Origin of the sequence: Chitinophaga jiangningensis (assembly GCF_900142605.1) — a bacterium.
GTDB lineage: Bacteria > Bacteroidota > Bacteroidia > Chitinophagales > Chitinophagaceae > Chitinophaga > Chitinophaga jiangningensis.
Genome location: NZ_FRBL01000008.1, coordinates 346,029 through 403,699 on the forward strand (window position 1 = coordinate 346,029; position 57,671 = coordinate 403,699).

Below are 57,671 nucleotides of genomic sequence, written 5' to 3' on the forward strand. Positions count from 1 at the left end.
AAAAGCGGCGCTGGCAAACGTGGAATAAAATAAAGTAAGCAATAGTGGTTTTAACACCTTCATCGTTGACATAAAAATTATTACGGTTAATTGACTTTGGTCTAACGTGGTATGGTATGCAAAGAAACTCGCGGACCATTAACAAACCGTATAAAATCAGATTAATGAAGGCATTAATGGGAAAAAAAATGGTGAAATGCGATAAAAAAGGCAATACGGATGGTATTAGCTCACCGCGCGCAGCGCGGTAGACTGACCACCGGTACCGCAGGTACCGGTTAATATTTTTTTAATAAGGGTGGTGACATGACACCTTCGGTGTCAGTTGGAGAAGTTGGTTCCGCGCTTCGCGCGGACTGGCTAAAGCCATTTAATTTATTTCACCATCTCCGTAAAAGCTACCGGGTAATCTTCGCCATAGACTTTCGCATATTCTTTTGCAAAACGCTCGTAGGCATTTTTAGCGAGGGAGTGGCGGCCGAGGGCTATCAAGGCACGGCATTTTAACCGTAGCGCCTCTTCACTGAGTGGATCGAAGTGCAGGATGGCATTAGCGGTTTCCACGAGGATGTCCGCATCCGGTTGGATATGCAGGTGCCGGGATTCCTCCAGCAGCTCATCGGTAATAATATTGGTGTAATCGGATTTAATATCGTCCAGCCAGGTGTATTCGGTTTGTTTCAGGAAGGCGCCGCGGGATACAAAGTAAAGCAGGTAGCCAAGCTTTTGGCGGCCGTGTTCCGGATAGGCAGCTTTCACATGCATGAAATCCATCAGGTCGATGCTGATGTCGGCCGGGTTGTAATCCAGCATCCAGCGCTCTCCTTCCTTCTTAATGGAGAGCTCCCCGATTTTAGCAAGAATGCCTTTGAGTCGCACCATGTTTACAGACAGATTGTTTTTCGCAATCTTACCTTCCTTATCTCCCCAAAAAATATCATTCAGCTTTTCTGAAGAAATGCCTTTGCCATTTTTTAGTGTATATAATAATATCACCAAAAACAGTTCTTTTAATAACGGGGAGAATTGAGGGCTGTATTCATTTCCATCGGAATCCAGTATTTCAAAATTCCCGAACAGGTAAATGCTGATGGCTGTTTTACGGTCGCGCACAAACGGGGCAGGTTCCGGTGGGGCCTTATCCTGAGTCGGTTCTGCGGGCACAGGTGTACGGGCAGGTGCAGCAACAGGTGTAGGTGCTACACTTTCTGCAAGCGGCCTATCAACAGGTGTATGCGTTACGTTTATCTTTGTAGTTTTTTTCCGGCGCCACGCGATCCATCCCAGCAATGGCAGGAGTAAAAGCGTCAGCCACCACCAGGATAAGTTGATGCCTGACTTTTTTTCGGCTGGCTGGAAAGGCAACGGAGGAAATCCTATGCTGTAAATTTTTACGGTGGTTTGTTTCCCCAGGTCGGCCAGCAGGGTTACTGCCAGTAGTTGCCGGGAGCGGGGGCAATAAAACAGGTCCGCATCGGAAATTACATCCTGGAATGCGTACGGGATCTCATCACCCACAAACTGATAGGCCGGCGAATACAGGGAGCCTTTGATCATTTTCAGGCGGGTATCGTATCTGCTTTCATCATAGCAAAGGCCATAGTAGGTGTGGTTAATGGTATCTATTATAATAGAAGAGGCAAACACGAAGGGTGTGCCGGTATTTTCCAGTGTAAAGATTTTTTTAAACTCTTTGGTGTTGGTGTTGAAACGCATAAAGTCGTACAGGTGTTGCGGGCGCAGTACCTGGTCGCCTGTGCGGCTACCATAGCCACCGAGGATGTATATGCTGTCGTTCCACTGCCCGCCGGCCGACATATACCTGGGTGTAAAATAATCGCCGGAGGTTTGGATGTCCGTCCATTGCTGCGTGGTAAAATCGTAGCGCTGTACCTGGTTTTTATATTTCAGTTGTCCGTAACCCCCAAAGATATAGAGTGCGTTTTCCTTACGGGAAAACACTTTGCTGGTATGGCCGTATTCCGTATTGGCTACCGTATCAAAGCTGTTAGTCCAACGGCCGGTATTATCCTGATAAGTGGAGATACCATGTATATCGATGTAGAAATTATAGAGTTTATGATCGTTGGTATTGTAGAGTGATTGGTTGGCCTGAAAGAGATGATAACCTACAGAGGGGCGTGCTACTTCGGTGGTCATCTCATCATCTATCGGAAGTTCATATACGGTATCTTCAGAAACGAGGTATACTTTTTCCGCTTCCTGGTTAAAGGTCACGCTGGCATTTCCTTTTACAGTGGCGGATTTCAGGAGTCGCCAGTTACGGTGCAGGTCATCGGACCAGAGCGGATTGGTAACAATGGCCTGTTTGCCGGCGATAGTATCTTCCAGGTGATGGGTACCGGGCTTGCCCAGCGGCCAGTAGTAACGCAGCTTATTCGATTCCGAATAGCCTACGTTTCGCAGGATCATGGGTGGCACATCAGTAGTGATGAAGTCCTTTAACCGAAGCGCACCAAAATATATATGGAAGCAATTATCTTTTAGGTGGATGGGAGTGGTTTTGTACAGCTGATGGTTGATATAACAGCTAATAGTATTTTTGGTAAGGTGGTAGCGGATATTAGTCCATTTATTATAGAGAATGGATTTATCCAGTTTGAAATCAATGCCGCAGAAGGATTCACCTACGATGGTATTAAAAACTTCATCCTTCTGATTGTAGACCAGATCGATGTTCTGGCCGCTACTGCTGATCATGCGGAACAGGTAGCCGAAGTAAATGGACCTGTTGGGGATGAAGGAAAAATCGAATGAAAGATCAAAGCTATCCTCAAAACAAAGTTCGTTTTCGGATAACTCCAGTGAGGTCCTTTTTTCCTGTGGTGCGTTGAAAGAGTAAAAGGTGAGGCCATAATTTTCCTGGCCTTTTGTGGAATAAAATGCAGCGAATAGTAATACTAAAGTAGTGGCAAATGTCTTGATGGCCGTCTTCATAACTCCACTAAATATATAATTATTCCTGAAATTAATCCCGGTACAATAAAAAATGAGCAATATGCTTCCTTTTCCGGCACCCGCTAACAACTAAAATTTCAGGTCAATTTTTCACAGGAATTATCTGCCTTACTTTGTAGTTTTTCTCCTATCTTCATAGGCTCAAATAAAAACAGGAAAAACCTTCAAGTTGTCATGAAAATATACTCAACTTGGTATAAATAAAGTTTTTATACATTCACAAATAATTACAAATTAATATATTTTCGATGAACCCATATTTTTCTGGTGAAGTGCTGCACGGCGATAACTTTACAGAAGCGGAAATAACCCAGTGGTATAACGATGAAAAGGAAGGTTATGCGGGATTGGTATCAGGGTATAAGAGCTATGAATATTCCTATCATCAGATAAACCGGATGTACGGTTTTAACTATTTACCCGACAAAAAGTTTCAAAGAGTGTTAGGCATTGGTTCTGCATTTGGCCATGAGTTTGTGCCTATTGCAGGGCAGATAGAAAACCTGTATATCCTGGAGCCTTCTGACAACCTGGTGTCTGATGCCATCGGCGGTGTGAAAACGAATTACAAGAAGCCTAATATTGACGGCACGATTGACTTTCCAACGGATTATTTTGATCTGATCATTTGCTTTGATACGATGCATCATATTCCGAATGTAAAGCATGTGCTCACGGAAATGCATCGCTGCCTTGCTCCCGGCGGCTTTCTGCTGCTGAAGGAACCTGTCAATAGTATGGGTGACTGGAGTAAACCGCGCGCCGGACTTACGAAATGGGAAAGAGGTATTCCTTACCAGTATTTCAAAAAAAATCTGCCGGAGATAGGATTTAAAGTGGTGAAGAAGCATCACTTTTTTACCATGACATCCTTCCTGATCCGAAAAACAGAGAAGCTGCTCAGTAAGCCTATTTACCGCTATAAATTCTACCTGTGGGTAGATAAGTACCTGTCGAAACTGCTTTCTTTTAATACGCCTTATCATCCTACCAGTATCTGGCAAAGGATTGGGCCTACGGAGATATTTTATATTCTGACGAAATAATTTTCAACACTACACCGGATGCCTTCGGCATCCGGTGTAGTGTTGAATGGTCAGGGCCTGCGGCCCTGACCATTCAACAAACAAGGAACAGCCAAACAACAAAACACAAACCTTTGCTGCTTACCTGCTTTGCTGCTTTGCGTGCAAAAAAGATCGCTCCCCTGGCGCCGAAGGCGCCATAACCAAAACAAAGCTTTGCGAGAAAAGCCCCCACAATTACCACCTGTAACATTTTTATGAAATTTCCATTTGCCTGTTATATTTTGGCAACACATCTCCCGGAAATAACTACACGCCAGTCATGCTAACCAATTAAAATGGCGTTACTACATGAAGCAATGTAAAAAGGTATTACTTGTAATCGGCCTGCTGACCGGTTGCATCTTCCACGTTTATGGCCAGTTCAAGCCAGGGAAATCATTTTATACGCAGCAACCGGATGATCCGGCAGCGGTAAATTTCACTCCTGAAAATTTCGCGATCAGGGCAGACGGTAGCATGGACGTTTCGGACCAGCTGCAACAGGCGATCAACCAGCTGAAGAAAGACCGCAACTTCGGTACCCTCCTGATTCCGGAAGGTACCTACAAAATCTCTAAAACTATTTACATCCCCGGCGCCATCCGTGTGATCGGTTATGGAAGGAACCGGCCTACCATAGTACTGGCAAAAAACTCTCCCGGCTTCCAGGAAGAAAAACCGGGTGATAAAGGGAAAGCCAGTTACCTGTTCTGGTTTACCAGCAGCGCTGTAGAGCCCGGTGGTCCTATTGCTGATGCAGGCGCAGGCACTTTTTACAGTGCATTATCAAATGTGGATATAAAGATAGAAGACGGTAACCCACATGCGGTGGCCCTGCGTACCCACTTCGCGCAGCATAGCTTTGTAGCCCATATCAACATCAATATCGGCAATGGTAAAGCAGGCCTTTTTGAGGTAGGTAATTTTATGGAAGATGTGCAATTCTTCGGAGGGGAATATGGCATCTATACCACCAAAGCATCTCCGGGCTGGCAGTTCATGATGATGGACACCTACTTCGAAGGGCAACGCCGCAGCGCCATTAAATCCCAGGAAGCCGGCTTCACCATCGTACGCATGCAGGTGAAAAATACGCCGGCAGCCATACAGGTGGAACCTAATTACTGGGAAAAAATATATATAGAAGATAGTCGCTTCGAAAACATCAGCGGCCCCGCCATTACCATCAGTAATGAAGGCAACGCTAATATGCAGCTCAACATCCGTAACCTCTCCTGCAGTAAAGTGCCGGTGCTGGTGAAATATCCACAGGGTGATACCGCCACTAAAGCACCAGCGCCTGTTTACGCGGTAAATGCACTCACGTACGGCCTGCAACAGAATGACCTCGACAAAGACCCTGTTTTCCGCCTCAACGTAGATGCGGTACCGTTACAGCGGATGCCGGCACCTGCCACTAACGACGTGCCCGCTTTACCGGCTATGGCCACCTGGTACAACCTCAAAGCTTCCGGCGCCAAAGGCGATGGCATCACCGATGATACCAAAGCCATACAACAGGCCATCGACGAACATCCGGTGATATTTGTACCACAGGGGTCCTACCGCATTACCGAAACGATTCACCTTAAACCCAATACCGTTCTTATTGGCCTCCATCCCATAGCCACCAACTTTGCGCTGGCTGAAAACAGCGCAGCCTTTGGCGGTTTCGGCGCCCCTAAAGCCATGGTAGAAGCACCGGCAGGCGGCACCAACATCATCACCGGCATTGGCCTCTATACCGGCACAAGCAACTACCGCGCAGTGGCCTGCAAATGGATGGCCGGCGCCACCTCCATGGTCGACGATGTGAAATTCATCGGCGGCCACGGCACCATGCGCCCCGGCCCACAGGTAGCCTGGAAATGGGAAGAGCGGCAGCAATCCGGTGAACGCCGCTCCTACGGCAACTTTGACCCTACCTGGGACACGCAGTACTGGAGCATGTGGGTAACCAACAACGGCGGTGGTATCTTTAAAAATATATGGTCCGCCGATACTTATGCCACCAACGGCTTTTATGCGGACAACACCAGCACCCGTGGCAGGATCTACGCCCTCTCCGTAGAACACCACGTACGCAATGAGGTACGCTTCAACAAAGTTTCCAACTGGAAAGTATTTGCCCTGCAGCTGGAAGAGGAAAGCGTGGAAAGCTCCGAATGCCAGCCACTGGAATTGACGGACTGTCACGACATGACTTTCGCCAACCTCTACATGTTCCGCGTAATCCGCGTGAAGGTGCCGTATCCCTATAGCATACGCACCTGGAATTGTCGCAACGTGGAATTACTCAACGTACACAACTACAGCCAGATCAAATACACCACCGACAATCCATTATACGATATCAACACCAACACCGAAGTGCGGCCAACAGAACTAGCCAAACTCTATATCACCGGCAATACTGCTACAAATGCCAAAACCGCGCCGGTAAACGGTGTACAGCAACTGGCCAATGGATTTGAATTCGCCCTCGGGTTGTGTTCGGATTCCAAAGGCAATGTATACTTTGCAGAACAACGCATGAAGCGCATCTATAAATGGAATGCCGCTACGCAATCGCTCCGGCTGCTGGCCGACTTCCCCTGGGAGCCGCTCTCCCTTGGCTGCGACTCGCAGGATAACCTCCTGGTAGTATTCCGCTATAATCCGCAACCAGGGCTGCTGATCAATGGTGTACCGGAAAAATTCGAAAACCCCGCTGATGCAAAAGGTACCTCCTTCAGCGGTTGGGGCAACTCCGGATTTGGTACACTCGTATACAGCATCCATCCTGATGCCCCGGAAGAAAGTATTCAGCTATTACGGCAAGTGCCGATGGGCAGCATTAGCCAGGTGCATAAAGCATTGTATCCTTCTAACCGCTGGCGCGACTTCCACGATTTCAACACCGTATCCGTTAATAAAAATGAAACCTGCTGGGTAGCACCGGATGGCAAAACCATTATTCCTGCAGCATACGACCTGGCCCGCGCCTGCGCTCTGGCAGAGGCATTCCCCGACAAGCCTCTTTATACAACGGACGAATACGACAAACGCACCGTGCGCCTCAACGTGGATGCAAAAGGGTACCTCTCCGATCTAACCTACTTCGCTGAAAAAGGCGACTTCAATGCCATTCCCGACGCTAAAGGAAATGTTTGGATAGCGGATGGGGAGCTTTTCCAGTTCAATCCCGCCGGCCGGCAGGTGCAAATGCTTAAAGTGCCGGAACGCCCGTCGTCACTGGCGATTACCGATGCAGGGAGACAATTGTTTGTAACGGGGCGTACAGGGTTGTACAGAATTGCTTTGCCAGTTTCGTATAGTCGTTAGCATAATAGTTTGGTGACAATTTCAACCTGTTATTTTTCATATATGCATTAACGTTATCATCACCTAATACGGTAATACAATGGCGTATGGACGCCTGGCAGCGTGTTTCAAAATAGAATCTTCCCATAAGTCCACTTTGGTAATTAACATGAAAATTGATTTGATAATTACGAAGATCGTAGCGAAGATTACCTTCGATAGACGCCTGCCAGGCGTCTCTACGCCGATTAATAATGATATCGCATATATAATTATCGTATACCCATTAACGTTACCACTACATAATACTTTTAGCATATTGGTGTAGAGACGCCTGGCAGGCGTCTATCCGAGTAAATCTCCTCCACAATCTCCGCTTAAAAAAACTAAAATTAAGCGGAGATTGTATTTTAACAAACACCTTACCAGCTATGCTGCCCTCATGTAACTATTAATCAATTTTATGCTTGTTCCCCACCCATAAAATTTGTATCTTTGTTCTTCATTTTTTCCACGACAGGCGGCCTGCAGCTGTTAACTGAAATGCAGGCATTCATCGCCTCATTCGCCCGTACGCGAATACTGCTTAAATTGATATGGTGAACGAAGATCTGACGACTTATTCCACAACACATCCACACGAGCGCCCTCCTTTCCGGGAGGCTTTACGTTTCTGGTTTAAACTGGGCTGGATCAGCTTTGGCGGCACTACAGGACATATAGCCATCATGCATGATTACCTGGTAGAAAAGCGCAAATGGATCAGCAATCAGAAATTTTTACAGGCTTTAAACAGCTGCATGATATTACCAGGTCCGGAGGCCCAGCAGCTGGCTATTTACATTGGCTGGAAGCTGCATGGCAAAAAGGGAGGCATTACTGCCGGCACCTTGTTTGTGCTGCCATCTATGCTTATTTTACTGGCGCTGAGTGTGGTGTATGTAACCTATGGTAATAGTCCCTTACTGGAAAGTATTTTCAATGGACTAAAACCCAGTGTGCTGGCCATTATCCTGGTAGCTACGTGGAAGGTGGGTAAGAAAGCACTGCACAGCAGTATTCATTACATGGTGGCGCTGGCCACGTTTGCGCTGTCGTATTTCCTGCATGTGGCCATGCCATTGATCATCCTCGGCATCATCCTCTTTTCCATTGCCATGGATAAGCTGTTTCCAAAGCTCGCCGGTATTGCCAAAAGTGGCATGCTGGATGTGGATGCAGCGTCGGAAAAGGAGTATGTGATTAATCTTAACCAGGTGGAAAAGCCACTTACGCGCAAGGTAATATTCCGCACGCTGGCTGCCTTCTTTGCCTTATGGGCCGCACCATTCGGCCTGCTGCTGCTCTGGGGCCAGGATGCAGCATTCTGGAATAAACTGGTATTGTTTTTTACGCAAACTGCCTGTATTACGATCGGCGGTTCCTACACGGTGATACCTTATGTGGCGCAACTGGTGGTGGTGAAATATATGTGGCTATCCAAACTACAAATGCTGGATGGCTTTGCGCTGGCAGAAACCACGCCGGGCCCGCTGATCATCGTGTTATCATTCGTAGGTTTCATGGCGGGCTATAATCATTTTGGCCATGGCGTAATCTTTGGCGTGATCGGGCTGTTGGCTACTACCTACTTTACTTTTCTGCCCAACTTCCTGTTTATTTTCCTCGGCGCTCCGCTCGCGGATAGATACAAGGATCATCACCTGGTGCAAACTACCTTGTCGCTGGTAACTGCTGCGGTAGTGGGTGTAATTCTCAACCTTACCTTTTTCCTCGGCCGTGGTATTATGTTCCCGGGGGCTGTATCGTTGCAGGGCATTGATTATGTATCGTTGGTTTGGGTAGGTATAGTGTTGTTTTTGTTGGTGAGATATAATACCAACGTGTTGTATATTGTATTGTTGAGTATTTTGTTTGGCGTGGTGCGGTATCTGTCCCATCTGTATTAACACATCGATCGTTACACTAAAAATCCGCATTAACACACAGGTTAATGCGGATTTTTATTTAGGGCATAGTCTATTATTTAACCTTAATCACTTTACATGTTTTTGTCCAGCCTCGTCCTTTAGCTTCCACCACATAAGTGCCCGGCTTTAAAGTAGCGCCCAGCGCCGATAAGTCAGCAGCATCAGGCCGTACTTTCAGTTCTCTTGTTTTACCTGCCGCATCGATAATGGCTATACGTTCTACCTTTTGTGTTTTATCCAGCTGTATGGCAAATACATTATTGAAAGGATTAGGGTATACCTGTAAGGAATTTTCCGCTGTTAAAGCGGTTGTACTTAAAGTAGCAGGGGCCGCCAGGGTGGTTGCCGGCAGAGTTGCAAGCGTTATCGTCCATTGCTGATTGTTGCTGCTGCTAACGGCCCACTGTGCCAGATCGGCCCCATTGGCAGTTTGCCCCAGCCCATCGAGGTAAAGCCCTGTGGCACGATTTCTTAATTTAATGTAGCTGCCTGTGATTTCCAGCTTCCATTGCTGGTTATAACTGCTGCTGTTAGCCCACTGCCCGGCAATGGAGCCATTGGTAGTACGGCCCATGCCATCCAGATAAAGACCGGTAGCACGGTTTTTCAGTTTCACATAGCCATCGATGGATTCCACGGTCCATTGCTGCGCATCCGTACCGCTGTATGCCCACTGACCAGCATTGGCGCCATTGGTGTTCCGGTACATCCCATCTGCCAACAGGCCGGTAGCACGATTGGACAAACGTATATACCCCGGCGTTATACCCGCACCCTGCATCATGGCGGAGATGGTGGTTTGATCCAGCACGGTGCCATTGCCGCGGTTAAACATTTGCATGTTAATGTCCCACACATACGGGATAATGCCTTTTGCACGGGCAGACTGTGTGAAGTAACGATAAAAATACCAGCGGGAAGCATCATGCAGCGCCTGATCAGAAGGGGCACTCACCGTTCGTTGTATGGCTGCAAACTCCCCTATTATTACCGGAATACCTTTGTCTACATATTTCGTCTTCATTCGGCCCAGCATATCCTCCACATAGGCCTCCTCGCCCCAGGTGGAATTGCGCGAAACATCCGTGGTGGAATGGTAGCCATTGCCCCAGTAATAGAACATCTTTCCCCATGATTCATCATTTGGCATCAGGGAAAACTGGTAAGGCTCATAGTAATGTACTTCCACCATCAATCTGTTGGCAATCGGATCTGTTGGAAGGGTATTCATGATCAAATCCGTTCTTTCGATGTTGGTGGAAGGCCCCTGCACAATCAGCGTACGGGAACTGTTGTTGCCACCGGTAGCCCTTACGGCATTTACAAACGTCTGATGGTACGACAACAACACGGCCATACCCGTGGCATCGCTTACTGCAGGTTCGTTTGCACTGGCAAACAACAGGTGATCATTGTAGTTTTTAAAATAATTCCCGATCTGTGTCCAGTAGTTTTGTTGTTTGGCATTAACCTGTGTTTGTGCGGCAGTAGTTACATTGTTTTCGAGCCAGCCATTGTCCCAGTGAATGTTGATGATAACATACAGGCTATCCTGGATGCAATAGTCTACCACCTGCTTTACGCGCGCCATCCAGGCCGCATCAATTACGCCGTTATTGCTGTGGCAATCCCAGGCTACCGGTAATCGTACGGTATTAAATCCGGCAGCTTTAACGGCGTCAATAGTGGTTTTGGTAGTGTAAGCACCACCCCAAACGGTTTCACCGCAAATGGCTTCAAGGGTGTTTCCCAGGTTCCAGCCTACTTTCATTTTGCCTGCAATCGTAGCGGCAGTAGGCAATTGGGCGGAAACAAAGTTGCAGGTAAGGAGCAATATCAACATCTGCAAATAAGTGCAGATGCGGCGTGCCCCCAGGGTTGTCAATAAGGACTTGAGTGTAAAACGTGGCATTTTAGTGAGATTAGAGTTTAACAATATTTACCAGAAAGACATCATTTTCGCGGATGTCAATTACTTCGGATAAAGGTGTGTTGGCTGAAATACTAATCATCTTTTTTAAAACGGGCGCCCCATCATTCTGGCGCTTAATTTGTTCCACCTGCTGTTTATTGAGATAATCCGGCTTGCCCAGGGAGAGATAAGTGGTATAGGCATCGTTGCAGCTATAGCCTACTTTATACAGCTCCAGCGCATAATTGCCGGCAGGGATATTGGCAATTGTTAGCTCCACTTTTCCTTTTGATTTGGAAGGCAGATCGCGGATATAATATTTTTGATTGTGTACACTGTCGCCGGGATGTGTATTGGTGAAATCCCACAGTAACGCCTGTACGTTACCGCAACTATCGCTGCATACCCAGGATGCGGAATCTTTATTCACCAGCTCCGTATTCCCCAGGCGGTTCAGCATCTGGTAAGCATAAAACACGGGCTTATTGATCCCCTGGGTGGTGAGCATGCCAAATCCACCGTGGAAAGGGGTATAACGGGGTCCCGGCTCTTCGAAAATATCCGTGAATACCCAGTATGACATAGAGTTAGCCGCATGGCCCGCCTGTTTTAATTTTTGCAATACATAGGCCGCTTCGTGATAGCTGTCGTGTATCGGATCTGCAGGCGTATAGGAGGCACTCCATTCGGTGTAATGCAGTTCGAGGCCGGGGATTTTGGAGGTTGCAATTTCTGCGCGCGACTGTATCACCTCCCCGCTCACACTCATCGGATTTTTATCCAGCACGGTACCACCCTGCCCAAACTCGTCCAGGTAGCCCTGCTTTACGCCATAGGCATGGGTGCTGATGAAGTCGATGGGCACCTGGTTTTTATAACAATAGTCAATCATCTCCGGTTCCCATGCGGCACCGGCGGTACCGGGGCCGCCTACACGATAATTTTTATTTACTGACCTGATGGCTTTTGCGGCATAGGTATAGAGCTTAAAATAATCAGCCTGACTGCCGGCCCAGAAGCCATCGAGGTTAGGTTCATTCCACACTTCGAAGTACCAGCTTTTCACTTCTTCTTCGCCATAGCGCTCCGTGAAATGCTGCACCAGCTGTTTAACCAGCATACCCCATTTATCGTAATCATTGGGCGGCGTTACATTCCCTCTCCACCAAAAAATGGTTTTAGTACCACTGGCCAGTTGTGAAGGCATAAAGCCCAGTTCCACAAATGGTTTCATGCCAATACTGTGAAGGAAATCGAACAGCACGTCCACGTACATGAAGTTGAGTCGCGGATTACCTTTGCTATCCTGTGTATACACCGCCATTTCATCCCCCAGCAGTCCGTGCATGCGGATATACCGGAAGCCGCACTCCTTCCTTACATAGGCCAGCTGCTGCTGCCAGTCGGCCCGCAGCCCTTCTGCAGCCCGGCCGGCACCTACACAGGCATTGAACATTTTATTCAGCGTTCCTGCCTGCTGGTTGAAATCCACGCTTATTGTCCTTACTGCCTTTTTGCTTTGCGCATGGCTGGTTGCTGTAAACGCCATTAATACCAACATCAACCGCCAGCCACCTTTTCTTTGCTTCATTGATTACTATTTTTTATTTGCTTATTCTTTCCATACCAATACACCGCCGGGGCTAATCTGCTGCGTCCCTACCAGCACCTGTGCATTGCCGTGCACCGGCATGCTGTAAGTATCTGATGAATAATTGACGGCGATATACAAACCATCGCGCCAGTAAACGAATATGCCCGGCGGGTAATTTGCCGGAGCAGCGCCGGCAGCTGTATATACCTCCCTCAGCACGTCTGTTTCCAGCCTGGCATCATCCGTATCCACACCAATATAGGTAACGGCACCTTTACCCAGCTTGCGTTGCACTACCGCTGCCCTGCCTTTATAAAACTGGTTATCGTAAGCTGCCAGTACGGTCGTATTGGCGGCTGGCTGCAACAGATCGCTCCAGTTGTTCCAAGCATATTGCTCCCCTTTCATTAACACATTCCCTTTGTAATGATCGGGCAGCATATCATATGCACTGATTGCTGCACCAATGAGTTTTGTGAGCGGAGCTGCCCAGCCGGCTTCCCAGAGGTGTCCCTGGCGGTTTTTGGCGGCAGTGCGACAGGTGATCACCAGTTGCCCACCGTTACGGGCATACGCTTCCCACTTTTGAACTAGTTGCTCATCTGCCAGTTCATAGGCGGGTACAATGAGGAATTTGTATTTCGACCAGTCGGCATTTTCTGCTACCACTTCTACCGGGGCGCCAAACGACTTCGCGATCTGCATGAATTTAACCGGGTAATTCCAGGTGTCCCACTGCCGCGTTTGTTGCTGCTGACTCAGCGTCCAGTAATTTTCCAGGTTCCATAAAACTGCGGTGGAGCGGGCATTTAATGGCGCCGGCATGGCAGCAGCCGTATCGGCGTATTTGCGCAGCTTTTGTATCTCTCCCATAAACTGTATATAATCCACTCCCCCCTGCGATGGCGTAACACCATCCGTTTGCATTATGGCACCGTGGTATTGCTCCGCACTATAATTGATCTGACGGTAACGATAAGAGCTGGCAAGCCGGCCGCCGGCCGCAAAACAATGGTACAACCACATACGCACTGTGCCTGGCAGCAACAGGGGGTTATAGTTACCCCAGTTCACCGGCCCCGGCTGAATTTCCATGACACCACTCACCCCTCCCACTGATTTAAAATATTCCGATGCAAACAGGATCACCTGGCTGTTGCCCAGCCGGAATCCGGATTCACCAATGTTGCTGCTGCCACCGTTGGGATAGGCAGTATAGGTAGCGAAATCAAGCAGCTTCGTACGCCTTGGATCCGCACCGGGAGATACCGCGGTGTAATTGGTAGTGATGAATTGTGTTGCAGCAATATTACTTCTTAATAACTGCGCCTGGAAGTCGAGAAATGCTGCCTGTGCATCCGCGGCATAGCGTTTAAAATCCAGCACTGCATGCGGGTTACTTCCCCACCAGCCTACCAGGTTTACATTTGGAATAATAATCTGGTCAAAGCTGCTGTACCATTGGCTCCAGAAAGCAGTGCCCCAGGCGGCATTGAGGGAATCAACAGACTGATATTTAGCTTTCAGCCACTGCCGGAAGGCTTCCTGTGAAGCCGGACTAAAATCCGGTTTTGCATCCGGTTCATTATCCAGCTGCCAGCCGATAACACTTTGGCGTTTACCATAGCGTTTAGCCATTTCCGTTACAATGCGTGTAACGTATTTCCGGTAGGTGGTGTCTACAATAGAACCGAGTCCGCGGGTACCGTGTTCCCCACGGATATACTGGCTGTTCATGATAAAAGTTTCCGGGTAACGGATACGCATCCACGCAGGTGTAGTGGCCGATGGTGTACACATCAGTACTTTCAGGTGATACTTTTCACAGAGGTCCACCACCTTGTCCAGCCACGCAAAATTGAATTGCCCTTCTTCCGGCTCCATCCTGAACCACGCAAATTCCGCGAGGTGTACAAATTCGAAACCCATTGCTGCGATACGCCGGATGTCCCGCTCCCAGAGTTTTTCGTCCCAATGTTCCGGGTAATAATACACCCCGGTTGTAGTCAGGTCTTTTGCAGGAAAGAACGGCTTTCCCTGCTGTGCTGCAACGCGCAATGCCGGCAACAAAAAAGGCAGTATCAGCAGCAGAATACTTTTTCTCATACTTTGTTTTGAAATAAGTGATGCTATTACAGCATCACTTATCTGCTATTTTATTTTTACAATTCGAATGTTATCAATAGCGGCATAGAACCCTGTAGGAGTAGCTGATGACGCAAAGTTGGCCGTTTGAATATGAATGGAACCTTTGGCTTCACTGCCTGCCACTGCGGTTAGGTCGGCTGCACTGGTACCTTTACCATCATTGGTACGGAAGCTCGTAAATGGAATGGTAACCGTGCGCCAGCCATTGGCAGCATAGCTCGCGGTAGCGCCATCGGCCTGGAGCCACGGCTCATAACGTGCCAGGTAAGCGCGGTCATAATTACGGATCACGTATACGGATGTACCATTCCAGGCTCCTTTCACATTGATTTCGAATTTCACGGCATAGCCATCCACAGCAGCCTGCAGGCTATCCACCGGCAACCATTGCACTTCATTGGTATTGATGCTTCGCTGGTTGCCCCACCAGGTACCATCTCCGCCCGGCAGCACCTCATTTTTGAGGATGGCATACGAGCCATGACCACCGGGAAAATCAGCACCGCTGCTTTCCAGATTGGTGCCCCAGCTGAATGGATTCACTCCGTCAAAATCGCAAAGCATACCGGTGGTGAGGTCGTGTACTTTATAGACTGTAGAATCAGCGCCCGATTTCGTCACCACCTTCACAATGCCGCCGGCAGTCAAATGCGGTTGTATAAATCCAATGGCAGTACCATCGGTGTTCGCTGCGAATTTTTCCAGCTTCACACCAGCAAATGATAATTCCTGCACAAAGAAGAGATTAGTGCCGTATATGTATACGGAATCGCCATCCTGCGCGTTTTCATTCGAAACACCGGTGATAGCAGGCGGTGGCGCAGCGATGTTGAATGTAAACGAGGTGGACCCGTGTGTAGTTACCATCTGGATTACATTCAGCTGTTCTGCAGGAACAGTGGGAAATGGAATTACCGCAGGCACCTGCACTACGGCACTGGTATCTGAAAACATTTGTCCTTTAAAGGTGGCAGCAACACCATTGAAGGTGATGGCCACCACATCTTCAAAATGCTGCCCTATCAGCACTACCCACTGCCCCGGAATCACTGCCTGCGCCAGGGTATCGTTAGGAGTAGCGGCATAATTGCGCACATGCGTGATTACCGGGCCGGCTCCTGAATTTTCTTTTTTACAGGCCATCATTGCGCAGATAAACAACAGGAAGAGGCCGGCCATTATATTTGAAGCTGATTTTTTCACGGTAGATGATTTTTTGGGCTTAGAAAAAAGACACCGGCGGCTCCAGTAATTTCGGGTTAGCAGTAGCCTCGGTAGAAGGGATTGGGAAAGTAAAACTTTGAATGGTAGCAGGTGTAATAACCCCGTAAGGATCCGATGGTGTAATTACACCACTTGTGTAAGTAAAGGTGACCCGCTCTTCTCCGTTCAGCTTGCCGATGGCTTTGGAAGGATTGTAGTAGGATAGTCGCACTAAATCAGTCCAGTACTGCCCTTCTGCTGCCAGTTCAAGCCTACGTTCAATCAGGATGGAATCTGCATCCAGCATAGGTGCCGGCAGCATACCTGCCCTGGAACGCACTTTGTTGAAATACAGCAACGCATCTGCATCTGTAGTGCTGGCATGATTGCCGAGCAGCGCCTCTGCATATACGAGGTATACATCCGCCAGTCTTAACAGGGCATTATGTTCCGTGGAGGAAGTCTGCGTCATGGTTGGCGCATTATTATCCTTATTGGTACCGATGATATGTTTTTTCAATCCACAGCTACCGGTGTATTTAAAGCCACCACCAGCAGCATTCAGCTCAGGATAATAATCCCCGTTCAGCATAAAGGTGGCTTTGCGGCGGATGGAATCTTTGGTAGCATACAGTTTAATCAGGTCCACGGTAGGACCAATTACAAACCAGCCACCCTGACCGTTGGCAGATATCTCCGGACCTGCGGTAGTATAGATCTGCAACATATTTCCTTCCAGCCAGGAGCCGCCTGCCGCCCATTGCAGGGCAAACAGCGATTCGGGATTATCGTTGAATTGGGTTTTGAATAAATCGGCGTAGTTAGGCAACAATGCCAGCCCGCTTTTCTTACAAACGTTTCCGGCATATTTAGCTGCACTGTCCAGCAAAGCCTGGTTGCGGTTGCCTGATTGGCCATAACCAGCAAAAGTGAGGTATACTTTACCCAGCATCCCCTGGGCTGACCAGGTGGTGAGTCGCCCGGCCACATCGGCCGCCGGCAGATTTGCTGCCGCAAAGCTGAGATCATTGATGGCAAATTTGTAGACATCTTCCGTTTTCACCCGATTCACCAACGGTGAGGTGACCAGCTTGCTGTTATCTTCTATCACCGGTACGGCGCCCCAGTGTACGGCCAGGTTGTAGTAAGCATAGCCGCGGATAAAGTGCGCTTCAGCCAGAGCTGCATTTTTATTCAGCGCAGGAATGGAATCCGGCGCCTTTTCCGTGATGGCTTTGATAGTAATATTGCACTGCGCAATAATGTTATACATGGCCTTCCAGTTGGCTACCATGATACTATTTTGGCCGGTAACGCTGAAGGTATTCAATTGCACCGCATCCCCCCAGTAGCCGAGTGCCATGTTACCACTCAGTACATCACCTACCGGCATGTAGCAGGTATAGTTCCAGTCGCCCCAGGGTGAACCGCCGTAAAGCGCTGCTGTAGCCAGCCGGAGATCGGTGGTGGACTTATAAAAGTTTTCGGCGCTGATCTGCGACAGCGGCGGACGGTCCAGGAAATTGCGGGAACATCCTGTGAGCAGTACGATGGCTATTAACTGACAGCAAAATATTTTTATTACAGATTTCATAGTAATCTATTTAGTCAATTTGATATTAGCTCCAATGGTGTACACACGTGGCTGCGGGTAGTAACCTCCGTCCACCCCGGCATTCAGCGGGTCCCATGAACCAATTTCGGGGTCCATACCAGAGTAGTTGGTGATGATGAATGCATTGGAAACGTTGACGTATAATCTCAGGTAGTGGATATGCAGGATACTGAGGAGTTTATCCGGCAGCGCATATCCCAGGGATATATTTTTACAGCGCAGGAAATCGCCGTTTTCTACAAACTTGTCGGAGTTCCTGTTATTGTCGTTCGTGTTATCATTTCTCAGGCCTACCGTTCTCGTTCCGGGATTTTTTACATAGACGTTATTGATATCGGTGGCAGAACCCGCGGTATCAATCAAACCCAGCTGTGCATAGTTCATGAGGGAACGCATGTAGCCATAACTGGTACCGGGATAATCTCCGTTGATGCGTAACCGGTTGAATACTTTGTTACCTATGTTGGCGTTGAAGAAAATATTCAGGTCAAAGTTTTTGTAGGTAAACGTATTGTTCAGTCCTATCTGGTACTTTGGAATAGGCGAGCCCAGGAAGGTCTGGTCCTTTTCATTGATAATACCGTCGCCGTTGAAATCTTTGAACTTCAGGTCACCGTACCAGATGCTGCCTCCGGCAGCACCTACCGGCAGCGGTTCGCCATTTTTCACCGGCAGCGCATGCGTTTCAAAATCTTTGCGGGTGGCAAATACACCGCCATCAATTACATAGCCATAAAACTCCCCGATGGACCTGCCCACCACTGTTTTGGTAACTTGTCCGTTCAGTGACGCACCGTCGGTATTCAGCTTAATCACTTCGTTGATATTGCGCGACACGGTTACATCTGTTTTCCAGGAAAAATGCCTGCGCTGGATATTGGTAGAGCTGATCCTGAAATCGAATCCTTTGTTGTTTACCGTACCGATGTTTACATATGGTGCATCCAGTGAGCCAGGTGCCCATCCGATGGCGGTACCGGAGTACAGCGGCAACGGTATCTGCATCACCAAACCATCTGTTCTGCGGTTGTAGAAATCGAGGGCAAAATTTATTTTCCAGTTAAACAGGGTACCGTCCAGGCCGATGTTGGTATACTTTGTTTTTTCCCATTGCACCAGCGGGTTGCCTACATTTACCGTGAGCTGTGCAATACCGGTCAGTCCGGTGGCTACTGTCATCAACGTAGAGGTGTAAGCGTAGTCGCGGATATTCTGGTTATTGGTAAGGCCATAACCTATGCGGAGTTTTAACTCGTTGAGCTGTCTTACCTGCTTCAAAAATTCTTCGTTGTTGAGCTTCCAGGCAAAGGCCCCGGACCAGGTGGTTACCCAGCGGTTGTCCGGTGCAAACTTGGAGGAGCCGTCGGCGCGTACGTTACCGGTAAGCAGGTATTTATCAAAGAGGCCTACGTTTACCCGGCCGAAGTACGACTCCTGGGCGTTCTGTCCCTTGGTACCGCTGTTGGTAGCGGTGGTAGGGTCGCCACTGCTGATTACCTGTACATTATTGGAAGGGAAGTTGGAGCGGGCGGCGCTGGCACCTTCGTTGGTGCTTTGCTGGGCTTCATGGCCGGCCACTGCATTCACACTGTATTTTTTGTCGAATACATGCGTATAGGTAAAGTAATTCCTGATGGTTTTAAACAGGTTTTGATTGTATATGAAGGAGCCGCTGTTATTGGTATTCTTCACTATACCGAAGGTATAGCTGGGATTGAAGCGGTCTTCCCTTGCAGTGGAATAACTGAGTGTAATTTCATTGCGCAGGCTCAGGTCTTTATAAAAAGCGATGTCCGCATAAAGGCTGCCAAACAGCTGGTACCTGAGCACATCATCTTTGTTGATTAGTGCATACGCAAATGGATTTACCACGTTGTTATTCACCCAGCCATCCGGGTTATAGTTACCGCCCCAGCTGCCATCTACATTTCTGACAGCGATATCAGGTGTTTGACTAAGTGCTGAGCTGATCACGTTGTTACCGGTGGTATTCACGCTTTCTTTGATATTGGCCAGTTGCAGGCTGGTACCTATTTTCAGCCAGTTGGTGGTTTTGTTATCGAGGTTAAGCCTTACGGACACACGCTCAAAATCAGAACCCAGTGCAATACCTTCCTGCTTAAAGTAAGCACCGGATAAGAGGTATTGCGTTCTTACATCCCCACCGTTGATGGTGAGGGAGTGGTTGGACATAGGCGCATTTCTAAAGAGCTCCTTTTGCCAGTCCGTACCCTCACCAAGGTATTTGGGGTTAACAAAATCCTCGCGTGTATCAAAGCCCCAACCCAGGGCATTGTTTCGTTCATTGATAAAGGTGGCATACTCCCGGAGGTTCATCAGCGGCAGGCGTTTCGGTATTTGCTGAACGCCGGCATACATATCGTAGCTGATGGCCGGAGGAGCTACCAGTCCTCTCCTTGTTGTGATGACAATCACCCCGTTTGTGGCCTGTGAACCATAAATAGCCGTGGCTGATGCATCTTTAAGGACGTCAATGGATTCAATTTCGGAGGGGTTAATACCGGCGAGCGGGTTGGTACCTGCGCCCAGCGAGGCCGTTCCGCCAATGATGACACCATCGATTACGTACATCGGTGCGCTGCCGCCAAAGGAGGATAAGCCGCGGATTTGTACGGACACAGCGCCACCCGGTTGCCCGGAAACCTGTTGCACTACCAGGCCGGGCACCTTGCCCTGCATAGCCTGATCGATGGTAACAGGTTGTGTTTTGCGGATCTCATCACCACTCACGGAGGAGATCGCACCCGTAACATCTTTTCTTTTTGTTTTACCGTAGCCTATCACTACCACATCTTCTAACTGGGATACATTCTCTGCCAGTTCAATGGTAATGTTACCGGATTTGCCAAGTGTAACTTCCTGCTTCACAAACCCAATCATGGATACCTGGAGAACATTGCCTGCGGCGGCTTCCAGGGTAAACTTACCGGTGGCATCCGTGATGGCATGGCGGGAGGTATTTTTTATTACGACTGATACGCCCGGAATCGGGGCCGTTGTTTTTTTATTTGTAACCGTGCCGGTGACGGTAAGGGATTGTGCGAAACTATTGATACAGCTCAGCAGCCCAAGAAGCGTCCAGGCCGCCAATAGCAGTACAGGGGGATATTTTTTGGTTGATATCATGTCAAATGCTTTAAATGATAAGTTGTTTTTCAGGTGACAGGATCATTTCACGCTTTAACATAAGAGCAACCGGATAGAGATCCGAACGCTGAATTGTTTGGGGGTGAATTCTAGTCACCTTGAGCTGAAACTTAGTCGTCATGAACAGTAAGACCGGGAGTGGCCATTATGCATCACCCAGGCTTTTTCTCCCGGTAACAGTGTTGATCCATACCATTGAAGGGCGGAAGGGATAAAAAATCTTCAGGTGCTGACAAACGGACGTGCAAAATTTGTTGCACGCCAATAGGTGGCGGGGGGCCGTTATGGCCATAGAACAGTCGAAGTTTCATATACGTGGATTATGTGGATTATGTGCTGTAAAACTAGGGCTACAGATCATAAAACATGCGCCACGATTGTTTCAATCACCGGGTTATTTTGTTACAAATAACTGGTTTCCAAATATTTTTTAGTGAGATGAGGCCGACGGCTTTTTATAACTGGCAGCGTATTGGGAAGGCGTTTCGTTGAACTCCTGCTTAAAGAATTTACGGAAAACTTTAGGATCATTGTACCCCACCTGGTAAGCAATTTCGGAAATGGAAAGGCCGCTGGACTGCAATAACCGCGCAGCCCTTTTCAGCCGGATGGAGCGTATGAAGTCCAGCGGGGATTTACCGGTGAGCGACATAATTTTACGGTAAAGCGTAACGCGACTCATACACATTTCAGTGCTCAGTTCCTCCACGGAAAAGCTGGCATTATCCAGGTTACGTTCCACAATTTCAAGGGCCTGCTTCATAAACTGCTCGTCCACAGGCGTAATGGTTACTTCGCTTGGGTTCACCTCGATCTGCTTCTGGAATCTTTTCTGTAAATGCATTTGATGTGCTATCAGGTTACGGATACGGGATTCTACTACCTCGTAGGTAAAAGGCTTGGTGATATAATCATTAATACCGGCATCCAGCGCCTCGAGCTGCTTTTGCTCACTGCCCATAGCCGTTAATAAAATAACGGGAATATGTGCAGTTGCCCTCTCGCCGCGGATCATTTTAGCCATGGTCACACCATCCATTAAAGGCATCATTACATCGCTGATGACCAGGTCCGGCAATAGTTGCTTTGCTTTCTCCCAGCCTTCTTTACCATTGGTGGCTTCTTCCACGTCATAAAGTCGTTTCAGGTTGTCTTTCAGGTAAAAGCGCAGGTCTTCATTGTCCTCCACTACCAGGATGGTTTTCCTGCGGCTGCCCTTTTCCTGCGATTGCAGTGCATCCTGTTCCACGGTCGTATCCGGCGTTTCAACAGGTGGGATATATATTTTTTTAGCAGGCAGTGTTACGGTAAAACAGGTGCCGCTGCCCGGGTTGCTCGTAACTGCGATGGTGCCACCATGCAGCTTTACAAATTCCCGGGTGATGGCCAGTCCGATACCGGTACCCTGGTTTACCATGCTTTCCGGCACTTCCGACTGAAAATACCTTTCAAATATTTTTTCATGCTGCGCCGGCGGGATACCGATGCCGGTATCACTTACCTTTAATATCACGCTACTTTCCTGCGGTTCATATTGCAGCTCCACTTTTATGGCGCCATTATCCGGCGTGTATTTGAAGGCGTTAGAAATCAGGTTCAATAAAATCTTCTCAACCTTATCCTTGTCGAAGTAAATTTCCAGGTTGTCGATACTGGCGGAAAAGGACAATTGAATATTTTTTATACCGGCGATATCTGTAAATGACAGGCTGATCTCCCTACAAAACAGCACGATATCACCTACGGAAGGATACAACCTGATTTCCTCTACCTCCATCTTCCTGAAGTCCAGCAATTGGTTTACGAGATTCAGTAACCGCCGGGCATTGCGCAGCACGAGGCTTAGCTGCTGTTGCTGGTCGGGATCAGTAGTTTGTTTTATGATGCGGTCCAGCGGTGCAATGATAAGGCTGAGCGGTGTTCTGAATTCGTGGCTCACATTGGTGAAAAACTTTGTTTTTATCTGGTCTACGGCCTGGGCCCTTTCCGTTTCCCTCCGTTGCTGCTGTACCTGGAAGCGCATGTGTACCCTATCCAGCATCAGTTTACGCGCCAGCCAAAGCAGGGCAGCTGCAAACAATACATAGCACAGGTAGGCCAGGGGTGTTTGCCAGAAAGGAGGTGTGATGGTAATGTCCAGACTTCTTACCGGGCTCCAGGAGCCATTGCTGTTCATCACCTTCACTTCAAATACATAATGCCCCGGATCCAGGTTGGTATAGGTAGCCCGGCGCCGGCTTTCATCAGCATAGATCCAGCTTTTATCAAAACCAGTGAGCCGGTACGCATATTTATCGTACCTGCCGGGTGCAAAATTCAGGGAGGCGAACTCGATGGAAAAAACGTTCTCGTTGTATTTCAGGTGTAAGGCATCCAGTTGCGAAATGGATTTTTCCAGTAGTATCCTGTTGTGAATCACCTGCCCCGGCTGTACCGGTTTATTCAACAGCTCCATGCCCGTAAGCGCCACGCTGATAGTGCTATGCGCCGGCACAGCTGTTTGATCCGGCTGGATAATATTAAAACCGGCAGGCCCGCCGAAAATCAGTTCACCACGTTGTGTTTTTAATGCGGCATTTTTATTAAACTCACGGCTTTGCAGGTTGTTGGACTCATCATAATTAATAACGGTAACGGTTGTACGTTCTTTACTGTAGTGTGGTATTACATTACATAAACCATTAGGGGTAGATACCCACAGCGTATGCTGATTATCTTCCAGTACATTTAGTACCAGGTTATCGGGTAAGCCATCCGTAACGGTGAACACTTCAATTTTCCCTGTTTGGCGGTGGATGAGATTGAGCCCTTCACGGGTTCCTACCCACACGTTGCCACTACTATCTTCCTGTAAACAGGTAATATTATTATGGCTGATATTATTTTGGGGGCCTTCCTCGCGGCGGTAGAGCTGTTCCTGTTTTCCATCCGCGCTTCTTACAGAAATACCAGCATCAGTACCGGTCCATAAATTCCCTTTACTATCTACCATCATGGCTGAAATGCGGGAAGTGAGCGGTGCGCCGGGCCCTTTAACGAAATGGTCAAATTTACCGGTGCCGGGATTAAAACGGTCCACTCCTCCTCCCAGCGTACCTATCCAGAGGTTGTGATTTTTATCTTCCACTATTTCCCACACCTTGTCATCGGCTAAACTATTGCTGTCCTTATCATCGTGCCGCCAGGTGGTAAATGATTTACCGTCGAAGCGGGTTAAACCGCCGGTATAGGTACCAATCCACAGTACATCATTATGATCTATGCATAAGCTCACAATTACATTGTTGCCAGGTCCGCTCCCACTTTTGGGATCATGCAGGTATTGCCGGTAGGTGTGCTGCTGCCGGTTGAAATAGATCAATCCTCCGCCGTTGGTGCCAATCCAGAGGTTGCCCTGTTTGTCTTCCACAAAACGGTTTACATCATCATAGGGCAGGCTGCCAGTCACCTCTTCCTTGCGGTGATACCAGGGGAACTGTACAATGCTACTGTTGTAATAGTTCACTCCCATCTTATAAGTACCGAGCCACATGATACCCTTATCATCTTTATAAATAGTGGTAATACTATTTTGACTAATGGACTTGGGGTTATCAGGAATATTGAGCAGGGTGGTTGTTTTGAAGCCATTTTTTTTATCTACCAGCGTAATACCGCCATGATCCGTACCAATCCAGATCAACCCCCGGTTATCCTGTGCCACACTACTCACCATATCAGCGCGGATACTGTTGGGGGATGATTTTTTGTTGAATCGGCGGATGGTATTATCCGCAGGATGAAAAAACACTGCACCGGAATTATAGCCCCAGAGCCACAGGTCACCGTCATTATCTACGTATATGCTGGCAGGTTTATGTACTTCCTGCTGAAGTATGGTGCTGGAAAATATCAGGCGGTTATCAGGTGTGTACTGCTTTAGTGTGCCATTTTGCAGCAGCACCCATATCATACCGGTGGCGGACTCGCCTACGGCGGTGATTTCGTCAGGCGGTGCCGGCTGGTGGCGTGGATTAAAGAGTGTGGTCTTGCGACTACCAGCATCATAGCGATACAGCTCCCCATTATCGTACAGGAACCAGTAACGCTGTTGCCCTTTTGCCATGCTGCGAATCCTGCCGGTCGGCAAGCCGAGAGAACGCAGGTAATCTTCGCTCCGTTGGTTGAAGCGCTCTGTGGAAGGATCGTAAATGCAGGAGCCGCCATCTGAGTGTACCCAAATCTTATTGTCAGGGAGTGGATATAAGGCAGCTACATTATTATCTCTGAGTGAATTACTGTCGTTCGGAAGCGCGCGAAAAATCCTGCTGGAATAGCCATCGTACCTGTTGAGCCCGGACATGGTACCAAACCACAGGTAGCCATTGGCATCCTTGTAAATAGCATTAACCTGGTTATGTGAAAGTCCGGATTGTATATCTACTTTGCGAAAATTATAGAAGTCGTGCTGCGCCATCGCCGCAACGGAATATAAAAGTAATACTGTCCAAAAAAGGTAACGCATCGTCAAGCTGGCACTGTTTTTCCAAATGTACCCATCGTATTTTTACCTGACTTTACCCATATCGATAAAAAGTTGCACTTTATCGACATTTATTGTGTAGATTTAGGGAGTATGAACCAAGTAGCGGCACAACCAAAATTCATCCTGCTGAACGTTGGCAGGGCTGTTCATCAGGCGGACTGGAACTGGAGAAACATTTCCAGCCCTTTCATCCGATTGCATTTTGTCGAGAGTGGAACGGCACAGCTAATTCATGACAATGCCACCTATGATTTAAAGAAAAACCATTTATACCTTACGCCTGCCTACACTAACCATGGCTATAAATGCGAGGGACCACTCACCTTATACTACATCCATATTTACGAGGAAGCTGATAGTCAGGCCAGCCTGTTTGAGCTGCTGGATTTCCCCGTGGAGCTTAAAGCGGACCCGCTGGTAGTGCAGCTGATCAGGCGACTGGCAGCGATTAATCCTGGTCGAGGCTTGCAGCAGTTTGATCCATGGGCATACGATAACATGTCGACGCTGGTGAAAAACATTGCCATACAAAAGAGCATGCCTACGGGCTATGACATGGAAGTGCAGGGCATCATTCACCAGCTGCTGTCCAGGTTTTTGCTGCATGCTTCCGATAAAAAAAACAACATCGATCAGCGCATTTTGCAATCTTTGCAATACATACGCACTAACCTGCACCAGCCAATCAGCCTGGAAACGCTTGCTGCCACCTGCTTTCTGACCAAAGATCATTTTATCCGGCTGTTTAAGCAGCATATAGGCTGCACACCCGGCAAATACATCCAGGAAAAAAAGATTGAAAAGGCGCAGCGCATCATGATGACGCAGGACGTAACCATCAAAGACCTGGCTTATAGTCTGGGCTTTGAAAACAACTCCTATTTCAACCGCTTTTTCAGAAAAATGACGGGCGAAAATCCCGGCAGCAGGAAGAAAAAAATCCGCAGCATAGCCGGCGATGGCAATGCCTGATCACGCGTGTAGCAAAAGAGGATCTATCAAAAGTGAAAGGCTGCCTGGCTCCGCCAGGTACCTTAATAAAATGAGGGTGTATCAGACTTTTGATACACCCTCAAGTAATTAATGCTGCGTTATTCCTTTCCATTGATCCGTCCTGAATGGAACGGCTGGTAAGCCTTCGGCGTTGGCCAGGTTGCAGGCCGGATTATCCGCCCATGCGTACCGCACTGCCACCGGATCAGGCACTTCTGCCGACTGCACCACTACCTGCCTGCCTTTGATGGTAGCCTGCGCCCAATGAAAATGCCCGTCTTTACCGGCTATGGCAAAACCAGTTACTGCCTTCCCGTCTTGCGTAATAAGCCCTGTGGTTGCATTGTCAAAGTCGATGGTGATGGTATTGCCAGTTTTCTTAAATCCTTTATACAGCGGCCCTGCAGCCACCACGTTTTGCTTATACACCTGCTTATCAGCCAGCAGAGCCAGCCTGCGGCCCACTTCCTGCTTATTGGCCGGATGAATATTGTTGCCGTCGCCGATGTCGATGGTACAGGCCATTCCCGTGTTAGGTTGGGACAAGGTGAAGGTTTGTGCCTCTCTCAATTCCGCCCAATCGCTTTCTGAGGGCTCTTCTTTACGCTTCTGGAAGTTGGCCAGCTGCACAAACAGGAACGGGAAATTGCCCTGCTGCCAGCGCTCCCGCCAGTCGGCAATGAGCATCGGAAACAAGGTTCTGTAATCGTAAGCCATGTAGGTATTGGATTCTCCCTGGTACCAGATGGCCCCTTTGATCGCATATGGAATCAGCGGATGAATCATGGCGTTGAACAACAGCGTAGGCGAGTATTGAAAATTACGGATAACAGCCATAGCCGGCTCCGCTCCTCTTTTGAACAGCCATGTTCCTGCAAGTGATACCTTTGTAGTACCATCAGTGATATACAAATCTTCTGCAGGTCCATTTAAACCGCCACTACCCCACAACACGGCGAGCCGGATGGAGATGTTGTTTTCACCAGCCTGCACTACCCCTGCCGGGATATCGAAAGTATGTACCGGTGCGGCATTCCAAACATTCTTACAAATTTCTTTTCCGTTGATGTAGAGCGAATAGGTCATTTCCGGGTGCCCTGCATTTACTTTCAGGGGCTTGCCTGCAAACGAAGCCGGCAACGTGATTTTCTTACGCAGCCAGATGATACCGTCTCCTGATTCATGCTTAAACTGACCCGGTGCGTTGAGCTTGTCCCAGTCGGCATCCGCATAGGCCGGTTGTGTGAGAATTTTATCTGCATTGGCCTGCGGCTGATTTACCATCTCCCAGAAACGAATGTTGTTAAGACTATCCTGTACAAAATCGTTGGGCGTCAGCGTATCCACCGCTGCCATCTTATCTTTCATCACCGGCCACTTCGCCAGCTTTTCCTTGCTGGTCCATGCTTCCGCCGGAGTACCACCCCAGGTACTCTGAATAATGCCTATTGGCACCTGTTGGTCCTGTTGTATTTTTCGGGAGAAGTAATAGGCCACTGCGGATAATTCTTTCACGCTGGAAGCGTCACACACTTTCCAGCTGCCCGAGGAGATGTCGCTTTGCGGGCTGAGTTGCTTATCCTGTTTTACGATAATAAAACGAATCTGCGGATGATTAGCATTAGCGATTTCCTTTTGTGCATCCTTCGCCTGCTGCACCTGCCATTCCATATTGGACTGACCTGATGCCAGCCATACATCTCCAATTAAAATTCCTGAAAACTTAACGCTGGTAGCAGTTTTCCCTTTTTCGGACACCGTTAGCTCATAAGGCCCACCTGCTTTTAGTTTTGGAAAACGCAGTATCCACTTCCCTTCCCCGTCCGCCTGTGCTGACGCATGGGCAGCACCCAGCTGTGCAACAACCGTAGCACCCGGCGCGGCTTTACCCCATACGGGAATCGCTATATCTCTCTGTAAAACCATATTATCACCAAATACTTTTGGCAGGGACAGCTGGCCGTAACTATAGGATGGAAAAATCAGGCAGCAGCAAAGCGCCAGTGCCATCCAGGATAATTTTAAACAAGACTTCATATTTTTCAAATTACAGCATTATTTGAATTAATTATAGTGGATGGATTTCCGCCACAAAACCTCCGCGGCGCAGCAGTTTCACATCAATGGTACTGGATTTGTCCACCACTTCATACCGCGTACTCAGCACCTTGTCGTGTGCGCCATCGGTGATTAAGGTGAGTCTGTACTTTACGCCTTCCGGCAGAAAATTAAAAGGAATAGCTTTTGTTTCCTCTCCCAGCGCAGCGCTGATAGCGCCTATATACCAGCTGCTACCTTTGCGGCGGGCCAGTATCATATTTTTCCCCGGATATCCGTCCAGTAACCTGGTATCATCCCAGGCCACCGGAACATTTTTCAGAAACGACTTAGCAGCATCCGGAAGCTGCTCATAGCCATCAGGGCGATCCGCCATGTGCAGCATGCCCGATTCAAAAACGATGCTCAGCGCCAGCTCATGGCCGTAGGAAGTGATATGCGGAAATTGTGAATTAGTGAATGTAACCGGCGTGTAATCCATCGCGCCTACCACGTTGCGGGTGAAAGGCAGTATGGTATTGTGTATGGGAGCGGCCGTTGTAAAAGCGGGATCATAATTATACCACTCCGCTCCTCTTACAGCTTCATAGGTAAGCAGGTGCGGATAGGTGCGGGACCAGCCGCGCGGCACCAGGCAACCGTGGAAATATACGAGGATCTTAAAGTCGGCCGCATCCTTCAGAATGTCCAGGTAGTATTGGATCATCTCCTGTTTTTCACTTTCAAAAAAGTCAACTTTAATACCTGCCACACCCAGTTGTTTCAGCCAGGTAAATTCCTTTACCCTGCTCTCGTGCGTCAGAAGTCGATTCCGCGGCGTAGAGCTCACACTGGTGTGCGGCCCGCCGGAGTTATACCACATCAATGGTTTGAGGCCTTTGGAATGAATATACCGGATGGCATCTTCCAGCTTACCGCCATTGCCCATAGCGTCCCATTCCCAGTCGAGCAGGGTATAAGGCCAGTTCATTGCTGCCGCCAGGTCGGCAAAGGCGCATACAATTTTATAATCCATGGTGCCGTGATTGCTGGACCAGTAGTTCCAGCTGGCAATGCCAGGTTTGATCCAGTCTGTTTCTTTGACTACTGCCGGTGCTGAAACATCGTCCACCAGTGTAGAGGCCACCACGTCAGCCAGCGAGCCTAATATAATCACGCGCCAGGGCGACTGCCAGGGGAGTTGTATAACAGGCTGTGAAGCACCGTGGCCATTACCGTCTGCCGGGTTGGGAAAGGTAAGTTTATAGGTGGCTGCATTGGTCAGGTTCGACAGCTTGGTGCCGCAGTAGGAACCATTCAGGTCCGCCTCGTGGAGGAGGAACCAGCAGGAATCATGTTTGGATTTAAATAATCCCGGGTAGCCCCACTCCCCTTTTTGCACACTGGTATCACTCATCACGGAATAGAGCAGTTCATTAGGCGGGTTCCATTTTTCCAGCCAGCGGGTGGTTTCATTGGGGATAGTATAAGCCGTTAATTCATCTGTTACCGTATAGCTGCCTGACTTTTCAGGAAACTCGTAGCGGAAGGCGATACCGTCGTTATAGGCCCGCACTACCAGGTTGAGGGCGGCGCCAGTGGGGTTTACAAACGAGTAACTTACTTCATTTGCCGTATTGGTACAGGCTGATCTTTTGCCATGGAGGGCGGTATAAGTATCCTGCACCAGGCGCGGTTTACCTGCTTTCAGGAATTTCAGTTGTTGGGAAAAGTCCTGGTCGTTGCGGGTAAGCCCCAGGCTAATATTGGGTATTATCTCCTGCTGTCCACAGGCCACGCTTAAATACCAGGCCCCTGTGGTACCCGTTTGTACCGGGTGTAGTGCAATTTTTATTTTTCCATTGGGAGATGTAAGTGTTGCTTGCTGCGCGGCTGCGGAAGATAGCAGGCCAACGGTTAAAAACATTACCCATAAACTTTTGACATAGGTCTGCAAACGAGATAGCAGTAACTCGGATTTCATAAACGTGGATTAGCATAATCAGGAAGCCGGGGTTAATTTGTTTTGCATTCTTCAAATCGTTACCGTTTTAAACCACCCCGTTCCCGATTATATTTTAAAAAAACAGTATGACTGTATAAGCAGTCAGTAGCTGCAAAACTAACAGTATCCCGCGTGACAGGGAGGTATAGAATGATACCTTTATAGTATCCAAATGTTGCAATTTGCCCCGTATGCCTTTCTCTTTCCCCTTTTAGTTTGCCGGCCTCACCGGCTAATTTGCCCTGTTCGGCTGATTCGGTATCGATGGCTACCACCACTGGGGCTAGTTTTACATCATCGATCAAAAAAAATTGTCAAACAACAAAAACATACCCAAATGAACAGAAACGCTTTAATGATTGCGCTTGGCATATTCAGCAGTAACATTGTATTAGCCGGTAATGCTAACCCTGAAAAAGATAAGACAATGGCAGAAAAGCATTCGGCTGTCGACAACCCGGCAGCAGTTCGCCCCTTTAAAGCACATGTATCCGACAAGGAACTTGCTGACCTCAAAAAACGCATTAAGGCTACCCGCTGGCCTACAAAGGAAACCGTGAAGGACCGCTCACAGGGGGTAAACCTGGATAAATTCCAGGAGCTGGTGAACTACTGGGAAACTAAGTACGACTGGCGAAGGGCGGAAGCAAAACTCAATTCCCTGCCACAATACCTCACCAATATTGATGGACTGGATATTCACTTTATCCACGTTCGCTCCAAACACCCGAATGCCATGCCTATTATTATTACACACGGCTGGCCGGGCTCTATATTCGAGCAGCTGAAAATCATCGGTCCGCTGACCGACCCAACCGCATACGGCGGCAAAGCAGAAGATGCCTTTGATGTGGTAATCCCCTCCATGCCGGGATATGGCTTTTCCGGCATCCCTACCGAAGCTGGCTGGGGACCAGAAAGAATCGGTAAGGCATGGGATACGCTGATGCACCGGTTAGGCTACGAAAAATATGTATCACAAGGGGGCGACTGGGGCGCCGTAATTTCGGATGCCATGGGCAGGCAGGCACCTAAAGGGCTCCTGGGCATACACGTAAATATGCCGGCAACAGTACCTGCGGATATTGCCGCCTTGTTGAAATCCGGCGCACCTGCACCAGCAGGTTTATCGGAGAAGGAAAGGAAAGCCTACGAATCCATGAACAACCTGTACACCAAAGGAGGCGCTTATGCGGGCATCATGGTTACCAGGCCGGAGACTATCGGGTTTAGTTTGGCTGATTCCCCTGCGGGCCTGGCAGCGTTCTATTTCGATAAGTTCAACGACTGGACCTACAGCGGCGGTGATGCGGAAAAAGTATTGTCAAAGGATGATATGCTGGATGATATCACACTGTACTGGCTCACTAACACCGGCACCTCTTCTAGTCAGCTCTATTGGGAAAATAACAATAACAACTTCAACGTAGTGGAGCAGCGCACCAGGGAAATCAAAGTTCCGGTAGCTATCACCGTATTCCCAGGCGAAATTTATCAGGCGCCAAAAACATGGGCAGAAAAAGCATATCCAACATTGAACTACTTCCATGAAGTGAACAAGGGAGGACATTTTGCAGCATGGGAAGAGCCACAGTTATTTGCGGAAGAGTTAAGAGCAGCGTTTAAATCGCTCAGATAGGGGTTGGGCAATGGTGAGCAATAAAGCCCGCGACGATCGCGGGCTTTTGCTTTTTATGCTTTGCCGCTTTTTACAGCCACTTATAACAACCTGCAGCCATTATAAGTGCTTTAGGAAATTACGCTGTTTGTGAGTCGCTCAGCCGGCACCTGCCTGCTACGCACTTTATAAAACTTAGCTGCAAACAGGAAGATCACCAGGTAGCAAACGATAGGCAGGTAATACGCCGCAGCAACATCATGGTTAGCTATTTTCCCCATTACCAGCGGAAAAAATGCACCGCCTACAACGCCCATTGAAATAAATGAGGAGGCTTGTTGTGTATGTCCTCCGAGATTTTTTAAACCAAGACTAAAAATCGTAGGGAACATGATGCTGAAGAAGAAGTTGATCATAAACAGACAGGCGTAGGAAGTCCAGCCCCAGCCTTGCGCCACCACGAGGCACATGATAATACTGCCAGCTGAAAAAGTAGCCAGCAGCTTGTTAGGGGCAATATACCGCATGAGCCAGGTGCCGATGAAGCGGCCACCCGCCATGAAGGCCATGAACAATACCATGAAGTTGCCCGCCTTTTCATCGGAAAAGCCCATTACATCATGTCCGTAGTTGATGAAGAAGGTCCAGGTGCCTGCCTGGGCCGCTACGTTGAAAAACTGCGCAACAGCTGCCCATACAAAGTGGCGATGAGAGAACAATCGTTTATCCGTAGTATCATTCGTGGCGGTAGTAGCCGCATGCGCGGTATTTAACGCAGGTACTTTTACCATGGCAAATGCAACAGCCACCAGTGCGATCACGATACCGATAGCGGCGTAGAGGTTTTTCACGGCGCCGAGTGTTTCGCTGTTACCCGTTTCCCGCAGCAGGAAATAAGTCCCTATGGCAGGGCCTATCATGGCCCCTACGGCGTTAAACGACTGGGAGAAGTTAATACGTGCATCGCTGGTGCGCTGATCCCCGAGCATGGCCACAAACGGATGCGCCACTGTTTCCAGGGTAGCCATGCCGCAACCCAGGATAAACAATGCCAGCCTGAACATGCCAAAGGAACTCTTATCAGCAGCTGGAATAAAAAGCAGCATGCCCGCTGAAAACAGGGAGAGTCCGAACAGCACGCCATACTTGTAGCCAAACCTTTTCATGAACATACCCGCGGGAATACTCATGACGAAATAGGCACCAAACACGGACAGCTGTATCAGGCCGGAATCTGATTTCGAGACGTTTAATACATTTTGAAAATGCCGGTTAAGCACATCACTCATGGAATGCGCCACTCCCCAGAGTAAAAATAAAGAGGTAACGAAAATGAAGGTGACAATGAATTTGTTTTCTGTAAAAGGAGTTTTCTTACGTGGAACTGACATAGTGATTAATTTATCAATGATGATCAAGGCAGGCGAAAACGCACTGTAGTAGTATTATCAATATTGGATGCCGCCGCTACCCCTATCTGCGAAGGTTTACCAGCAGGCCATTGCAGGGAAGCGATCTGGTTCCAGGTGATACCGTCGTACGAACCGAAACCCCTGATGGTAGTGCCTGCACGGGTTACTTTAATCCAGTAGGTACCGGTAAGGCGACCATAAGTTACCGCAGGCGCCTGCAGTAATTGCTGCCCTGTAACGGGAACGGGCAAACGTTGAAACAGTTGCAGCTTCCAACCCGGTGCTTCTATCTCTTTCGTTTTACCGGGATAGAGCATAAATGCCGCAAAGGAGGTATCAGCGCGGATCATGATACCCACCGTGGTGAATTGCGAGCTTGGCTGGGGTAATACCTGCATCACCAGCTCATCCCGCTTTGCCAGCGGCCTGTAGGTATAATTAAAGCCTGCTGCAGCGGTATCTGTGAACGTACCACCAGCTTCTACCTTAAATGTGCTGCCATCGTACTGTGCGGTGCCACCCGTGTTTTGCCACTGCAACGGCAATCCACCGGCAGCCATGGCCACCGGCAGCGAAGGCGCTGTTTGCACACCGCTCACGGTATAGTAATATATGGTACCTTTTTTAGCAGTGGAATCGTAAAAGGTAGTATTCTCGCTGGTACCTATAGTAACGTATGGTCCTTTTCGTTGGGTAGCACGTTTGATAACGTACGAAGCCACTCCGTGGAGGCCCACCCAGGTGAGCCTGCTGGCCGATGGAACCGCTGCCAGCACTAAACCCGCAGGGATAGCGGTAGCATTTACATCTCCCGAATTACCCACCTGCACAGGATCAATGGAAAAAAACAAAGTGCCATAACCCGGATGATCAGCACCAGGCAAACCGGGGCCTTCCGGCCGTAGCTTGTCTGCCGCAGCCTGGGTAAAAGGCGCCGCTAATCCCCTGCGGTGCACGTAATGGTTGTATACCTGCTCATACACCGCCCGCAGGTTACCCCGCGCCAGCTCCGAGGGCTTGCTGTGAGCGTATTTCCCGGTGCGGTCCAGCATCGGCGTATAGGCGATATCGTTGTCCCCAAGATTATATTTTGCCGTGTATTCAAAACCTTTCAGCAGCCTGTTATCTGCATAGCCGTAGAGGTCCAGCCCCTGATGCCAGGCCATTTCGCAGCACTCCGCCAGCATACCGATACCCAACTGCGTATGTGCCTGGTCTCGCCCCGTTTCCTGCACCTGCCCGTAGTCGTTGATGATATAGTGCGTCAGGCTCCCGTTACCCCAACCATCCACATAATACCGCACCGCTTTCTCGAAGATCTCCCGGTCGTTACAGAAAATTCCTATGGCCATCACCGTTTTAAGCGCCGCGTCATCCCAGTTGCCGTTGGCAAAGGGCGCAAATTCCGCCAGCACGGGATAAATCACTTTCAGAAAATGCTGCTCCGTACGCGTGACGGCCGCTGTGGACCAGCCAGCATTAGTGTACCTTAAAATCTCCGCAGCATTTACCATTTTAAACGGACCCAGGCCAGCCATCAATATAGCATCCTTACCGGTAATGGATTGCAGCGTATTACTCCATGCATCCACAATACGGATAGCTGTTTGCGCATAGCGCTGATCCCCGGTCATCGCCCACATCACCGCGTTCTGGTACGCTGCGTTAGCATCACTGTCATAATCCGTTTGCCCGACAGTAGGATTCCTTCCTACCATCGCCAGCGGACCTTTGGGCTGATACGCCCATTTTGAAAAAGGACTATTTTCAAATACTTTGTAGCCTTCATATATGGGCGACCGCCGCGCCGCCACCGCTGCTTTCATACGCTGCAAATCGGCTGCACTGTGCAGCAGCCCCGGATGCGCAAATACCGGCGACTGCCCCATTACACAATGGCCTAACCCCAACGTACACACTACTATTAAAAACAACTGTTTCAACCAACACCTCCTTTATTTTTTATCGACCTGTCTGTCTGAAAATAATCGCCTGCCCACCCTTGGCTGCCAGGCTTACCGGCAATTTATCCTTACTATTCACCTGTAAGGTGCGCTTACGAATGGACCGATTTTCCCCGTCTTCATAGATGGTGACAGTATACGTAACACCCCGCCGCAGGAAGGAAAGATCCAGGGAGGTTTGCCAATCATTTAAGCCAGCGGCGCAACCCAAAAACCAGGTATCGCCCTTGCGCCTGGCCACCGCTATACCTTTGCCGATATCCCCTGCCAGGTAATGCGATTCATTCCAGGTAGTAGGCACCTCGTCATAGAAAGCGATTTCGGCGTCATTCGTATAGTCGTTGGGTTGACCATACCAGAAAATCGCCTGCAGCGGACTGTAAAAAACCACGCTCAGCGCCAATTGCTGGGCTTTAGACACTTTGATATGCTTCGCGAAATCAAATTTCGAATTGGGAAAGCAAAAAGTAAAATCAGCAGCCCCGGCAAAAAAACGGGTAAACGGCAACGTGGTATTATGAAACGCATCGGGACTGTTTTCATTGCCTCTGATGCCCTCTTGTGTGAGTAATGCAGGATAAGTCCGGCTTAAACCGGTAGGCTTATAGTTGTCGTGTATATCCAATATAAATCCATATTGCTGCACCTTCCGGATCGCCTGCGATAACCAGGTAAGGCCCGATTGTGTGAGCCCGTCCACAAAGCCAAACTTCAAACCTGCTACGCCCCATTGTTTATACAACGGTAAAATGGTATCCAGCTTACTTTTTAGTCCTACGTAATTTACATACAGGATAACACCGATATTTTTCTCCTTGCCATAGGCAATTACTTTCGGCATATCGATCGCCGGAATTACCTGGCAGGGATCGGAGGATGATTGAAACTCCGCGCCATACCATCCTGCATCAAACATGATATACTGGAAATGATGTTTCACGGCAAAGTCGATACAATCCAGTCCACTCTGCGTATTCAGCTGCGCACGGATTAATTTGCCGGGTTTAATCCACGACAAATCTCCTGCTGCCGGGGCATCCGCCAGTTTTAAACTCAGGCTCCGGCAATGCGCCAGGGCCAGCGCCGAGCCGGCAATACTCATTGTTCTCCACGGTGTAACAATATTGTTCCGGAAGGCCACGAATTTATCCCGCGGAAATTTTACAGCGAGTGTATTGCCATCCCCGCCACGGGCGAGCTCCGCTTTGGTATAGGTATAGTTGACCGCCTCTCCTACCTGCCAGTAGCTGCGGCCATCGTGCAGGGTAACCGGGAAATCGGTGGTGGTGGTGAAGGTATCAACGCGGGTGGGCGTAAATACCGACTCCTCGTTGTATTGGTAAATGAGCGGGGACGATAAAAAGGAAAAAGTAGTATACTCATTCAGCTGGTGCACCATCGTGTCCCTAACGGTAACAGCATAACGAAAAGCGATACTGCTGTCCATAACGCGAATGGCTATACTAAACTGCGTACCATCACCCGACTGCAACCGCAACTGCGCCTGCCGGTAGCGGGAATGCAGGGAGTCCTGCTCGCCCAGCGGGCTTGCAAAACTTTTCTGGTGCAGGGCTGGCTGATCATAGCCGGTAATTTTTGCGGCGCTTAATAATTGGTTGTCGACTGCTAAATCCAGTGTGGACCACCTGGTAACAGCCCTGCCTTTAAAGAACACCTGGTAGCTTAGCTTACCAGCCTGCTGGCGCAGGAACATTGCCGTAGTTCCACCCGGCGATTTAATGGTGTAGTTGCTTTGTGCTGCGAGTGCACTGCCATGCAGCATGGCGACACCCAGTATTATCAATAGTTTTTTCATATCAAATTAGTTGCGGGTCGTTTTTTTGAATACCAGGCCATCTACAAATTCACCTACAAACATCCTCGCCATATCCGCTGTTTTATACCAGCCTGGCTTGCCTTTCATATCGTCGGAAATCAGCACACCGTTAACCCGCAGGTTTTCGAATACCACGTTGCTGATGCGGCGGTCTTTACTGTAGCCGGTGATGATTGACAGCTCCGGGTTACTACCGTTGTAGGTCACATTTTTAAACAATACATTTTCTATCCCTCTGCCCGGTGCGGTACAGTATTTTTTATTGAACGGAATTTGCAGGTGTACGATTTGTCCGCAGCGGATACTCTCAATGCGTATATCCTCAAACGTTACATCTTTCACCAGGTTGTTATCACCTGCGTTGATGGCCATGCAGCCCTGGTAGTCCACCTGTTTTTCCTGGTGTTCCAGGATGTCGATATCGCGATAATGAATACCTTCGATCGTATCCGGCGCCGGCGTGTTGCCATGCAAACCGATGTGCACCGGATGCGCCACATCCGCCCAGAGGGTGGAGTGCTGCATCACAATATTGCGGCATCCGCCGGTATAGCCTTTACGGGTGGCATACACAGTGCTGCAATCGTCTGAATTGCGGCAAAACACGCGGTCGTACAATACATTGTTGCTGGCAAATACATTCATACCGTCGCCCCATTTGTGGGAGCTGATACTCTTCACATTCCTTACCGTTACACTGTCGGAGCTGCCTACCGGGCACTGGGTGAGGCATATCCCTTCCACCAGTACATTTTTAGTGTAGGAAATTTTCACTCCTTCCTGTTGGGGAGATACTATGATTCCCCTGCCGGTAATCTGCACGTCGCGGGCGCTGTCCACCTCGATGCGGCCCATTATCACCGCCCCTCCTGCCAGGTATACGGACTTCCCGGAAGTTACCTGCAACACCCCTCCTTTAATTTCATGAAAGCCCGGGCCGTAATAAATCACGTTCTTATCTTTTACATCCGGGATATCTGTTTGAACAGGGTTTGCAAACAAATGGAGATTATGGAATTTATCGCCGTTGATTTCTACGGAAATATTTTTAGGTTGCTGTAACCGGAAATATACCGTATTGTTAGACATCGTATAGGCGATACCGTAAGACAGCGGCCGGATTGCTGCTTCGCGTACCTGCTGCGTATTACTGGTTACCGAAACCTCCACTTCTCCTGAAAAATCGAATGCGGCCATCGATGCATTTTCTACATGATGATCGATGCCTCTTACTTCATCTACCTTCACGTTGTATTCGTACATATCCTGCCATTTTCCGCCGGGTGTCCGCACTTTTACGGTGAAGTCGCCGTTGTGGGCTTTGTTGCCTGCTTCAGGCCCGGGAAAGGGATATACTACCAGCTGGGACTGTGCTGTACAAACTACAGAAAACAGTGCACAAATTATAATACCTGTTAGACTTGTTAAGGTCCGTTCTTTGTTCATCATTGGAAATTTTAATTTTTTTTTGCGATCAGCGGATGCCTTCGGCATCCGCTGATCGCTGGGGGGTGAGGGCCTGCGGCCCTCGCCCCCCAGCATTTTAAGTAGCAGCAAGACCTGCTACCCTCACTCTCTGCACGTAAGTTGCAGACCTTAGCGGCGTAACTACAACCAACAAAACACAATCCTTTGCTGCTTACCCCCTTTGCTGCTTTGCGTGAAAAAAAGATCGCTCTACTGGCGCCGAAGCGCCGCAAACAAATGTCTTTGCGAGCTTAAAATCCTTATGCCGCTTTGCGAGAAACAGAACTGCTATTTAACCACTCCGTAAAACTCTATTTCCGCTATGTTACAATTGCCTGCCGGCGCGTAGTAATAAACATATCGATAACTGTTAGTGGTGGAAATTTGCGCTTCCGTGTAAACGCCTGTTGGTGGCGCGGTGGCAATGGTGTACAACACGGTGTAATCCGTGAGTGTAGGATCGTTTGTACCGCGGATTTGTGCGCCCACCATGCGGGCACCGTTTCCACTGCGCGGTACATACCGCACTGATTTCAGCAAGGCAGTTTTACCTGCTCCTATATCGTAACCCACGTAGCCGGTGGCAGTAGCGGCGTCCACATAGGTGTTGATGTTCCCGTCTACCGCAGCGGCAATGGTGGTGGCCGCATTATTTGACCAGGAGCCGGCATGCCCAAACAACGTACCACCCAGCTTTTGAACGCCAATCAGCAGGTAAGCACCGGCCAGCCGCTGACCATCCACCACCAGGGTCACAGTGCCGGAAGGTGCATCCGGTACTTTGAATTTCACCTGCTCGTTCGTGAGGCTGGTTACTTCCGCAGCAGTGCTGCCAACAAAAACCTGTACCAGCGATTTATCCGTTCCAAAATTTTTACCACTGAGTGTCACGTCGTCCCCGGGCTGTGCCTGGGCGGTACTCATAGCCAGCAGCGTGGCTGCAGGCTTGAAGGTAAATACCTGCGGCAGTGAATCTCTCTTCCCAAAAATTTCAACGGTAATTACACCGCTAACACCTTTCGCAGGCGCCTGCACTACAATTTTGTTATTGGTAACACTACGCACGGTATCTGCCTTTACATTGCCGAAATATACTTTTACGGCCCCCACTACTTCGCCAAAGTCCTGCCCCTCAATGGTGATGTTGCCCATCGCATATCCCTGCTTAGGCGAAAAATCTTTCACCACCGGGGCCGGGTAATTGAACTGCCTGAATTGTGCGTCTTTCTCACAGGCGGAGAACAGCATACCGCCTGCGAGTAGCAGACTGCTGATCATATGTTTAGTCATATTTTAGAATTAAAGCGGTTAATAACCAGGGTTCTGCAACAGGTTTTTGTTCAGGATAATCTGCGAGGTTGGAATCGGATACAGGTAGTGCTTTTGCGCCACGCTGTTATTCCTGGAGCTGGCTACCACCACGCATTTCAATACACCTGCCGGTGTAGCCACCGCTTCTTCCCCAAACACATAACTGGCTGGCTTATACACCGCAGTAGCATTCCCGGCTGCATCTTTAAATGGAGTGGCATAACCCGCATCTCCTACTACCCTACCCAGTCGCGACGGGTTCAGGGACGCTTCCAGTATACCCCAACGCTTCAGGTCATCAAAGCGTTTGCCTTCGCGGTACAATTCCACTGTACGCTCCCTTCTGATTTCTTCCTTCATATCCAAGCCATTGGCAGCGGCCAGCGCGTTAGTGAGATGTGCCACACCGCCACGGTCACGCAGTTTGTTCACGGAGGCATCCAGCTGGGCATCGGTAACAGCGCCGTTTAACTCCACCAGCGCTTCCGCATAGGTCAGGTATACCTCCGCCAATCGGATAATCGGCCAGTTGGCCGACTCCGTACGATCCGTTCTTCGGGTGCCGTAACCATATACCGCGTATTTGCTGTTACCGTAGCCGCTGGTCCCCAACCCGCTGTAGTCCAGCGTTACCGCCGCTGGCGCGGTAGTAGCGCCATAGAGGTAAGTGAGCAGTCGCAGGTCGCGATGCTGAAATTCTGAGGTAGTGGTATGGTAACCCTGGAACAGGGGCGATTTACCGGGAGGCAACCCATCCGTACACACGGCCATATCCACAAACTTGCGGCTGGGGTACAACTGCCAGGCCGTCCAGGAAAGATTGAGGCCCGACTGCCGCAACGTGTAGTCGTATACGGTATACAGGATAAACTCCTTATTGCTTTGCTTATTATAGCCTCCGGGGTTGCTGCCCTCATCTTCAAGATTAAACAGATAACAGGAACTGAGATTACCCATTTTGGTATCGGCATTTTTATTCCAGAGCTCATAGCCGCCGTTGTTAATGATTTGCTGACAGAGGTCCACCGCATCATTGAGGTATTTTGCTGTGTTGGCGGGATCATATCCGGCAGTACCGGCACCTACGCTGGTGCCGTCACCATCGGGGCCCTGCCCCACGTACTTTTCCCAGGTAGCTTCAAACAGTTCCACCTGCGCTTTTAAAGCCATGGCAGCCCATTTGCTGATGCGGCCCTTGTCTGTGGCACCAATATTCTGTTCTGTAGGAAGTGCTGCAATAGCCATATCCAGGTCCGCGAGTATCTGCGTCACCACCTGGTAGCGACTACTCCGTTTATCATACAGCTCCGGCGAATCCACGTTCAGCACTGAGGTTACCAGTGGCACCCCACCATATGTTTTGAGGAGGTTGAAATAAGCGAATGCGCGGAAAAAGTAGGCCTCCGACACATACTGGCTGATGTCGCCGGCACCGGTGTAGGTGGCTGCTTTAGCCAGGAGTGTATTACAGCTGCGTATACCGTTGTAACTCCAGTTGGTGCTGCCCACCGCAATGGTACCGGTGCCAATGTCCGATCCGTTACCGTTTGAATTGGCGGAGATGTCGGACCAGTTGTCCATGGTTGCATAGCTCCAACCGGGTAATTGTCCATAAAAAGCGGTGGCATAGTCCTTGAAATCCGATGGCTTTTTAAAGTACACGGCATCGGTGAACTGTGCATTGGGTTCCAGGTCGATGAAACTCTTCTGGCAGGCCACCATACCTAAACAGAGGCTGCCTATAATGATATTGCTGAGTATAGTTTTCATGAATTCAGTTTTTAGAGGTACACCTTACAGGCCGATGTTTAATCCGAAGGACCAGGTTCTGCCGAATGGATAGCCGCTGTTGATGGAGGCTTCGCCCATTTCAGGATCAAACCCGTCTTTAATGCTCGTCCATTCCCAGAGGTCATTACCGGAGAAGTACACACGTACTTTATTCAGTTTAGCCTTTTCCGTTAGGTGCTGCGGCAGCGTGTAACCGAGGATGAGTGATTTCAGGCGGATGTAGCGGTTGTTCTGCAACATGAAATCGTTATTGCCATAGTTCCAGCTGGAGCGGGTACCGTTTACGGTGAGTCGCGGATACATCGCTTCCGGATTAGCCTCCGTCCAGGTTTTGCCGAGGAACACCGGGTTCTGGTTGGTCCATACGGCTACAAACGGATAGGCCATGTAACCATTGCGCATGATGTTCTGTTTCAGTTGCCCCTGGAAGGTGGTGAAGAAATCAAAATTCTTATAGGAAGCACCGAGGTTGAGGCCAAACGTATAATGCGGTGTACCATCACCGGCGTATACCAGCGAACTTTTTTCATTGCCGATGTTGGTGATATTTTTGGTGCCGGCCACGTCTACCCTTTTGGTGTCGCCGGGGCGGAGGGCCACCGCCTGGTTGTTTTGCGGCATATTGGCCAGCAGCGTGCTTTTGCCGTATGCGGCATAGTAGGCATCTACATCAGCCTGATCGCGGAAGTAGCCATCGGTTTTAAAAACAAACCAGGATTGGTACGGATAGCCGTTCACGATATCATTGCGACCGGCGTTATAGCTGTCGCGCCCTTCCACACCGCTTACCAGCGTATTGGTATTACTGATATTGAAGGTGGCACTGTAGCTGAAATCTTTTTTACTGTCTTTCCAGGAGAGTATCCATTCCCATCCTTTTGTTCTGAAGCGGCCGCTGTTGGTTTTAGGTGCGGAGCCACCCAGCACGGAAGGATAGGTTACATCCACCAGCATACCGATGTTCTCTTTCACGAAATAGTCGAAGTTGGTGGAAAGCCGGTTAGACAGGAAGTTTAAGTCGATTCCGATATTCTGCTGCTTTACTTTTTCCCAGGTTCTGTTATAACTGATGAGGCCATTGTTATTGAGACTGGTAGCCTGCTGCTGCGAGGCAGGAGCGCCCAGTACGGCAGTACCAATGTTAATAGTAGAGAGATAGTCGAATGCACCGAGGCCGGAGGCTTCGTTACCCGTAGTGCCGTAGGTAGCACGCAGTTTACCGAAGGTGATCAGGGAGTGCAGGTTTTGCATGAAGTCCTCGCTGGAAAATACCCATCCCAGTTGCACCGTACCAAAGTTTTTAAATTTATAACCGGAGGCGAAGCGGGAGTTACCATCTCTTCTGCCAACGATTTCCACCAGGTATTTTTCTGCGTAATTGTAGTTGAGGCGGCCCAGGTAGGAGTAGCGGCCATTCAGACTTTTAGACCCACTGTTAGTTTGTGTGGTGGTGGAAGCCAGGCTGATGTCATATACCCCCATATCGGTAAAGCCTACACGCTGTGCGGATACCCACTGGGTGTTGTTTTTTTCCGCATTGATACCGGCCATGGCAGCGATGTTATGTTTACCGAGCGTTTTGTTATAGCGCAGCAGGGCTGAATAGTACTGATAAGTGCCCTGCCAGGCATAGGTATAGTAGACATTGTTGGTGCCATTGGTATTAAGGCCGATGCCGGTAGGCACATTATACCAGTTGTATAACTGTACCGGCAGTACGTAGCGCTCCTGGTTAAAGCGTTCGTTTTGCAGGGAGGCCAGGCCTTCGAGGGCGAGGTCTTTGGTGAGCTGGTAGGTCAGTTTCACGTCGACGCGGCCGGTGAGGGAATTTTTGTTATTTCTGCCGCCGGCTGCGGTCATGGCTGCGGCGTTTCTGTTGGCGCCGCCGTCAACACCATTGAAGGTGGCAAACCAGTTGCCATATGGATTTTTAGCCGGGAAAAACGGCATATCGTAGGCATAGAGTGTGTTGTCCAGTCCTACCGAAGGCTCGCTGGTTTTAGCATCAATCAGGCTGATGTTGGTTTCCAGCTTCAGGTTTTTGGTCAGGTTGTAATCATAGTTAAACCGGGCGTTATATTGCTTTTGCCCATCATAGGCCGTGGCCAGGTTGCCCTGGTTATCCGCATAGCCAAAAGAGAGGCGGTAGGAGGATTTTTCTGTGCTGTTGGAGAGACTTAAATTATGCTGGTAGGAATAGCGCGGTGCAAACATTTCGTCTATCCTGTTGGCGTTATAGATATAGAAATCGGTGCCGTATAAGGCATAAGCTCCCTCGTAGCCCTGCTGCATTTTTTTAAGGTTATCTTCTCCCCATACCCACCAGTTAGGTACGGTTTCTTCCTTATTAGCTTCCAGCCACATGGTGGCGTATTCCTGCATATTGGGGGAGTATCCGGTGATACCGTTGGTGATAAAGCGCATGTTACCGTTATAGTCTACTTTCAGCTTGCCTTTTCCTCTTTTTGTGGTGACGAGAATGACCCCGTTAGCAGCGCGGGAGCCATAAATGGCGGCGGCACCGTCTTTCAGCACAGAGATGTTTTCAATGTCATCCGGGTTGAGGTTTTGAAAGGAGTAGTTGTTGAGGATAGGCACCCCGTCCACCACAATCAGCGGATCACTGCCATTTACGGAGGTGGCGCCGCGGATACGCATGGCAATGCCTTCGTTGCCCGGGCGGGGGGAGCTCCTGGTCACAATTAAGCCAGGGGTTTGCCCCTGCAGCGCCAGCGCGATGTTGGTAACGGCCCTGCTTTCAAATATTTTACCGGATACCTGCTCCACTGCACCGGTAAGTGTGGCCTTTTTCTGTGTGGCATAACCCACCACCACCACCTCATCGATGTTGCCGGAAGGTTTGAGCCTGATATACTGGAAGCTACCATTCACGGGCACCTCTGTTTTTTCGAAATTCAGGTAGCTGACTACCAGCGTGGCGTTGGCTATGCCGGGGAGGGTGAAGGCTCCGTCTTTATCCGCTGTGGTACCCTGTTTGGTACCTTTCAGGATAACGGTAGCGCCAATCAGTGGTTCGCCATTTTCGGCGCTTACCACTTTGCCGGTGATAGTAGCTTTCACCTGGGCCGGCAAATAATTAGTACATAAAAGGAATAGCAATGTTCCGAGAAACCCGGCACATAATGGTAATAGTCTGTTTTTACGCATACCAGTTTTTTTAGTGGCGTTGAACGTGGATAATAATGCTTGGATCAATTTCTACTGACGATAAATCAGGGATAAGCGAAATAGCTGATGATTCATAACGAGTAATTCATTTTGATGGATAAGTAATGCTGGCCAGTATGCAAAGTAAACACCTCTCCCCCCCAACTATAAGGGGGGTAATCGCATAATAAGGGGGGTAAATTGGGAATTTTAGGGAGATATTACCCTTCCCCTGCTGTATTTGCGGGGAAGGGCGGCAGCATACCCCTGATCAGGTGCCAGCTTTTTTACGGTCAGACGCTTTACGCTTTGTATCAATTTTTTCCAGCTTGTATTTGTCCTCAAATACTTTGCGGTATCGCCGGATATAGTCCGAAGGGTTCATACCGAACACCTTATTAAACTGTTGCCGGAAGTACTTCACATCATTAATACCTACCTGGAAACCGATTTCGTTGACGTTAAGGGGGGTATTAATCATGAGCTCCGCCGCCTTGCGCAGGCGGATAAAACGAACAAATCCACGCAGGGATTCACCGGATACCTGCCGGATCTTTTTGTACACGGAGGAATGGCTCATACCTATTTCCCGTGCCAATACCTTGATATTAAACGCGTCGTTATCCAAATTGGCTTCTACGATGGCGATACATTTTTCTACGAACTCCTTGTACTGCCCCGATACTTTAAAATCATTTTTACGAAGGGTCACTTCATTTAAAAAATAATTACGAAGGTTATCCCTTGTTTGCAGCACACTTTGTACAGTGGCTGCCAGCAGCTCTTTTTCAAATGGCTTGGTGAGGTAGTAGTCGCTGCCCACCTCGGCGCTTTCCAGCTTTCCTTCTTCCGCGGAGGAGCCGGTGAGCAGGATCACGGGGATATGGTTCAGGAGGGGATGCTGCTTAATTTCGCGGCACAGCTCCAGGCCCGACATCGTTTCCATCCGGATATCGCTGATCACCACATCCGGCAGGATGGCAATGGCTTTCTCCAGGCCTTCCTTCCCGTTGGAAGCTTCTTCCAGCTGGAAGGTGTGCCGGAACATGCCGGCAAGGTATTGCCGGATCTGTTCATCATCGTCTACAATGAGCATGGTTTGCTTATCCGTTATCCTTAGGCCGATGGTGTCGTCTTCCGTTTCTTCTTCGGTTAGTTCCGTCATAGGCTCCTGGGGTTCCGCCATGGTGTGCAGAAAGCCGGTACGCCCGGCAGTAACGGTAGTGGCCGGCTCCTCTGGCGTGGCTTCGCTACCGCGAGGCAGTACCACGGTAAAAGTGGTGCCCTCCCCGGCTGCGCTTTGGAAACTGATGCTGCCACCATGCAGGGTGATAAACTGCTTTACGAGGTACAGGCCAATTCCAAAGCCGGATTGCTGCGCGTGGCACTGACGCTCCGACCGGTAAAACTTATCAAATATATGCGGGGCGCTTTCGGCGGGTATGCCATAACCAGTATCCGTTACCGTTATAGTTACTTCCTGATCGGTATGCTGCAGGGCTAAGGTGATGCGGCCTCCGGCAGGGGTATATTTTAAGGCGTTTGATAACAGGTTGAAGAAGGCTACTTCCAGCTTTTCCCGGTCGCCGGTAATATACAGGTCAGTAGTATCACACAGGAAGGTGTAGGCCTGGTTGTCCGACTGCGCCTGCTGTTCGAAGGAAAGGAACACCTCCCGGCATAATGCTGTGAAGTTGAAGCGGGTGGGTTTCAGCCGGTCGATTTCACTGTCGGCCCGCCGGAAGAGCAGCAACTGATCGAGTAGCCGCAGCAGGCGGCGGGCATTCCGGTATACCGTATTCAGCTCGCGTTGGTGCTTCCCCGTTAGTTCCTCTTCCTCCATCAGGTCCTTCACAGGATTAATGATTAGCGTGAGCGGCGTGCGGAATTCATGCGATACATTGGTAAAAAAGGCGATTTTCTTTTCGTTGAGTTCTCTTTCCTTTTCTGTAGTGAGCTTAGCCAGGGCAATTTCGTACTTGAGGCGGCGCTGTTTGGTTTTGTAGGTAATGAACGCAGCTGCTGCGGCCAGCACTACGAGCAGGTAGAGCAGGCAGGCCCACCAGGTGGCATACCAGGGTGGCAGCACGATAATTTCCAGGCTGATTTCATTATTAAGCCACTGCCCTTCTGCGTTGGTACTCTTTACACGAAATGTGTAATGGCCAGCGGCAAGGTGTGTATACGTGGCGGTTCTGCTGTTGCCAGCCTGATTCCAGTTTTTATCCCAGCCCTCCATAAAGTAGGTGTATGCAATTTTATCGGAGGTGGAGAAATCCAGTGCGGTAAATGCAAAGGAAAATACGGCTTCGTTGTAGGGGACTTTAATTTTACGGATCTCGCCCCCTCGCTGGTCCTGAATGTATTGCGTCAGCTGCCCGAGGCGCTGGTTGTTTACATGTATGTCCGTGAAGTGCATCTCCGGTTGATTGCCGGAGGCGCCAATATTTGCAGGCCGGAAAATGTTCAGCCCCTTGATACCGCCAAATAGCAACTCTCCCGAACGCAGGCGTAGCGCCGCGTTATAATTAAACTGGTTGCTGGAAAGCCCATCTCCCTGGTAGAAATTGGTAAATATTTTTTTGTCGGCGTTGAAGCGGGAAATGCCGTAAAAAGTGCTGATCCATAGGTCACCGGCTTCATCTTCCAGAATGTTGAGTACGGCGTTATTGCAAAGCCCTTCGGCGGTGGTGTAGCGTTGCAGCACTTTGCCTGCCTGGCGATCGAAGAGGATCAGTCCACCACCTTCCGTACCGATCCAGAAGCGCCCTTTGCTGTCCTCCTGAATGGCCCTCACAGGATTGCCTAATGTGTAGGACTGGTGCTGCCTGTGCAGCGTGTCTATCTTAATCAGGCTATGCAGGTTACCTGCCCACAATTGCCCGTTGCGGTCTTCCGCCATGGTAAATAAGTCAGGTAGCTTATCATCGAATACGCGGAAAGCATCCTGCAGGCGGTCATATTTATACAGGGCTCCTTTGTACAGGGCGCCCCTGTCGAACGTGCCGGCCCATAAGTTATCCTGACTATCCTTATACAACAGGTATACTGTTTTACTTTCTTTTTCGCTGTTATTACTGAGCAAACTATAATGCCGGAAGCTGTTCGTTTTTTTATCGAAGCGGTTCACCCCTCCCCAGAAGGTGGAGATCCAGATATGCTGGTCTTTATCGCAACGGATATTGGTAACGAAGTTATCGCTCAGGGAATTGGATACTCCTGCCTGATGCGCATAGTTGGTGAAGGTGCCTGAATGCCTTTGCCACCGGCTCAGGCCTTGCCCGTCCGTACCTACCCATATGGTGCCGTCCTTTTCTTCGCAAAAGGCAAATATGAAATTGCTGGGGAGACTATTGTTATTTAATGGGTCATGCAGGTAGGATTGAAAGCGGTCTTTTTTCGGATCGATAATATTTACGCCGCCTCTCAGGGTGCCTATCCATTTGCGGCCTTCCGTATCTTCATAGATAGCACTTACAGAGGCACTGGCCAGTGTGTAATTGCTGTTTCCCGCGGGGATGTGCGCTGCGGCGCTACCATCTCCCGTATAAATGATACTGATTCCCCCACCATTGGTAGCTACCCAAAGGCGGCCACATTTATCGAGGAATAGCGAGGATACTTTGTTATAAGCCAGCTTCCCGTTTTCCTCCGTATAGGCTTGCCCGTAGGTGTTGGAAGAGATGACGTATTGCATTAATCCGTTGGGGGTGCCGATCCATAATTGATCACCGTTGGGTTTAATACAATCGGCTGTTGAAATAGCCGTGTTGACCACCTTCGCCTGCGTGGCATTTTTATCCAGCCTGCACAGCCCTCTCCCCTGTACAAAAAACCATACTACGTCATTAGCTGCCAATTCGGGTGCGCCGGCATCATAGGATAGTAACTGTTTACCCTCACTTAACACCGGCACCTGCACCGCCGTGTAGCTGCCAGCCGGACAATACAGCAGCCCGGTGCCTTCGGTGGCGATGAACATATTCCCTTTTGCATCGCGCCTGATATCCCGCACTACAGCGGTAATGCGGGCCAGCTGTTTAGTGCCGTGCTGCTGGTAATACACCGGACTGAATTTCCCGGAAACGGGGTCATAGGTATTAAGCCCCTGGCGGGTGCCTACCCAAAGTTTATATTGCAGATCCTCATGGATGGTGAACACCCAGTTATTCACCAGAGAGCTGCTATCGCCAAACTTATTTCTGAAAACTTTAAATACATTGCCATCAAAGCGGTTGAGGCCATCGTAGGTACCAAACCACATGAAGCCTTTATGATCCTGGAATACGCAGCGAACCGCGTTGTTGGACAGTCCCTGTTCTATGCCCAGGTAGGATATAACGTGATAGCGGTTATCGCCGGCAAAGGCCTCCGGCAGGCGGAGTGCTGCCACTATCAGCAGCAGACAGTGCATGACCAATTTTTTCATCCCGTGAAATTGAAAGTCCCCTATTCCTATTCTATTTTGGCTGACTGGTTGGCGAAATGACGAGTTTACTCCCTGTGCAGTGGCCGCCCAAAGGGGGGAAATCCACATCATTCAGGGTGCATAATAGTAATTTTTGTCTGAATGACAATTATTTATTCTTTACGCATTATTTTGCAGGAATAGTGAATTATTTGCAATAGCTGTTAACCCCTACACCCCGACCTTTAAGATATTAGCCATTTGTTACAGGAGTGTATTACTCCCCCTTCGGGGGCGGTGATTTAGTAATCATATTTGAACCAATCCACATCAACATAACCTTCATCCCCCCGGCGATTAAAATTAAAAATACCGGTACGATCGCCCCGGTAGCTGCCCCAGGTGAGTTGAAAAGGTTCCCCAAATGACTGGTAGGATTTGCCATCAGTACTATATGCATACCGGCTTACACCGTCCGCACCCCAGAAAGACCGCAGCCAGACGGCTTTTCCGTGTATCCTCATACCAGTAGTATCTTTTCCGTTGGTGCAGTACACCAATGTACGAATACCGTTTTCCTGCCGGATACCAAACAGACTATTGCTGGTGGTAGAAAAATGTGTGAGTCCACTGTATTGGCCATCCGCCATATGACTGATATCGATTTTTACGGTAACAACATTATGCTGCGCTCGCATGCTGCGCTGCGTGAGCGTGTTACCGGCCCGCAGGATTACATTGTCCGGTTTATTGGATGGAATGGGCGCAAAGGCATATAGCCGCAGATAACCGCGGCGAGCCGTGAGGGACCACTTATCGGCGCGGGGCTGATAGTTCCACTCCCACCTGGCATTGAGCTGATGGTTGTTGAAGAGATCTTCATTTGTGGCCGCCGGCTTTTGAATCGGTAAGGGGTACACTCCCGACCAAACCATGTGGCCGATGGTATCTTTATCCGGCTCACCGATCACCGGCCATCCATTGATCCAGTGAACCGGCAACAAACTGGCAGGCCGCCCTTCCCAATCGCCGCTGCCATGATGCGTGAGGAAAAACCATTTACCCGAAGGCGTTTGCAGCAACCCACCCTGATTGGGCTCCCTGTCGCTGGCTTTATCTACGTGGTTGAGTTGCCTGATTTCCCAGGGGCCATACAGGCTGTTTGACCTTTCCATCATGATCACCCGGCCTTCGGGTTTTACTTCGCTGAAATAGTGGTAATAGCGGCCGTCGAATTTATATAGTTTGTTGGCCTCACTGCCGTGGGACTGATGAATGATGGTATCAGATTCCATAAGGAGGCGCTTGCCATCGGGCGACATTTTGAACAAATGGATATTATACTTTTTACTGTTCTTAGGGTCCATGGCAAAATTGGTGGCAATAAAATAGAGTTGGCCATCGTCGTCACAGAAAGAACAGCAGTCGTCCCAGCCTTTTATATTCCATACCTGGTGAACCGGCTCCCATGGCCCTGCCGGATCAGTGGCACTGCTCATAAAAAATCCATCATCCGGTGTGCCGAAGTATACCCAGAATTTATGCTGATAGTAACGGATCGAACCTGCCCAGATGCCTCTGCCATAACAGTTCATCCGGTCCCAGTTGAGGTTGGGACTAATACGCGTAAGATCATCCACTACGTGACTGATGATCTCCCAATGAATAAGGTCACGGGAATGCAGCACCGCCATACCCGGTGAAAACTGCATGGTACTGGATATAGCGTAGTAATCATCTCCTACCCGTATCGCATCCAGGTCGCTAAAATCGCCGGGCAGTACCGGGTTGTGATAAGTACCATTTCCCTGGTCACCCCATTTTCCGTTCATCTGTGCAACGGCGAATAATCCTGCCAGCTGGCCACACAACAAGAGTAATATAAATTTCATCTCAACTTTTTTCATTAATAAATATGCCACTCCCATATACCGGCAATGCCTTTTAATATTTTCACCCGCAGGTACCTGGCTTTTATGTTTAACTGGTCGGTTTGGGGAGATAGCATTTGCAACTGCAGACTACCACCGCAGGGCTGCCATGTTGCACCGTCCGCAGAGTATTCTAATACGTACGCCTGGCCCGCTGTGGGTCGCACAAAGTATATGTTGCTACGATGTATACGTTGCATTTTTCCTAAGTCCGCCATAAGCCATGGCGCTGAATCGTTTGGTGCAGCCATCCAGCGGGAACCATTGGCATTATCGAAAGCGAGGTTGGCAGCAAATGATTCCGTTCTGTGAAGTATAGTATCCTTCGCGGGTTTGATCACCATATTGGAGAGTACGCCTGATGCAGCGGATTTCATCACCCTGATTTGTTTTTCTTTCGGAACCTGCTGTAGTGCACCCACGCCATCCATCGTGAGGCTTACTGGCTGGATGGTACCATCTTTATTGAACCGCAGCCGGTTCACATAAGTTTGGCGGTTGGTGCTGCCACGGCTATACTCCAGGTAGGCAATGAAATAATCATCAGTACCGGATATATTAAACACGCTACCATGGCCAGGGCCGAATATCCGGTGCTCATGATCCGTGGTGGTGATAATGTCGTTATCCGGAAATTCAAAAGGCCCCAGCGGCGAAGTTTTACTCATCCCATATGCATACTGGTATTTTTCATCTCCCCCTAATGTATAAAGGTAATAGTAAACCCCGTTGCGTTTAAAAAAGATGGGACCTTCAGAATAACCCTGACGCTTGGTAGCGAGTTGCACTACAGATGCCGTGTCGATGCTAACCATATCTCTGTTCAGCTTAGCCGCATACCTGCGTTGCCAGTAAACATAGGCCTGTCCATCGTCATCAATAAAAATTTCCGCGTCAATGCCCGCAGGTGCCTGCTTATTATGGGATGGCAACAGGGTAGACGGGGTATATGGCAGATAGAAAGAATCCACTCCCTTTGCCAGTGTAAAAGGCCCGTCCGGTGAATTGGCCACCGCCGGATACATAAAACCATTTACAGTTGGATAGATATAATATTTTCCATTGGCAGCAACCACTTTACTGGGCGCCCAGTATTTTTGGCGGGAGGCGGAAGGAAAATAAGTATTGGCAAAATGCCAGTGAACAAAATCTTTTGATTTCCATACCACCGGTGGCCCTGAAGTTTTCAGGCCCTGCCCATATCCATCGGTAGTGGCATAACAATAAAATTCACCGTTGATATACTGTAAGCTGGCATCTGCAATCATATCCGGCACCAGCGCGTGGCCGAAAGGGTTTTGCTGTGCATAACCCTCCTGCATAAACGCAAGTGCGATCAGTAGTTTAATTATCTTCATATTCATAGCTTTCAAATTACGAGCAAAAGGACAGTAGCAGGAATACTACTGTCCTTCTTGTACTGGCATGTTACGCCAAATTTAACAGACTAATTTTTTACAATTTTTTTAGTCAGATTTATACCATTGCCGGTGATCTGCACATAATAAATACCGGCTGATAATCCACCCACCGAAATCACTTCCGATGACCTGGTTACCGGAATATTTTTTACCAGTACGCCAGTTTGATTATACAGCTTAATGTGCATACCCGGTGTTGCTTTTTTAAACTGCACCGTTAATACATCTTTAACAGGATTAGGGTACACGATCACGATGCCCTCTCCCGCTGCCAGGCCACCTGCTTTGTTATTGTAGGCAGCAGCGGCGCAATCGCCCAGGTAATCACCATGATTCAGGTGATCTGGCACGGAGTCGCCATTTACGCAAAGCGTGGTATTGTTATGACATACCTTCACCTTGTCGCCATTGTTACCGCAGCGTACGTCCGTTACTGCAATGCTGGTACTGTCTGTGCCCGTACAGCCTTTACTGTCAGTAATGGTAACAAAATAATTACCGCTGGTATTTACTGTGATGGATGGCGTGTTTACACCAGTACTCCATGCATAGGTATACGGCGCTGTACCACCGGAAACATTTGCACGCACAGTTAATGAATCAGGACCATAGCCCTGGTAAATGGTGTTATTTTCAGTACCGGGATAGCTGATGGCCGCTACATCAGGAACAGCTACCTGCAGTGGCGCATTGACTGTAATGGTAGTGGCAGCAGTACCCTGGCAGCCGCGTGTATCCGTTAACGTCCAGGTGATCACCGACTGTCCAACGTTGAAGGTACCACCTGCATCTGTGCCTGTTCCATTCCTGCTGGTTGCGCCGCTCACTGTGTAGCTGATAGCTGCGATGCCGCCATTACCCACGGTAGCAACTAACGGAATAGCATAAACGTTGCTGTCGTTGAAGCAGCGTGATTGTGCTGCAGGAGCGATCATGGCAGGAGCCATATCTGCAATTTCAGTATCACTCAAAGCCCTGCTGTAGATTTTAAATTCATCTATTGCACCGTTAAAAACCGGGTCGTTAAACTGCGATTTACCAAGGTAATTTAAAGCAGTTCCCGTTGTGGTGCCAGCAGGAGTTAATTGCAGCGGTTTGATGTTCAGATTTGTATTGGAAGACACCAGCGCACCGTTGATGTAGAGTCGCGCAGTATTGCCTGATTGCGTAACTGCCAGGTGTACCCAAGTATTTAACGGAAACACGTAAGGCGCGCTTACGTTTAACTCCGTACCACCATTTTTAACAGCGTAGCGTACAGTAGAAGAGAGTACACCGTTTACGGTAGTAGTGCCTGCCTGCACGGAAAGGAACATATACTGTGTAGTATTGTTTCCGAAATCAAATACCCGCATCCAGTTTGAAACGGTATTCATTTTTACCCATGCGGAAGCAGTGAAGTCGGATAAGTTGCTCACTATGCCTGCGGGCAGTGTAGCATAGGCATTCGCCGTACCGTTCAGCAGCAATGCGTTTCCGTATCTGCCGGTGTCGCGCGTGGCTACCGCAGCGAGCGTAGCATGTGTAGCACCCCAGCTGTCGATCGCCTTAGTACCACTTGTTTCATCAAATTTCAGGTAAGTGAGCTGGCCTACGTTCGGTAATGCAGCTACTTCAGGGCTCACTGCAGCGCTATCCGCAGAAACTACCATGTAATAATAGGCAGCTCCATTGGCGACGGTGGAATCGGTAAAGCGACTTGTACCCTGGGTGGCTAGCAGTGTATACGGCCCTCCCGGAGTGGTGGCACGTTTGATCTGGTAAGTGAAGTTGAAGACGGGGTCCCATTCCAGTATATTTTTATGGTCGCCCGCAGCTACTTTGAGGTTGATCGGAATAATTCCTACCGGTTCAAAACGGAAGGGGAAGCTGTAAGGAACGGGATCGTTATCGGCACCAATATAGCTGCTGACCTGATTGCCACTGATATACCAGAAACCGTTTCCGGCCAGTTGTGCCCGTTGGATAGCATAGGAAGTACCATCAAAAAAGATGTTCATGGAATTCCAGGTATCCAGATAGGGCGACACCGAACGGCCAAATTGCCCATTTTCATTGATGTAGTTACTAAATCCTGTGGGCGCACTCAGGCAAACGATTTTGTACCTGCCGTTTGGCTGTTTGGTTACGTTCCAGATTTGCACCAATGGATCTGAATCCGGCACGCTGAACAGAGGGGTGTTGGTGGCATTTTTGGTCCACAGGGAATCGCTGGTAAGCGGTTTAATATAGTAGTTACCGTTAGCGAGCGTATTGGTACCATAGTACATGGCTGCCTGGTAGCGTCTGATGGCTGTTTCCAGCAGGGCAACATAGCTGCTGACCGCTATCACGCCCGCCGATGGGCTGTAAACCGACTGTACATACACGATACTGTCGTTTAACTGTGCCTTTGCTGCCACAGGAAATTTGCCGTATTCCACGGAGCTACTCACTTGTGTAGTATCCCGTAGTTTGATGGCTTCCGCCAGTTTTTTCTGGTAAACGGAATCCATTTCTGCCACGGCAACCGGCTCGATGCGGAACACCTGGTTGGTGCCATCCAGCCACCGGTTGATGGTGATGGATACCCCTTCCCCTGTATTGGAGCCGGGTACATCCAGTGATTTTTGGCTGGCCTTACCAATGATGTTAAAGGTAGTGTTGCCTCTGTCTGTAATCGTCCACATCTGAGCGGAATCAGCAGCGGAATAAGTTCGCTGTTCCACGCCGGCACCATTCGTTTTGGCGTTGCCTACCACATCCATCGATTTGCCACTTTGGAGATTTATCACCTTATAGTCGTTTCCGGATAAAGGCGTAATTAACCAATGCTGGTTACCTGCATAGGAATAGGTTTTTTGAGCCAGCAGGGCACCATCTGCCATGCTGGCATTTTTAACCTCTATTGCTTTATTACTGTGTGTGGCTATGATACGATACAAGCCATTTAAGGTTTGTGGCACATATGGTACTGGAAGCGTAGTTACATCTGCCGGGGAATCCCCGCTGGTGCCCGCTGCATTGGCAGCACTTACCCTGTAGTAATAGGCACCGCCATTAGTGGCCTGTGTGTCTTCAAAACTATTACCTGCAACATTCGCCGCGATGGTGGTATAGGTGCCGTTGGCTGACGATGACCTTTTAACCGTATAACTGGTGGCACCAAATGAAGATAGCCAGCGTACACGCACCAGGTTATCTCCCGGGTACGCATACACGGAGTGAGGTGCTTCCGGCACGGTAACCATACCTCCCTGTCCGCCGGTAACACTTACATGACTAAAGGTGGCAGTATCCAGTACGCCGCTGGCAGCAGGGCAAACAGCCAAACCTATATAAGCCTTGCCTGTAAAGCCTTCGAAGCGCCCCTGTACTTCCGCTGCCCAGCTGGTACCATCTGCGGAATAGTACATTACGATCACATCTCCGATTCTTTCAATTTTCACCCAATAGGCATCTTCCGGGATGGGCCGTTCCGCTTTTTCCCAATTGGAGCCTCCTCTCACTTCTGTCCATCCGTGCATAAAGGCTTCTGCCCTTTTGCCTGATTTAATGGCGATCCAGGCTCTTTGTGCTGAAGTAGCGGTGAGGTCAGAACGAATCATCAATCCGGCTCTTGCATTGAGGCCGCTTTTACCGATCGTTTCCACCTTAGCAATTACAGAACAGTTGCCGGTAACTTCTTTATAAACGAAATGCAGCCCATCAGCAGCATGTGTGCTGATTTCAGTGCCGCTTCCTGTTACCGTCCAAATATTATTGTTATAGGAGCTGCTTCCTGCCACAGCGGTTGCTCCTACATCCAGATCTGTTAATCCACCAGTACCCACTTTCCCTGGAGCAGGCACAATTTCGGTTTGCGGCGGAACTGCTGCTGTAGCAGGGTCGGCTGATTTATAATACCAGGTATACACCGGATCAAACCGCCTTGGTATATCTGTCAGCCGCTTCGATACAATTGCGGAACTCATACTCTTACGCACCAGGTAGGCACCGTGAATGAAAGTCAATCCCCATCTGCCACCATCCCAAACACCACTTTCATCAGTTAAATAGTGGGCATCTGTAGTACCGTAAGGTATATATCCCAATGGCAAGCCATCATTCTTCCTGGCAAAATACTCCCCTGTTGCCAGGAGGCGGTTATCTAACTCGGCGTAAAGGTCAAGCCCCTGCTTGTAGAGCACTTCTGCGGCAAATGCCAGGTTGCCCCACATACCATGGGCGTGTCCCTGATCTCTTGCGCTCTCTCCATTTTCACCGCTGGGCAGTGTATTGGCCAATCCGGTAGCGCCTATGTATCGCATCAGGTGTATGATGTGTGCTACTTTTGCCGGATCATCAGAAAAGGCTGCAATGGCCGCGCCGGCAGCTATACTCAAAGTACCTTTGTTAGCCGGCCCCAGCGCATAGCCTCCACAACCTGAAGGAGGCCAGTACACGTTATTAAAGAGGTTCTGAACAGCCGCCGTATTCGCAGGCGTCCATCCACTCCAGGTTCCCCGGAGTATGGAGGCGGCGCCACCATAGGCAAAGGCAAAATCCCCCAGGTCGAGGTTACCCAGCTGTCCGGTAAACTGCGTCTGCGTAGTAGCCCAGGCTACCAGGATATCCCGCGCCTTTGCTGCATACGCTTCATTGTCTGTAAAATACCACATCAGCGATAAGTAAAAGGCCGCAGTCATATCATTCATCCACTGTCCCCGGTTTACATCAGGGCTCCTGCTTACGGTGGCAAATGGTCCCTGCATCTGATAAGTAAGCTGGGCTTTACCGTCTGCAGCCATCACTTCAAAGGCCTGTTTCCAGGGATAGTCTCCCGCCTGGATGTGGTTTTTCAGG

27 protein-coding genes (2 of these 27 cut by a window edge) are annotated in these 57,671 nt (G+C 49.2%); 5 read left to right on the forward strand and 22 right to left on the reverse strand.

Features of this window, described 5'->3' with window-relative positions; all coding sequences use genetic code 11:
• Positions 1–72, reverse strand: the 5' portion of a protein-coding gene (locus BUB18_RS21980; protein WP_083550522.1) for a glycoside hydrolase family 3 N-terminal domain-containing protein. Its footprint begins 2,148 nt before the window's first position; only the first 72 of its 2,220 coding nucleotides appear in the window; its start codon is at positions 70–72; the stop codon falls past the left edge of the window.
• Between the two features lie 303 nt (positions 73–375).
• Positions 376–2,958, reverse strand: a complete 2,583-nt coding sequence (locus tag BUB18_RS21985) for a Kelch repeat-containing protein (protein ID WP_143160045.1) — start codon at positions 2,956–2,958, stop codon at positions 376–378.
• 269 nt (positions 2,959–3,227) lie between these two features.
• Between BUB18_RS21985 and BUB18_RS21990 the strand changes: the two genes are divergently transcribed.
• The 3 genes from BUB18_RS21990 (at position 3,228) to chrA (ending at position 9,298) form a co-directional block, all read left to right on the forward strand.
• The gene (locus BUB18_RS21990; protein WP_073085201.1) at positions 3,228–4,025 is read left to right on the forward strand and encodes a class I SAM-dependent methyltransferase; all 798 of its coding nucleotides are present in this window, start codon (positions 3,228–3,230) and stop codon (positions 4,023–4,025) included.
• 330 nt (positions 4,026–4,355) lie between these two features.
• Positions 4,356–7,370 (forward strand): glycosyl hydrolase family 28-related protein, encoded by a 3,015-nt coding sequence (locus BUB18_RS21995; RefSeq protein ID WP_073085202.1) that lies wholly within the window; start codon positions 4,356–4,358, stop codon positions 7,368–7,370.
• 575 nt (positions 7,371–7,945) lie between these two features.
• Positions 7,946–9,298, forward strand: coding sequence for a chromate efflux transporter (gene chrA / locus BUB18_RS22005; RefSeq protein WP_073085204.1), 1,353 nt, complete (start codon positions 7,946–7,948; stop codon positions 9,296–9,298).
• A gap of 73 nt (positions 9,299–9,371) precedes the next feature.
• Here chrA and BUB18_RS22010 read toward each other — a convergent pair whose 3' ends face one another.
• The 7 genes from BUB18_RS22010 to BUB18_RS22040 all read right to left on the reverse strand — a co-directional run bounded on the left by BUB18_RS22010 (position 9,372) and on the right by BUB18_RS22040 (position 25,463).
• Positions 9,372–11,231 (reverse strand): cellulase family glycosylhydrolase, encoded by a 1,860-nt coding sequence (locus BUB18_RS22010; RefSeq protein WP_073085205.1) that lies wholly within the window; start codon positions 11,229–11,231, stop codon positions 9,372–9,374.
• 10 nt (positions 11,232–11,241) lie between these two features.
• Positions 11,242–12,822, reverse strand: a complete 1,581-nt coding sequence (locus BUB18_RS22015) for a GH39 family glycosyl hydrolase (protein ID WP_073085206.1) — start codon at positions 12,820–12,822, stop codon at positions 11,242–11,244.
• A gap of 21 nt (positions 12,823–12,843) precedes the next feature.
• Positions 12,844–14,931: a beta-galactosidase gene (locus BUB18_RS22020; protein ID WP_073085207.1), complete on the reverse strand. Its 2,088-nt coding sequence runs from the start codon at positions 14,929–14,931 to the stop codon at positions 12,844–12,846.
• Between the two features lie 45 nt (positions 14,932–14,976).
• The gene (locus BUB18_RS22025; RefSeq protein WP_143160046.1) at positions 14,977–16,176 is read right to left on the reverse strand and encodes a glycan-binding surface protein; all 1,200 of its coding nucleotides are present in this window, start codon (positions 16,174–16,176) and stop codon (positions 14,977–14,979) included.
• A gap of 19 nt (positions 16,177–16,195) precedes the next feature.
• The gene (locus tag BUB18_RS22030; protein ID WP_073085209.1) at positions 16,196–17,770 is read right to left on the reverse strand and encodes a RagB/SusD family nutrient uptake outer membrane protein; all 1,575 of its coding nucleotides are present in this window, start codon (positions 17,768–17,770) and stop codon (positions 16,196–16,198) included.
• 6 nt (positions 17,771–17,776) lie between these two features.
• Positions 17,777–20,938 carry a SusC/RagA family TonB-linked outer membrane protein gene (locus BUB18_RS22035; protein WP_073085210.1) on the reverse strand — a complete coding sequence of 1,054 codons (3,162 nt, stop codon included), beginning with the start codon at positions 20,936–20,938 and terminating at the stop codon, positions 17,777–17,779.
• A gap of 451 nt (positions 20,939–21,389) precedes the next feature.
• Positions 21,390–25,463: a hybrid sensor histidine kinase/response regulator transcription factor gene (locus tag BUB18_RS22040; protein ID WP_073085211.1), complete on the reverse strand. Its 4,074-nt coding sequence runs from the start codon at positions 25,461–25,463 to the stop codon at positions 21,390–21,392.
• Positions 25,464–25,574: 111 nt separating this feature from the next.
• Between BUB18_RS22040 and BUB18_RS22045 the strand changes: the two genes are divergently transcribed.
• A complete protein-coding gene (locus BUB18_RS22045) occupies positions 25,575–26,456 on the forward strand; it encodes an AraC family transcriptional regulator (RefSeq protein WP_073085212.1) in 882 nt (293 codons plus the stop codon).
• A gap of 108 nt (positions 26,457–26,564) precedes the next feature.
• Here the strand turns inward: BUB18_RS22045 and BUB18_RS22050 are convergent, their stop codons facing one another.
• Together BUB18_RS22050 and BUB18_RS22055 are read right to left on the reverse strand one after the other, a co-directional pair.
• Positions 26,565–28,514: a sialate O-acetylesterase gene (locus BUB18_RS22050; protein WP_245805718.1), complete on the reverse strand. Its 1,950-nt coding sequence runs from the start codon at positions 28,512–28,514 to the stop codon at positions 26,565–26,567.
• 31 nt (positions 28,515–28,545) lie between these two features.
• Positions 28,546–30,498 carry a glycoside hydrolase family 97 protein gene (locus tag BUB18_RS22055; protein WP_073085214.1) on the reverse strand — a complete coding sequence of 651 codons (1,953 nt, stop codon included), beginning with the start codon at positions 30,496–30,498 and terminating at the stop codon, positions 28,546–28,548.
• 358 nt (positions 30,499–30,856) lie between these two features.
• On the opposite strand from BUB18_RS22055, the gene BUB18_RS22065 reads away from it, so the two are divergent.
• The gene (locus BUB18_RS22065; protein WP_073085216.1) at positions 30,857–32,158 is read left to right on the forward strand and encodes an epoxide hydrolase family protein; all 1,302 of its coding nucleotides are present in this window, start codon (positions 30,857–30,859) and stop codon (positions 32,156–32,158) included.
• A gap of 110 nt (positions 32,159–32,268) precedes the next feature.
• On the opposite strand, the gene BUB18_RS22070 is transcribed toward BUB18_RS22065, so the two are convergent.
• From BUB18_RS22070 to BUB18_RS22120, 11 genes are all read right to left on the reverse strand, one after another.
• Positions 32,269–33,528, reverse strand: a complete 1,260-nt coding sequence (locus BUB18_RS22070) for a sugar MFS transporter (RefSeq protein WP_073085217.1) — start codon at positions 33,526–33,528, stop codon at positions 32,269–32,271.
• 23 nt (positions 33,529–33,551) lie between these two features.
• The gene (locus BUB18_RS22075; RefSeq protein ID WP_245805719.1) at positions 33,552–35,492 is read right to left on the reverse strand and encodes an alginate lyase family protein; all 1,941 of its coding nucleotides are present in this window, start codon (positions 35,490–35,492) and stop codon (positions 33,552–33,554) included.
• A 19-nt stretch (positions 35,493–35,511) separates the two neighbouring features.
• Positions 35,512–37,329 carry a glycoside hydrolase family 97 protein gene (locus BUB18_RS22080; RefSeq protein ID WP_083550527.1) on the reverse strand — a complete coding sequence of 606 codons (1,818 nt, stop codon included), beginning with the start codon at positions 37,327–37,329 and terminating at the stop codon, positions 35,512–35,514.
• Between the two features lie 6 nt (positions 37,330–37,335).
• Positions 37,336–38,799 carry a glycosyl hydrolase family 28 protein gene (locus BUB18_RS22085; RefSeq protein ID WP_245805720.1) on the reverse strand — a complete coding sequence of 488 codons (1,464 nt, stop codon included), beginning with the start codon at positions 38,797–38,799 and terminating at the stop codon, positions 37,336–37,338.
• 306 nt (positions 38,800–39,105) lie between these two features.
• The gene (locus tag BUB18_RS22090; protein WP_073085221.1) at positions 39,106–40,107 is read right to left on the reverse strand and encodes an IPT/TIG domain-containing protein; all 1,002 of its coding nucleotides are present in this window, start codon (positions 40,105–40,107) and stop codon (positions 39,106–39,108) included.
• An 18-nt stretch (positions 40,108–40,125) separates the two neighbouring features.
• Positions 40,126–41,898 carry a RagB/SusD family nutrient uptake outer membrane protein gene (locus tag BUB18_RS22095; protein ID WP_073085222.1) on the reverse strand — a complete coding sequence of 591 codons (1,773 nt, stop codon included), beginning with the start codon at positions 41,896–41,898 and terminating at the stop codon, positions 40,126–40,128.
• Positions 41,899–41,922: 24 nt separating this feature from the next.
• A complete protein-coding gene (locus BUB18_RS22100) occupies positions 41,923–45,087 on the reverse strand; it encodes a SusC/RagA family TonB-linked outer membrane protein (RefSeq protein WP_073085223.1) in 3,165 nt (1,054 codons plus the stop codon).
• A gap of 271 nt (positions 45,088–45,358) precedes the next feature.
• Complete coding sequence (locus tag BUB18_RS22105; protein ID WP_073085224.1) at positions 45,359–49,516, reverse strand: hybrid sensor histidine kinase/response regulator transcription factor; 4,158 nt, start codon at positions 49,514–49,516, stop codon at positions 45,359–45,361.
• A gap of 281 nt (positions 49,517–49,797) precedes the next feature.
• On the reverse strand, positions 49,798–51,387 hold the full coding sequence (locus BUB18_RS22110; protein ID WP_083550592.1) for a glycoside hydrolase family 43 protein: 1,590 nt from the start codon (positions 51,385–51,387) through the stop codon (positions 49,798–49,800).
• Between the two features lie 14 nt (positions 51,388–51,401).
• Complete coding sequence (locus BUB18_RS22115; protein WP_073085225.1) at positions 51,402–52,790, reverse strand: family 43 glycosylhydrolase; 1,389 nt, start codon at positions 52,788–52,790, stop codon at positions 51,402–51,404.
• An 83-nt stretch (positions 52,791–52,873) separates the two neighbouring features.
• Positions 52,874–57,671 carry the 3' portion of an RICIN domain-containing protein gene (locus tag BUB18_RS22120; RefSeq protein ID WP_083550535.1) on the reverse strand. Its footprint extends 140 nt past the window's final position, so only the last 4,798 of its 4,938 coding nucleotides appear in the window; its start codon lies beyond the right edge, outside the window; it ends in the stop codon at positions 52,874–52,876.

What these genes read in the sequence shown, in the direction of transcription:
- BUB18_RS21985 (WP_143160045.1), bottom strand. Translation starts at nt 2,958, where the DNA reads ATGAAGACGGCCATCAAGACATTTGCCACTACTTTAGTATTACTATTC.
- BUB18_RS22110 (WP_083550592.1), bottom strand. Translation starts at nt 51,387, where the DNA reads ATGAAATTTATATTACTCTTGTTGTGTGGCCAGCTGGCAGGATTATTC.
- chrA (WP_073085204.1), top strand. Translation starts at nt 7,946, where the DNA reads ATGGTGAACGAAGATCTGACGACTTATTCCACAACACATCCACACGAG.
- BUB18_RS22070 (WP_073085217.1), bottom strand. Translation starts at nt 33,528, where the DNA reads ATGTCAGTTCCACGTAAGAAAACTCCTTTTACAGAAAACAAATTCATT.
- BUB18_RS22030 (WP_073085209.1), bottom strand. Translation starts at nt 17,770, where the DNA reads ATGAAATCTGTAATAAAAATATTTTGCTGTCAGTTAATAGCCATCGTA.
- BUB18_RS22105 (WP_073085224.1), bottom strand. Translation starts at nt 49,516, where the DNA reads ATGAAAAAATTGGTCATGCACTGTCTGCTGCTGATAGTGGCAGCACTC.
- BUB18_RS22115 (WP_073085225.1), bottom strand. Translation starts at nt 52,790, where the DNA reads ATGAATATGAAGATAATTAAACTACTGATCGCACTTGCGTTTATGCAG.
- BUB18_RS22085 (WP_245805720.1), bottom strand. Translation starts at nt 38,799, where the DNA reads ATGATGAACAAAGAACGGACCTTAACAAGTCTAACAGGTATTATAATT.
- BUB18_RS22100 (WP_073085223.1), bottom strand. Translation starts at nt 45,087, where the DNA reads ATGCGTAAAAACAGACTATTACCATTATGTGCCGGGTTTCTCGGAACA.
- BUB18_RS22055 (WP_073085214.1), bottom strand. Translation starts at nt 30,498, where the DNA reads ATGAAATCCGAGTTACTGCTATCTCGTTTGCAGACCTATGTCAAAAGT.
- BUB18_RS22035 (WP_073085210.1), bottom strand. Translation starts at nt 20,938, where the DNA reads ATGATATCAACCAAAAAATATCCCCCTGTACTGCTATTGGCGGCCTGG.
- BUB18_RS21995 (WP_073085202.1), top strand. Translation starts at nt 4,356, where the DNA reads ATGAAGCAATGTAAAAAGGTATTACTTGTAATCGGCCTGCTGACCGGT.
- BUB18_RS22045 (WP_073085212.1), top strand. Translation starts at nt 25,575, where the DNA reads ATGAACCAAGTAGCGGCACAACCAAAATTCATCCTGCTGAACGTTGGC.
- BUB18_RS22080 (WP_083550527.1), bottom strand. Translation starts at nt 37,329, where the DNA reads ATGAAAAAACTATTGATAATACTGGGTGTCGCCATGCTGCATGGCAGT.
- BUB18_RS22020 (WP_073085207.1), bottom strand. Translation starts at nt 14,931, where the DNA reads ATGAGAAAAAGTATTCTGCTGCTGATACTGCCTTTTTTGTTGCCGGCA.
- BUB18_RS22015 (WP_073085206.1), bottom strand. Translation starts at nt 12,822, where the DNA reads ATGAAGCAAAGAAAAGGTGGCTGGCGGTTGATGTTGGTATTAATGGCG.
- BUB18_RS22095 (WP_073085222.1), bottom strand. Translation starts at nt 41,898, where the DNA reads ATGAAAACTATACTCAGCAATATCATTATAGGCAGCCTCTGTTTAGGT.
- BUB18_RS22010 (WP_073085205.1), bottom strand. Translation starts at nt 11,231, where the DNA reads ATGCCACGTTTTACACTCAAGTCCTTATTGACAACCCTGGGGGCACGC.
- BUB18_RS22050 (WP_245805718.1), bottom strand. Translation starts at nt 28,514, where the DNA reads ATGAAGTCTTGTTTAAAATTATCCTGGATGGCACTGGCGCTTTGCTGC.
- BUB18_RS22090 (WP_073085221.1), bottom strand. Translation starts at nt 40,107, where the DNA reads ATGACTAAACATATGATCAGCAGTCTGCTACTCGCAGGCGGTATGCTG.
- BUB18_RS22065 (WP_073085216.1), top strand. Translation starts at nt 30,857, where the DNA reads ATGAACAGAAACGCTTTAATGATTGCGCTTGGCATATTCAGCAGTAAC.
- BUB18_RS22040 (WP_073085211.1), bottom strand. Translation starts at nt 25,463, where the DNA reads ATGCGTTACCTTTTTTGGACAGTATTACTTTTATATTCCGTTGCGGCG.
- BUB18_RS21990 (WP_073085201.1), top strand. Translation starts at nt 3,228, where the DNA reads ATGAACCCATATTTTTCTGGTGAAGTGCTGCACGGCGATAACTTTACA.